Origin of the sequence: Mucilaginibacter polytrichastri (assembly GCF_001911425.1) — a bacterium.
Taxonomy (GTDB): Bacteria; Bacteroidota; Bacteroidia; order Sphingobacteriales; family Sphingobacteriaceae; genus Mucilaginibacter; species Mucilaginibacter polytrichastri.
Genome location: NZ_MPPL01000001.1, coordinates 1,959,924 through 2,017,594, shown reverse-complemented (window position 1 = coordinate 2,017,594; position 57,671 = coordinate 1,959,924). Strand labels below are relative to the sequence as shown.

Genomic DNA, 57,671 nt, shown 5'->3' with positions numbered 1-57,671 from the left:
CGCAAAACATCGAAAAAGAATACGGTATTAAGTGCGTTGCCGCGCAATGTGATGTTAGCCACGAAGATGATTGCGCATTTTTAATTAAACAAGCCATTGTTACTTACGGCAAAATAGATGTACTGGTTAACAACGCCGGCATCTCTATGCGAGCCCTTTTTAAAGATGCTGATATTAGCGTACTGCGCACCCTGATGGATGTTAACTTCTGGGGTACGGTATATTGCACCAAACATGCCATGCCTGCTTTGCTGGCCAGCAAAGGTACCATAGTAGGGGTTTCATCCATTGCAGGATACAAAGGTTTACCGGGCCGCACCGGATATTCTGCCTCTAAATTTGCGATGAATGGTTTCCTGGATGCACTAAGGGTTGAAAACCTGAAGACCGGTGTACATGTAATGACTGCCTGCCCCGGTTTTACCTCATCAAACATCCGTAACACTGCGTTAAACAAAGCCGGTGTTTCGCAGGGCGAAAGTAGCCTCGACGAACAAAAAATGATGTCGTCAGAAGAAGTTGCCAAACGTATAGCCGATGGTGTAGTTAACCAATCACGCACCCTGGTGATGACTGCACAAGGCAATCTCACCGTATTCCTCAGCAAATTTTTACCTGCCTGGCTGGACAAGCTGGTTTATAATAAGTTTGCCAAGGAGAAAAACCCTTTATTTTAATTGTTGATTTGTTAATGAAATAAACGTAAACTTCAATACAATTTGTCATATTGAACGTAGTGAAATATCTTCTTCGCCCTGTATTTTCCCGGTGCATCATGAAGAAGAATCTTCCTTCGTCAGAATGACAAAAGAGGGTAGACTTTTTGGCGTTTGCAACGCCTTTAACTGCTTTATCAAAATTTAAAATGAATAATTGAGCGTGTAGCCCTTTGTTTAATTGAGCTCAAGTATTTGCTTTAACCGTAATACCTTATTGAGGTTAGTAATTAATAATATTGCCAGATTTACTTTCTTTTCTCTGCTGACTAAATTATCAGCATACCCTTCTGATTTTTATAATCTCAAAAGGACATTACTAAGTTGAGGACTTGTTTTGAGATTTTTCGTGACGCAAGTGCGTCACAAGCTAAAAAACTTTTACCCAATAATAGGTAGTTCAACATCTGTATAATCGCTGATTTTACCCAGGTGTAGCTGCACCTGCCCATCCTGGTCATGCGAAAATGCAGGCACAAATTTGGCTCCCCAAATAATTTCATCATGCTGATAAGAGGTACGGGAATGTACGGTTTGCGAAAATGTATCGTCAAAAGCTTGTATTAAAATATTAAAGGTGGCATTTGATGATTTCATATCCTCGGCAGTAATGCTGTATAGCGGGCTGTCTTCGGTGAGGGGGTGCACAACCGTCCAGCTGAGGGTAAGGATGCTCACCCTGGTACGCTCAAGCGGTAGGGTATAAAAGCGGCGTACGGTTTTACCATCCACAATTTCATTAAACGAGAAGGTAACTTCAATGGCTACATCCAATAAAATATTGAGGCGCATATTGGCCAGCCTGAACATGAGGCCCCGCCCGCCTGTAGCAGCATAGGGAGCGATCAATAAGTTTTCGCTGAAAACAAACTTTGCCGAGGGTCGCGAAAAACGACCATATAATAAGCCGGTTGCCAGTGCAAAAGCCAACAGCCCGATCATGGATTCAAATGCTGCTACCCAGTTGGCTACATTACCTGCGGGGCTAATATGGCCGTAACCCACGGTAGAAAGTGTTTGCGCCGAAAAGAAAAATGCATTCAAAAAATGGTTGCTTACATTATTATCCCCGGTGCCATGCAGGTTCTGTATGCCAATGAACAAGTAAAGGAGGGCGAAAAAAACATTAACTATAATATACGCTGTAATAACTGTAACCCAAAAGCTGGACCATTTCATGGTAATGAGCCTGTGGTAAGTATTTGTTGTGCTGAAAAACGGAATGCCCAGGCGTTTAACATTAATGCTGCCATCGCGGTTAATAATGCGCTGCCTTACTGCCTGGGTACCAAAGCCAAGGTCATCCTCGGGGTTTACAGCATATTTTTTGATCGCCATTTGAGTTATATTACAATTAATGTAAGGGTAAAGTAAGTAAAAATATTATTCTGTTTGTTTTTATGAAAACTATATTCATATTTGTTGCACAAAACGAACAATGAAAAATTTAAACATGAATTGGTGGTGGCTTAACGAGAAATCGTAAGGCAATCCTGTTTGTGTATATTTTATTAAGATATTTCAAAGGTTGCCTAAATGGCAACCTTTTTTTTTTGCTGCCCCCCAGCCCCCTGAAGGGGAGCAGAAGTACTAATCAGGGAATAAATATTATTAACAATTAACCAAATTCCCCCTTTAGGGGGTTAAGGGGCATGAAAGCGATATTAAATCATTTATTCGAACACAAAACATTTAGCCGCGAACAGTCTAAAGATATCCTGACCAATATTGCGCAGGGTAAGTATAACAACTCGCAAATGGCGGCATTTATGACGGCCTATTGTATGCGCAGTATTACTGTTGATGAACTGGAAGGCTTCCGCGATGCCATGCTGGACCTTTGCCTGCCCGTTAACCTCGATAACGACGACCTGATAGATCTTTGTGGTACCGGGGGCGATGGTAAGGATACCTTTAATATTTCGACCCTGGCCTCATTTGTGGTGGCCGGTGCGGGTTATCACGTGGCTAAGCATGGTAACTATGGGGTGTCGTCGGGTTGTGGCTCATCTAACGTAATGGAATACCTTGGCTATAGCTTTACAAGTAATACAGACGAAATTAAAAGCAGCATGGACAGGGCTAATATCTGTTTTCTGCATGCACCGCTGTTTCACCCGGCCATGAAAACGGTAGCACCAATCCGCAGGGAACTGGGTGTTAAAACCTTCTTCAATATGCTTGGCCCGCTGGTTAATCCGGCAAAGCCAAGCAACCAACTAGTAGGGGTTTATAATTTGGATCTGGCACGCCTTTATGCTTACCTGTACCAAAAATCTACTACCAAATATACCATCGTAAATGCGCTTGACGGTTATGATGAAATTTCACTTACGTGTGATTTTAAAACATTTTCTGCCGATGGCGAAAAGATCAATAGCATAGAGAGCCTCGGTTTCGAGAAATTAGATCCACTCGCTATAGCAGGGGGGCATACGGTTAGCGATTCTGCAGCTGTATTTACCACTGTACTTAATGCCGAAGGCACACATGCTCAACACAACGTAGTATTAAGTAACGCAGCACTGGCCATCCGTACCATCAATCCGCAAAATTCATTTGCCGATTGTTTTTACGAGGCGGAGGAATCACTACTAGGCAAAAAAGCCTTGGCAAGTTTCAAAAACTTAATTAACGCCAACTAAAAATGAAAATTAAGGTTTGCGGTTTAAAACAACCAGATAACATTGAAGCGATAATAGCATTACAGCCTGACTATATGGGCTTTATCTGCTACGGCATATCGCCAAGGTTTATTGCCGATCTGCCGGTTGATGTATTGGATAGGCTGCCACAAGCTATTCAAAAAACAGGTGTATTTGTAAATGATTCGCTGGAGAATATTAGCCTGCTGATTAAAGAATACAACTTTGATGCCGTACAATTGCATGGTTATGAGAACCCGGAATTTTGCGAAGCGCTAAAAAAACGGGTGACCGTTTTAAAAGCATTTGGGGTTGATGAGGGCTTTGATTTTGAACAGTTAAACCCTTATGCCGGTAAAGTAGATTACTTTTTGTTTGACACCAAGACACCAAAGCATGGAGGTTCGGGATTAACATTTAACTGGGATATCCTCGATAAATATAAAATGGATTTACCCTTCTTTTTGAGCGGCGGATTAAGCCCCGATAATATAGAACAGGTATTACAGATCAAACATCCGCAGTTTTACGGCGTTGACCTCAATAGCCGGTTCGAAACCGCACCGGGTGTAAAGGATATAGAAAAACTAAGCAAAGCATTTGAATTATTAAGACAATCTGCTACAAATGAAATATAGTGTAAACGAACAGGGTTACTACGGAGATTTCGGCGGGGCCTACATCCCCGAAATGTTGTACCCTAATATTGAAGAACTAAGGCAGCAATATGAAATCATCACTAACGACCCGGCTTACCGGGTCGAATTTGATGCCCTGCTAAAAGATTATGTAGGCCGTCCGTCGCCATTATACCTGGCTAAACGCTTGTCGGCTAAGTATGGTGCCAACATTTACCTCAAGCGTGAAGACCTGAACCACACTGGTTCGCACAAGATCAATAATGCCATAGGGCAGATCTTATTGGCCGAACGTTTGGGTAAAAAACGCATTATTGCCGAAACAGGAGCGGGGCAGCACGGCGTGGCAACAGCAACAGTTTGTGCCCTTAGAGGCATAGAATGTGTTGTTTACATGGGCGAAATTGACATGGAACGCCAGGCACCAAACGTAGCCCGTATGAAAATGTTGGGTGCTACAGTTGTCCCTGCAACATCAGGCAGTAAAACGCTTAAAGACGCCACCAACGAAGCCATGCGCGACTGGATTAATAACCCGGTTGACACACATTACATCATCGGTTCGGTTGTTGGCCCGTATCCATACCCCGAAATGGTGGCGAGGTTTCAGTCCATTATCTCATTCGAAACCAAAAAACAACTGCTGGAGCAAACTGGTAAAGAACTACCAGATTATGCTTTAGCCTGTGTGGGCGGCGGCAGTAATGCGATGGGGATGTTCTACCATTTTCTGGATGACGAATCTGTAAAACTGATTGCCGTAGAAGCAGCCGGTTTGGGTGTAGATAGTGGTCATTCGGCAGCAACATCGGTACTGGGTCGCGAAGGAGTACTGCATGGCAGCCGCACCATCTTAATGCAAACAGACGATGGGCAGGTTGTTGAACCTTACTCTATATCTGCCGGTTTAGATTATCCGGGCATCGGTCCGCAGCATGCGCATCTGCATAAAGTTAAACGTGCCAAGTATGTAAGTATTACCGACGATGAAGCTTTAAATGCAGGGCTTTTACTCTCTCAATTAGAGGGAATTATACCTGCTATAGAATCGGCCCATGCCTTTGCTTATTTAGAGAAAATGACTTTTAAGCCAACCGACAATGTGGTGATATGCCTATCTGGCCGTGGTGATAAAGATTTGGATACATACATAAAGCACTTTGGATATTAGGTAGTATTGAATACCATGCCCTCCCTCGGGAGGATTAGGGATGGGTTTCTGAAATTGATAAGTTTAATGCAGAACCCCTCCCTGCCACACCACTATCCATCGCACCCCTCCCAAGGGAGGGAATAAAAAACAGCAATAATCACAACGAAAATGAACCGCTTAAATAAGCTCTTCAATACAAAAAATAAGAATCTGCTATCCGTATATTTCACAGCCGGATATCCTGACCTCAACAATACAGTAGCCGTTGCCGAAGCATTGGAGCAAGCCGGCGCTGATTTCCTGGAGATCGGTTTCCCGTATTCAGACCCGGTAGCTGATGGGCCTACTATTCAGCATAGCTCGCAAGCGGCTTTAGAAGCAGGTATGACTTTAAACATGCTGTTTGAGCAATTGGGCGAGTTGCGCCAACGTGTAACTATCCCGATTATCCTGATGGGTTATGCCAACCCTATGGTACAATATGGCGTAGAGCGTTTTTGCCAAAAGGCTGCCGAAGTAGGCGTAGATGGCGTTATTGTACCCGACCTGCCCATGTACGAATACGAAATGTTGTATCAGGACGTATTTGCCAAACACGGCATCAGTAATATATTCCTGGTAACACCACAGACTTCAGAAGAGCGCATTCGTAAAATTGACGGCTTAAGCAATAGCTTTGTGTACCTGCTTTCGTCGGCATCTATCACGGGGACAGCCTTACAGCTAAACGACCAGGTTGATACTTACTTTAGCCGGATTAAGGCTATGGCGTTGAAAAACCCTACCATAGTTGGTTTTGGTATTGCTGATAGCCTGGCGTTTAAAAAAGCTTGCGAGTATAACAATGGTGCTATTGTAGGCAGTGCATTTGTGAAATTTTTGGGCTCGACACCCGATTATATGAACGGGATTGAAGACTTTGTTAAGCAACTACGCGCTTAGTTTCCCTGCGTTTGGCAGCAATGTTTAACGCAAAATAACCTGTAATTGCGGCTATTAACGAGGCAACAAGGATAAAGATCTTGGCATCATTCTGGATCACAGGATCGTTGAACGACAGCAGTGTTATAAAAATAGACATTGTAAAGCCGATACCGCCCAGAATACCAATGCCTGCAATTTGCTTGTAACTGGTTTTTTGAGGTAGTTCGGCTATTTTTAGTTTGGTTGATAGCCAGGTGAATATAGTAATACCAACTGGTTTGCCAATTACAAGGCCAAAGATAATCCCCGCAGAAACAGGGGAGGCAAACCCGGCCATGCTGAAATTGCCAATGTGGATATTGGTATTAGCCAGCGCAAAAAGCGGCATAATAATATAGTTTACCGGTGTTACCAGCCAATGTTCCAGCTTTTCTAACGGCGAATTGGTTGCTCCATATGGTATAGCAAATGCCGTTAAAACCCCCGCAATGGTAGGATGGATGCCAGATTGATGGATGAAGTACCATAACAAGACACCACTTGCCAAATAGGGCCAAAGTACATTAACTCTTAACCTATTGAGTAAAAATTGAAATGCAAATACACCAAAGGCGGCTCCCAAATTAATCGGGCTAAAATTGGTTGCATAAAACATGGCAATAATAACGATGGCTCCCAAATCATCTACAATGGCCAGGGCCTTAATAAATATCTTATGCGAGAGCCTTACTTTGTTGCCTAATATGCTTAATACCGCTATGGCAAAGGCAATATCGGTTGCAGTAGGTATGGCCCAGCCTTGGGCCTTATTGGTGCCGTGATTAAATGCAATATAGATAAGAGCCGGGATAACAATGCCGCCTAATGCTGCACATACCGGCAATGCTGCTTTTTTAAAGGTAGACAGCTGCCCGTCTGTAATTTCCCGCTTAATTTCCAAGCCAACAAACAGAAAAAATACAGCCATCAATCCATCGTTGATAAAGTCAGCCAATGAAACTTCGGCATCATGGCCAAGAAAGGTAAATCGTTCCGTATTTTCCCAAATGTGATTATACATATGGAACAGCGAACTGTTAGCAATTAGCAAAGAGCATACAACACATAATATCAGCAAAACTCCACTGGCTGCATCGGCCTTTAAAAGTTCAATTATAGATTGCAGCCTTTTGTTCATCAGTTAACAAAATAGGGAAATATTTTGAGCAATGCTGTAGAAGCTTTGCAAACGCCAACGTGGTATTAAACACGTTACAAATACATCTCCAAATCCCCTTTGCCTTCCCGCAATACTTCAAATTCGCCCGATGTACAATCAACCACAGTAGAGGCGATGTTACCGCCATAGCCACCGTCAATCACCAGGTCAACAAGGTCTTCATATTTCTCGTGGATCAATTCAGGGTCGGTTGAGTACTCGATGATGTCATCATCATCGTGGATAGAGGCCGATACGATAGGGTTACCCAATATCTTTACAATTTCGCGGGCAATAGCGTTGTCCGGCACACGAATACCAACTGTTTTTTTATTGCTGCTTAACAGCTTAGGTACATTATGGCTGGCATTAAATATAAAAGTGAAGGGGCCTGGCAAAGCCTTCTTTAATACCCTGAAACAGGTATTATCAATAGGCTTAGTATAATCTGCAATATTGCTCAGGTCATAACAAATAAAAGAAAAATTAGCTTTCTCTGGCTTGATGTTACGGATGCGGCAAATTTTTTCAATAGCCCTATGATTGGTAATATCACAGCCTAAGCCGTAAACGGTATCGGTAGGATAGATAATAACGCCGCCTTTGCGCAAAACCTCAACAACTTGTTCAATAGCTTTAGGGTTTGGGTTTTCTGGATATATTTTGATTAGCATAATGATTAGCAAACTTAACTAACAATTAGTTTTAAAAAACGTTTATCTTCAAATAACCTACTCAGACCATAATTTCTACAAGCTTGTAATTAACTGTATGTGTTTTATTAATGATTGTTTAATAACAATATTAGTAGGCAGGATAGATACAGAGGTTGAAGAACACAGATTGAAAGACGATACAAGCCCTATAAACAAAAAAATGGCTGGAATCGTATTTCCAGCCATTTTAGTATATGTTATAAAGATTATGCTTGCTTAGCAAACTGAGCGTTGATGATCAATTTAATATCTTCACCTACAACTATAGCACCGGCTTCGGTAATACCTTCCCAGGTTAAACCAAACTCTTTACGGTTAATTTTACCTGTAATTTCGAAACCTGCTTTAACGTTACCGTAAAAATCGGTAGCAGTACCACCAAATTCAACGTTTAATTTTACGGGTTTAGTAACGTTTTTAATAGTTAAATCACCGGTAAGCTCGTAATCGCTGTCGTCAACTTTTGTTAAAGAAGTCGATTTGAAAGTGATTTTTGGATAAGTTGCAGCATCAAAAAAGTCTGGACCTGCAAGGTGCTGATCGCGGGCTTCCTGGGTAGTATCGATACTTGCTACATCTAACGAAAAGTCAATTTTCGAATCTGCAAAATCATCGCTTTCTGTTACTACTTCGCCTTCAAATGTTTTGAAAAAACCTGTTACGGTTGAAATTACAAGGTGTTTAACTTTAAACTGAACCTCTGAGTGCATTGGGTCTAAAACCCATTTTGTTTCTGTTGCCATGGTATATGATTGTTTATTGATTCAAATATAGATATATATGTTTAAACATGTATTTATTAGATGGTAACTTTACATTTTTTAAACAAATAAATACGAATAACTGAATCCTATGTGAAATTAGGAACTCATTTATGTGATTTTTGTTGTTTCTCATTGATAAATATCTTCACAACATCAAGAAAATTATAAGAATATTTATAATACGACTATTGCCGGGTGCCAATAATAGAGATAGTAGAGTAAGCGAAATACTATTGCTTTGATAAATAGACAGGTATGAAATAGAGCAAGCTTAATACAGTAATGTTTATGCTGGATTATTGAAGCATTAAGTAGTAGTGGGAATCTTTACTAGTTACCTGTTAATTAAGGCACTTGGTGCTTGATAGAAAGCGCGGATAGTTAATTTTAGCGTATTGGTGGCCGATACAGCGTATATGACCATACGAGGGGTGGGGCGGTTGCACTACCGAAAAACTTATACTTAATTACAATAAATTAGGGAGTAGATTAACTTAGCAACCCTTGCAGATATGGGTAATTTAGTTTGTAGATGCCAAATAACTTCCGGCATCAAGTTTATACAACTTGGCTATTAACTGTTAACTCTTGTTGCTATGATCTTAACGATTAATACTAGCGGAGCTGCTTGCGCTACGATGCCTGCGATTACGATTGCGTGATTCATGATATCTACGATTTAAAGGTTAATATGATTGACTGGGAATTAGCTGTTAACTCTTGAAGCAATGATTTTAACGATTAATACTAATGGAGCTGCTTGTGCTACGATGCCTGCGATTACGATTGCGTGGTTCATGATATCTACGATTTAAAGGTTAATATGATTGACTGGGAATTAGCTGTTAACTCTTGCTGCTATGATCTTAACGATTAACACTAATGGAGCTGCTTGTGCTACGATGCCTGCGATTACGATTGCGTGGTTCATGATATTTGTTGTGTTATAATGTATAGATTATTAGATAATAGAAAGGTTTAATGCCTAGTTGTTGAATTTTGCTGCGATAGTTTTAACTACAAAAAACAATGGAGCTGCTTGTGCTACGATACCTGCGATGATGATTGAGTTGTTCATGATTTTATGTTTTAAAGTTTTAATTAACGTTTGACATATAGAGTAAGGCAAAAGCTGTACCGACGGTTAGAGAATTTCAAAATCGGCTTTTAAATAGCTTTAAAGGCCATTTTTAAATATGGGGAATATTTACTCAAAAGAAATACCGGGGAAAGTATGTGGAAGTGGGGAAATTGTTACTGCCACAAATAGTGTAGGGGCATTGCAAATGCCCTACCGCTACGCACGCGGGGTTAAGAAGAATGAAATTATATTACTCGCGCGCATCTCATAAGGCGTGCGGACCGGTAGGGCATTTATAATGCCCATTAAACAAAAAAGGAGCCGAAGCTCCTTTTTTGTTATTACAGAGACACAGTATTTTGTGTCTAAAAAAATTTAATTAAAGTGCTAACACTTCTTTAACCCTGTCTGCTGCTTCTTTTAATAAAATGGCAGAGTAAACTTTTAGGCCAGAGTTGTCAATAAGGGCTTTACCTTCTTCGGCATTGGTACCTTGTAAACGTACAATGATGGGAACAGGGATATTACCAATTTCGTTATAAGCATCAATAACACCTTGTGCAACACGGTCGCAACGAACGATGCCACCAAAAATATTGATGAGGATAGCCTTAACGTTAGGGTCTTGCAAAATGATGTTAAAACCGGCTTTAACAGTTTGTGCGTTGGCTGTTCCGCCTACGTCCAGGAAGTTGGCAGGCTCGCCACCGGCAATTTTAATAATGTCCATAGTGGCCATTGCTAAACCGGCACCGTTAACCATACAACCAACGTTACCATCAAGCTTAACATAGTTAAGGTTTGATTTGCTGGCTTCAACCTCAGTAGGGTCTTCTTCAGCAGTATCGCGTAAAGCTGCATAATCCGGGTGGCGGTATAATGCGTTATCATCAATGTTCACTTTAGCATCAACCGCTAAAATTTTATTGTCAGATGTTTTTAATACCGGGTTAATCTCAAACTGAGAAGAGTCGGTAGCATCGTAAGCTTTGTATAAAGCGGTGATAAATTTTACCATATCTTTAAAAGCATCGCCGCTAACACCTAAGTTAAAAGCAATTTTACGAGCCTGGAAAGCCTGTAAACCTACTTTAGGGTCAATTTCTTCTTTAAAGATCAGTTCTGGAGTGCTGTGTGCAACTTCTTCAATGTCCATACCACCTTCGGTAGAGTACATGATAATGTTACGGCCTTTAGCACGGTCAAGCAATACACTGATATAATATTCTTTGGTTTCGCTTTCGCCCGGATAGTAAACATCCTGTGCAATTAAAACCTTACTTACTAATTTTCCTTCTGGCCCTGTTTGCGGGGTAACCAGTTGCATACCAAGTATGGCACCTGCTTTTTCCCTTAAATCATCCAGGTTTTTGGCTACTTTAACGCCACCGCCTTTACCGCGGCCGCCGGCATGTATCTGGGCTTTAACAACAACCCAGTCTGAACCGAAATCTTCTTTCATTTTTTTAGCCGCCTCAACAGCTTGGTCAACGGTATCGGCAACTATGCCTTCCTGTACCCTGACACCAAAACTTTTTAAAATGGCTTTGCCCTGATATTCGTGAATGTTCATGTCTAATGTTAGAATTTGCGGTAAATCTACAATTTCATCCCTATTTATGAAACCTTAATTTATTTTATCCATTAATTATTACAGTTGATACATTTTGGGCGGTAATATTCTATTTTTGCGATGATGCTTAAAGCGCTTGATATTCAAAAGAAATTTGGTAACCTGCATATCTTAAAAGGTGTAAACCTGGAGGTAGGCAAGGGAGAGATTGTGGCCATTGTAGGTGCATCCGGTGCCGGCAAAAGTTCGTTACTGAACATTCTGGGCACTTTAGATAAGCTGGATAGCGGACAGGTTATTATAGATGGTATTGACATTGGTACCTTAAGCAGTAAGCAACTCAGTGCCTTCCGCAATCATAAAATCGGTTTTATATTTCAGTTTCACCATTTATTGGTTGAGTTTACGGCACTGGAAAACGTGTGTATCCCGGCTTTTATCGCAGGCACGTCAAAGCCTGTTGCCGAAAAAAGAGCAACCGAATTATTAATTAAACTAGGTTTAGGCGAGCGCCTGCATCACAAACCGGCGCAACTTTCGGGTGGCGAGCAGCAGCGTGTGGCTGTGGCCAGGGCCTTAGTTAACAGCCCGGCGCTGATATTTGCAGATGAACCTTCGGGTAATCTCGATTCGGCCAATGCACGCGAACTGCATGAGTTGTTTTTGCAGCTGCGTGACGAGTTTAACCAGACCTTTATCATCGTAACCCACAATGAAGACCTGGCCAATCTGTCAGACCGGAAGGTATTAATGCGGGATGGTTTAATTGTACAGGAATAAATAAATAGCGTGATTGTATTAATAACAGCTGCATCTACAGCAAAAGCATACCAGGTAAAAGGCACCATAACCGCCGGAGAAATACTACTGGGTGATTATGAAGAACTGCCACAGGTGATGATTAATGCCGGTAAAATGATCATATTACCTAGTCCTAAAAGCGCAGCTTACATTCATGAAATGCTGGCTTTATGCCTCGATAAAAATATAACAGTCATATATCCATTACGTAATATCGAAATGCAACTGCTTAAAGAGGCGCAGCTTTTGTATGATGAATATGGTATCAACATCAATTACGTCGCCGATGGTTTATAACGAGATAGATCCGCGCAAACAAGCCTTTGTTTTTGAGCTTGATAATGTATTGTATCCCGAAAAGGATTACCTGTTACAGGTATACTATCTGTTTGCCACCTTTTTAGAATATACCGAAATGCTGGACGCCAAAGCGATGCTTAACGTAATGACGGTTGCCTATGAAGAGTATGGACACGAAGGCGTTTTTGATGCGCTGCAAAAGGAGTTTAACATAGACATTAAATACGCGCAGAATTTTCAGATTTTATTGGGTAATGCCAAGTTGCCGTTAAAATTACTGCTGTATCAGCAAATGTTAGATCTGATGCAAGAGATCGTTATTGATCGTAAGAAATTATTTATCGTTACCAACGGCAATCCGCAGCAACAATTAAATAAAATAAGACAAATAGAATGGCACGGATTGGAGCAATACCTAATTTGCTATTTTGCCAATGAGTATGCAGCTAAACCCGAACCGGATGCTATACATACCCTGATACATGAGCACAACCTGCAACGCCGCGACCTGGTAATGATAGGCAATATAAAAACAGACGAACTAAGTGCAGAAGCTAGCGGAATAGATTACATCAATGCCGGAAGTTTTATAAATACCTCATCAAAGTAAAATTTAACGTACAGCATATTGCAATAAACAAATAAATATTTTATAGCTCATAAACTATTTGTTAAAATACTGCGTATGAATACATAATAATAACTATGAAAAAAATATTACTAATTGTATTGTTAGGTGTAATTGTTTTTAGTGAAAGCTGCAAAAAAGACAAAAGTAATACCCCAACCACAACAACCCCAACCGGTTCAACATTCGATCTTATTCGCGATTCTGTTTTCCTTTATGCCAAGGAAGATTATTATTGGTACGATGCCCTGCCAGATTACGCGACTTTTAAACCTCGGAGTTACACCGCAACTGCCGATTTGGATGCGCTTACTGCCGAAGTAAACGCTATTTCGCAATATAAAATTAACCCAACTACTAATTTGCCTTATGAGTATTATTCGCCCAGCCCCGGCCAGGCCAAATATTCATTTATTGATGAAGGCAAAGTATCATCAGAATTAAACTCGGTTACCGGCGATTTTGGTTTTGCACCATTTTTTAGTACATCGTCAGACCTGCGGGTAAAATATGTTTATGCCGGTTCGCCTGCCGGTAATGCAGGTATTAAGCGGGGTTATAAAATCACCGCTATCAATACAATAACCTCTTTCAACTCGGCAAGCTCCACTAACGTACAGCAAATTATTGATGCTTACAGCAACAGCAGCACCATTACCATGACGCTGCAACGGCCCGATGGCACATCATTTACCACTACATTAAATGCAGTAGTTTACACCATTAACCCTATTATAACCAATAAGGTAATTGACTTAGGGAATGGTAAAAAAGTAGGTTACATTGTGTTTAACAGCTTTGTAACGTTAAAAAATGTACAAACACAGCTCGATGCTATATTTAGCACCTTTAAAACAAGCGGCATTACAGATCTGGTGGTAGATCTGCGTTATAATGGCGGTGGGTATGTAGAAACTGCCGAATATATAGATAACCTTATTGCCCCGGCATCTGCATCAAATTCATTAATGTACACAGCGTACTATAACAGTACTTTAAGTGCGGGCAAAGCTACATTACTTAAAAACCAGGTTCGTAAAGATGATAACGGGCAGAGTTACAATTACAGCCAGGTAGATTTTTCGGTTGCCGGTAATCAAACCAAATTTGGTACCAGCCATCCTTTAAGTTTAAGTCGTGTGTTCTTCATCGTAACAGGCGGTACGGCATCGGCCAGTGAACTTACCATCAATAACCTGCGCCCTTACATGAACGTACAATTGATAGGCCGCACCACTTATGGCAAGCCGGTTGGTTTCTTTGATATCGATATCAACAAATATCAAATGTATATCCCCGAATTTGAAACTAAAAACTCAGCAGGGCAGGGCGGTTACTACACCGGAATGGTACCTGCATCAACAGATTACCCCGGTTATAACGCAACCGATGATGTTACTAAAGATTTTGGTGATGTTACAGAAAGCCTACTGGCAGCCACTTTAAATTATATTGGTAATGGTGCCTACAAAACATCTACCGATATAGCGGTACAAAGCTTACGTGCAAACACTTTATCTATTGAACAGCAAAGTACTTTATCAATTACTATGGATAAAGATAAATTTAAGGGAATGCTTTACAGAACCCATAAGCACAAATAAACCTTGAAATTGGATATTTACAAAGCGCGCCGGGAAACCGGGGCGCTTTTTTGTTAATCGGCCAGCTCACGCAGGTCAACAGGCACTACGCGCGATACGCCTTGCTCTACCATGGTAACGCCATAAATAACATCGGTGCTGGCAATGGTACGCTTGTTATGCGACACCACAATAAACTGCGAATCGGTAGAGAACTTGCGTATAATGTTATTGAACTTATCAATATTTGTATCATCCAGCGGGGCGTCAACCTCGTCAAAAATACAGAAAGGGGCAGGTTTTAACAGGTATAGCGAAAATAGGATAGCTGTTGCCGTCAGTGTTTTCTCGCCACCCGATAACTGATTGATAGAGAGTGGCCGTTTACCCTTGGGCTTAGCGATGATATCAATATCAGATTCTAATGGCTGGTTAGGGTCGGTCAGGATCAAATCGCAGGAATCTTCCTCATTAAACAGCGAGCGGAACACTTTGATAAAGTTTTCGCGCACCATAATAAAGGCAGCCATAAACTTTTCTTTAGCGGTATCATCAATCTCTTGAATGGTTGCCAGCAGTGAAGCCTTGGCTTCTAATAAGTCCTTTTTCTGAGTATTAATAAATTGATAGCGCTCATCCATCTCGTTATAAGCCTCGATAGCCATTGGGTTAATAGCGCCAAACTCGTCCAGTTGTTTTTTCAGCTTTTCTGTTTTGTCGCGCAGTTCGGCTTCGGTTTCTTCGGCAGGGGGAGGGGTTTCCAGTAAGTCTTCAATATCTACACTAAACTCTACTGATAAACGCTCTTTCAGCGCATTCAGATCCAGCTTCAAGTTATTGCGTTTTTCGCGCAGCTCTGTCTCAATTACCTCTGCCTGATCTTTTTTACGGCGCAGTGCGGTTACCTCATCCTCGGTTTCTGTTATTTTACCGCGCAATGCATAGTAGAGTTGTTCGGCATCGCTGGTGGCCTTTTCCATTTCCTCGCGCTGCACATACATGGCAATCAGGTCCTCGTCAGAGTGGTCGGTTTCCTTCATGGTTTCCAGCATGGCAACCTTCAGTTTCTCCATTTCCACTGCATTAAGGTTTATGCGCGTCTCTAAACTATCATGCTGCGTTTCGCGGTATTCCAGGTCTTTAAACAAACCCGAAACCTTGTTTTGCTGCTGATGAAAGCGAATATTCTCCTGATTATATGCGCCTGACTGCACAGTTACATACTCATTAAGTTCGTTAAAGGCTTGTTGCTTATCCAGCATCAACTCGCTCTGAATTTGTTGCTGGGTTTTCAATTCAGCCAGTTGCGGTTCCGCCGCCAGCATATCGGTTTGTATAGTGGCTATTTTGGCAGCAATATCTTCCTTACGGTTCCTGCTGTTTTCTATAAACGACTGATATTGTTCCTGCCGGGTTTTAACAGTAATCAGTTCGGTATTCAAACGGTTCAGATCCTGCTGTTTCAGGCGGATCTCATCCACACGGGTGGATGCTTTAAGTGCAGCTAGCTTATTTTGTAACTGTTCTGCATTTTGGTTAGCCTTGTTTACATCTGTCTCAATACCCTTTATCTCGCGGGCCAGGTTCTCCAGGTTTTTAGCACGGCCAATCCGTTTACCTTCAAATAAACCAACCGAACCACCGGCAACGGTATATTTTGATTTATTGAACTTGCCGCTTTTGCCCAATAACACTACGCCATCGGGCAAGTCGGCATTGTTTAAGTCGTTTTCCGACGAATCGTCAATCAGGTAAACGTTTTTAAGCAGGTTACCGCATAGGTTCTTATAGCGGGTATCAACCTCTACAACACTTAATGCCGGTATATAGCCAGAACTTTGAATTTCTGCCGTATCACCAACCGACTGATAGTTATTGAGGATGAAAAACTGCGCACGTCCTTTAGCAGAGTTACTAAGCAGGTTGACTGCGCTAATGGCTTCATCATAGTTCTCTACTACATAGTAATTCATCAAAGGCTCCAGGTAATTTTCTATAGCAATACGATAATCTTCCTTACAGAAAAGTACGTCGCTAAACAGAGGCGCGTTTTTAGACCAACCTGCATTCTTTTTCAAAAACCTGATCGACTCGGGGAAACCCTCTAGGTTGTCGACCATACTTTTGGTCAATGTATATTCGTTTTGCTTGGCATCCAGCTTGCGGCTTTCCTGCCTCACATAATCCTTAACACGGGTTATATCTGCGTCGGTATCTTTAATTTGCTCCTGTAAAGTGGTTTCGCTGGTAACGGCCTGGTCGTATTCGGTTTGCAGCGTTTCGGTGCGGTATTGCAGCTCGGCCACCAGTTGGTTAAAATGCGAAAGCTCCACTTCTTTACCTGCCGCATCTTCCATATTACGCTGGCTTTCCTGCTCCAAAGCTTGCTGTTGTATGCGCAGTATGTCAATATCTTTCTCTGTTTTGTAGATCTGGTTCTGTAAGCGGTTATTAATGTTGTTCAGCTCGTTCAACTCCTCGCGCAACGCCGTTTGATCTACGCGCAATTCGTCAACCGCTTGTTTCAACTCCGCAACTCGGGCTTGTATGGTTTGCAGGTTTTCTTCTTCCAGCGCTTTTTCTTCAGATAAACGCTTGATGTTGTACTGTACGTGTTTTAGCTGGTTGCCATCGCGTTCCAGTTCCTCATTAAGGCGGCTTTCTTTATCTTTCTGGTATTTGAGCTGCTCGTTGCGCACCTTTTTTTCGCTCTCATAAGCGCGGATCTTGCCTATATATTCATTGGTGGCTTTTTGCTGTACAGAAAGGTTTTTCTCATTGGTTAAACTATCCAGCTTTTGTTTCTGGATGGTAGCTTCCAACGTATCTATCTGCGCAACGATGCCTGTTTTGTCTGCTTTTTCTTTTTGTTCCTGCTCTTCGAGCCTGCTTAACGATTCGCTGAAAGAAACGATCCTGAACGAGGCTAACATAATACTCAGTGTTTTATATTGCTCTTTCAGGCGGTAATAGCGTTCTGCTTTTTTAGCCTGATTCTCAAGTGTTTTTAAGTTTTTTTCGATCTCGAATAACAGATCATCTACCCGCGAAAGATCGGCCTCGGTATCTTTTAACTTACTGAAAGTCTGTTTTTTACGGAGTTTATATTTAGAGATACCAGAAGCCTCTTCAAACAAGTTACGGCGCGATCCTTCTTTGTTGGTAATGATCTCGTCAATCATCTTCAGCTCGATGATAGAGTAGGAGTCGGCCCCGATACCGGTATCTAAAAACAGGTCGGTAATATCCTTTAAGCGGCACTGCACATCATTAAGGCGGTATTCACTTTCACCGGTACGGTAAAGTTTACGGGTAATGGTAACCTGCGAAAACTCGGTAGGCAGTACGTTTTTGGTATTATCGAAAGTAAGGGAAACCTCGGCCAGGTTTGCCGGTTTGCGGCTTTTGCTGCCATTGAAAATGATGTTCTCCATTTTCTCTGAACGGAGCATGCGCGTGCTTTGCTCGCCCAATACCCAACGGATACTATCAACCACGTTTGACTTACCGCAACCATTTGGACCAACAATAGCGGTAATACCTTCATTAAAATTGATGGTAATTTTATCGCCAAAGCTTTTAAAGCCCTTAATTTCTAATCGCGTAAGCTGCATCTACAGGTAATAGTCAATCAATAATCAGCTTTCAAAGTAATCATAAAAAAGTGAAATTTGAAAGGAAGAAAGATTAAAGGAAAAAAGACAGAGAAATAATGAGTTGCATTTGGTTCCATCCCTCGGGAGAGCCAGGGAAGGTGTTTCTCAGATTATCCAAACATTTACCCTACATATTGATTTACACCTATACAACCATACGGAATAAAATATGAAAATTGCAGTTTTTGGCGCAAGCGGCCGCATTGGCAGCCGGATAGTTAATGAGGCTTTAAGCCGCGGGCATGATGTTACAGCAGTGGTGCGGGCACCCGAAACCTATACAGGCGGTAACCGCCCGCATTTATATGTGGCCAAGGGTGATGTATTTAATGCTGACCATGTTGAAACCGGCGCATTTAACCACGATGTTATGGTGAGTGCCTATAGCAATACAGGCGGTGCCACCCCGCACAGCATTGCCGAAGTTGCCGTGCCCATAATTAAGGGCATGAAACAAGCACATGTAAAACGCTTGATTGTAATAGGAGGAGCTGGCAGTCTGGAAGTTTCGCCGGGTGTGCAACTGGTAGATGCGCCGGATTTTCCGGAAGCATATAAACCCATTTCTTTAGCACACCGTGATGCATTGAAGATCTATCAGCAGGAAAATGAGTTGGAATGGACTTCAGTTAGCCCCTCTGAAGTGATATACCCCGGCGAACGTACGGGTAAGTACCGCATTGGCACCAATCAGCTGTTAAAAGACGAGCACGGTAAAAGCCATATCAGTATGGAAGATTTTGCCGCCGCTATTTTGGATGAGATCGAAAACCCGCAACACATCAGGCAGCAGATGACAGTGGGATACTAGGGAAGAGAAGCAAGAATCGAGAAGCAAGAAACCAGACAAAGGATGTCGGGTAGAAAAAGAAAATAGCAAAAAAGGATGTCATGTCGAGGCACTCGAAACATGGTGCAGTGCATGTCCCTGCGCGATCTTTCGAGTACCTCGATAGAACATCTTTAAAACTATTTACAAAGCGTCCCGCACCTCTAAAAGAAATTTTTTCATATCCTCCAGAGTTGCAATAATCCGTTGTTGATCTTTAGTGGCATTGATATTTTGCTTCATATGCTCTTTGGCGCCCTCCAGCGTAAACTTCTTTTCGCGGATGAGGTGCATAATGATCTTGATGTTCTCCACATCTTCGACAGTAAAAAAGCGGTTGCCTTTTTTGTTCTTCTTAGGCTGAAGGATATCAAATTCTTTTTCGTAATACCTTAATAACGACTGGTTAACATCAAACATGGCCGAAACTTCGCCCATGGTATAGTATATCTTGTTAATTTCCTCGCGTTCTTTATAAGCCATAATTACAAATGTAGTATTTAGTATTTAAGTTCATAGTTGATGGTTCATAGATCATAGTTGAATTTTATGATGACAACTAATGATTTGGTTATTTATCTTTTCTATGATCTATGAACCATCAACTATGAACTTTCGACCGAATAATTAACTTTGCACCTTATGACAGCTCAGGAAATACGTCAGGCTTTTTTAGACTTTTTTGCTTCTAAAGGACATACCATTGTGCCATCGGCACCTATCGTTGTTAAAAACGACCCAACACTCATGTTTACCAATGCTGGTATGAACCAGTTTAAAGATATATTTTTAGGCGAAGCACCCGCCAAAGCCCCGCGTGTGGCCGATACCCAGCGTTGTTTGCGGGTATCCGGCAAGCATAACGATTTGGAAGAGGTAGGTATCGATACCTATCACCACACCATGTTCGAGATGCTGGGCAACTGGAGCTTTGGCGACTACTTTAAAAAAGAAGCCATAGCCTGGAGCTGGGAACTGCTGACCGAGGTTTATGGAATTGAAAAAGACCGCCTGTATGTTACCTATTTTGAGGGCGACGAAAAAGAAGGTTTGGCTAAAGACCAGGAAGCTTACGATTTTTGGAAACAGTATGTAGATGAAAGCCGCATCCTTCCCGGTAACAAGAAAGATAACTTCTGGGAAATGGGCGAAACCGGCCCATGTGGTCCATGTTCTGAAATCCACTATGATGGCAGGAGCGAGGCTGAGCGGGCAGCAGTTTCGGGCGCTACGCTGGTAAATGCCGACGACCCCAACGTTATAGAAATCTGGAATAATGTATTTATGCAGTTTAACCGCCTGAAAGACGGTGCTTTACAGCTACTACCCAACAAGCACGTGGATACCGGGATGGGCTTTGAGCGATTGGTGCGCGTTTTGCAAAACAAAACATCTAACTACGATACCGACGTATTTCAGCCGATGATTCAATTCATTGCAGAGAAAAGTGGGAAAACCTATAATGCTGCTGCTGTACCGGGCGATAACGATTGGAACGATGCCGTTGCCATGCGTGTAATGGCCGATCACATCCGTGCCATCAGCTTTGCAATCTCAGATGGCCAGTTGCCATCAAACAATAAGGCAGGATACGTAATCCGCAGGATTCTGCGTCGCGCTGTGCGTTATTCATATCAATACTTAGGCTTCAAAGAGCCATTTTTAAACCAGTTGGTGCCTTTATTGGCAGATCAGTTTAAGGGTGTGTTTGATGAGTTGTATACACAGAAGGATTTTGTGCAGAAAGTTGTTTTGGAAGAAGAAACATCCTTCCTGAGAACATTGGGAGAAGGTCTCAAATTATTTAGCGTACTTGTTCCAAAGACATCTGATAATCCTAATCCCCAAATCCGAGTATCCGGTTCAGCTGCATTTGAATTATCAGATACCTATGGATTCCCAATAGATTTAACTGAATTGTTGGCTCGTGAAAAAGGTTGGACAGTTGATATGGAAGGCTTCGAAGCCGAACTTCAACTACAAAAGAATCGCTCTCGAGCTGCAACAGCTATTGATACCGGCGATTGGATTGCTCTGCAAGAAGATGATAATGTTGAATTTACCGGTTATGATGAAACAGAAACCGTTGCCCATGTAATTAAATACCGCAAGGTAAAGGCTAAAGGTAAAGAGCAATACCAGTTGGTGCTGGACAAAACACCTTTCTATGCCGAAAGCGGCGGCCAGGTTGGTGATACCGGCGAGCTGGTTTTCCCGGATGGCGAGATTGTCCCGGTTACAGATACCAAAAAAGAGAACGGCCTGATCGTTCATTTTACCGATACCATCCCTGGTTCAATCGGCGATGCCTTAACGGCCATTGTAGATGTGGATCGCCGTAACAATACCAATAGCAACCACTCGGCTACGCACTTACTGCATGCTGCTTTAAAACAGGTATTAGGCACGCATGTAAACCAAAAAGGGTCATTGGTGAATGACGAATATTTACGTTTCGATTTTTCGCACTTCAGTAAAATGACCGAAGAGGAAATGGCGCAGATCGAAACGATCGTTAACCAAAAAATTCGCGAGAATATCTTTTTGAAAGAAGAACGCAATGTACCTTATCAACAAGCGCTGAGTAGCGGCGTAACTGCGTTGTTCGGTGAAAAATACGGCGATTTTGTACGGGTAATTACCTTCGATGATAAGTACTCTAAAGAACTTTGCGGTGGTACCCATGTTACCGCAACCGGCCAAATTGGTTTCTTTAAAGTAATTGCCGAGAGTGCAGTTGCTGCAGGTGTACGCCGGATTGAAGCCATTACAGGTGTTGCTGCCGAAAATTATATTAACGAGCAAAGCAAACTGGTACAGCAATTAAAAGAGCTGTTGAAGAACCCTAAAGACATTTCGAAAAGTGTAGAAAGCCTGCTGGAAGAAAATACTAGGCTGAAAAAGGAGATTGAGAAAACCATCTCAGAAAAAGCTTCGGGTTTAAAAACAGAACTGGCTAAAAAAGTGCAGGAGATTAATGGCATTAATTTTATTGCCGAGCGTGTGGCCCTGCCTAATGCCGATGCCATTAAAACCCTGGCTTACCAGTTAAAAGATATTGTACCCAACCTTTTCCTGGTGCTGGCTGCAGATTTTGATGGCAAACCCAACATTACCGTAATGATTGCCGAGAACCTTGTTAAAGATAAAGGCTTAAACGCAGGTAACATTGTGCGCGAACTGGCCAAGGAGATTCAAGGCGGGGGAGGCGGTCAGCCATTTTTTGCTACTGCCGGTGGCAAGGATTTAAGTGGGTTAGATGCAGTGTTGAGTAAGGCTGCGGTTTACATTAAGTAGTTTAATATCAAACACGCTTGTCATTCTGAATGTAATGAAGAATCTTCTTCGATCTGTATAGCCGATTGTTACACAGCAGAAGATTCTTCATTACATTCAGAATGACAAAATAAACAAATGGCCGTGTCATGCTGAGATGCTCGAAACATACGATCTGGGCCTCTGCAACATCCTTTGAGTACCTCAGGATGCCACCCATGTTGCTTTGAAAAAAACTTTGCATAATTTAAAATAACCTTTAGTTTTGGCGCAGCCAATTATAAACGCGTTAGTTTAATTGATTCGTCGATTAGATTAGCGCGTTAACAAATACAGCCCATCTGTAAACACCTAATGCTCAACATAAGCCGTTCTTATCAGCTTATATCTTTCAAATAATTAAACTGATTTTAAACTTTATACCTATTTACGCTATATTGCAGGCTAATAAACTATACAGCGTTATATATGATGCAAGTCATGTATAACCGAATTTTGCTATGACAGAAATATCAGACAGGGTAATTGAACAATACGAATTAGTAATAGGTCTCGAAGTTCATGCCCAGTTATCTACACAAAGCAAAGCCTTCTGTTCAGATTCGGCTGCTTTTGGCGCATTGCCAAACCACCATGTAAGCATGGTATCTATCGGTCACCCGGGTACCTTGCCGTTTGCCAACGAGCGGATGGTGGAGTATGCGGTAAAAATGGGCCTGGCCTGTGGTTGCGAGATAAACCCCTACAATACATTTGCCCGTAAAAATTATTTCTACGCCGATTCGCCGCGCGGTTACCAGATCACGCAAGATCAGCAACCTATATGCATTGGTGGCCGCGTAGTTGTACGCCTGAGCGACGGCACCGAAAAAGCCATAGCTATACACCATATCCACATGGAAGATGATGCCGGTAAAAGCATCCACGACCAGGACGATAAAAATTCGCTGATAGATCTTAACCGGGCAGGTGTGCCTTTGCTGGAGATTGTCTCGGAACCCGATATGCGCAGTGGGGAAGAAGCTGCACAATATTTAAGTGAGATCCGTAAACTGGTGCGTTACCTGGATATCTGCGATGGTAATATGGAAGAGGGTAGTTTGCGCTGCGATGTAAATATCTCTGTTCGTAAAAAGGGAGCAACCGAATATGGCAACCGCTGCGAGGTGAAAAATTTAAACTCGCTGCGCAATGTACAGCGTGCTATTGAACATGAGTTTTTACGCCAGATCACGGTGATTGAAAACGGCGGGCACATCGATCAGAACACTTTAAACTTTAACGCAGATACCGGTGAAACTTCTGTATTGAGAAGCAAAGAAATGGCGAACGATTACCGTTATTTCCCCGAGCCCGATCTGGTACCTGTAAGTATCTCGCCGGAATACATTGCCCACATTAAAGCCGGCATGACGGCTTTGCCATCTGAGCTTTATCATAAATATATTAGCGACCTGGGTTTAACAGATTATGATGCTTCAGTACTAACATCAGATAAAGAACTGGCGCTATTCTTTGAGCAGTTGATCCTGCATACTACTAACTATAAATCTGCAGCCAACTGGATGATGGGCCCGGTTAAATCGTACCTAAACGAACATAGTTCAACTTTAATTGAATCGGGACTAAACCCGCAGGACTTGGCCGACGTAATAGCATTGGTAGACGGCGGGAAGATTAATAACAGCGTAGCTGCGCAAAAGCTTTTCCCGACTTTGTTAAAACATTCGGGCAAAAAGGTAGCCGAGCTGGCAGAACAGCTGAATTTGCTGATCAGCGAAAACAGCGACGACCTGCAGCAATTTATACAAGAAGCCTTGCAAAAGCATCCTGACAAGGTTAAAGAATACAAAAAGGGTAAAAAAGGAGTTCTAGGTTTGTTTATGGGCGAGATTATGAAACGCTCGAAAGGTAAAATAGATCCGCAGAAAACAAATCAATTATTATTAAAAGCATTAGAAAACGCATAAATGAAAAACAGTTATAAAATTTATACCGCAGCACTATTAGTTGCTGCATCACTATCTGCCTGCAAGGATAAGAACGGGTTTAAGATCTCGGGCGAGGTGAGCAATTTCGGCAAAACCAAAAAGATGTACCTTTTGGCAGCCGATACTTCGAGCGTGGCCGTTGTTGATTCGTCGGAACTTTCTGCCGATGGTAAATTTGAATTTAAAAGAGCTACACCCTACAGCAACCTGTTTAAACTACGTGCCGGTGATGCCATCTTTGACCTGATTGCTCAGAATGGTGATGAGATTAAATTTAAAACCAACCTGGCCGATTCATCACATGCTTACGAAGTAAGCGGATCAGACGAGTCGCAAAAAATACAGGAATTTAACAAGGTGAGCAATGTATACAGTGATAAAAACACCAAACTGGTAGCAGATTACCAGGCCAAGGCCGCTGCACATGGCAACCAGGACTCCTTGCTTAAAATTTATACGCCGATTTTCCAAAACAACCTGGGCGATTACAGCAAAGCGGTTTTGAAATTTGTAGAGGATAACAAAAAATCATTAGCCGGTTTTTATGCAGCCACTTCGCTTGATGCCATGCGTTATGAAACCGAGCTAGTAAAATATGCCGACGATATACAGGGCGAATTTAAAGACAACCCCGGCGTGCAGAAATTTGTAAAACAGATGATGCTGGCCAAGCCACTTTCCGTAGGGCACAAAGCACCCGAGTTTACTGTTAATGACATTAATGGCAAAACGGTAAAACTATCAGATTTTAAAGGCAAATATGTACTGATAGACTTTTGGGCTTCGTGGTGTGCACCTTGCCGCGCCGAGAACCCTAACGTGGTAAAAATGTACGGTATGTACCATGATAAGGGCTTAAATATTTTAGGCGTATCATTAGATACAGACAAAAAAGACTGGCAAAAAGCGGTAGATGCTGATAAATTAACATGGCAGCATGTATCAGACCTGAAACGTTTTGAAGGGCCAACAGAATCTTTATATCACATCGAAGCTATACCGTCAAATTTTTTCATTGACCCACAGGGAGTTATCATTGCAAAAAATATAACAGGGCTTGATCTTGAAGAAATTTTAAAGAAAACGTTCAGTAAGCCGTAACTCATTGTTAACTAATTATGAAACTTAACAATTTGTTAACAATTAGCTAATCATTTGGTGCTTTAAAGCCGTTACTTTTATGCAAAATTTAGCTCTATGAGTACTTCAACCAAACACAAGATTTTAATTGTTGACGATGAACCCGATATCCTTGAATTAATAGAATATAATTTAAAGAAAGAGGGTTACCAGGTATATTCGGCAAGTAACGGCCAGGAAGGCGTTAATGAGGCTAAAAAGGTATTACCAGATTTAATTATCCTGGACATTATGATGCCTAAAATGGATGGTATTGAGGCTTGCCGCATTATGCGTACCATGCCCGAATTTAAAAATACCTTTATGGTATTCTTAACCGCCCGTAGCGAAGAGTATTCTGAAATTGCCGGTTTTAACGTTGGTGCCGATGATTATATAGCCAAACCAATTAAGCCGCGTGCATTAGTGAGCCGCATCAATGCCATATTACGCAGAAACTCTTCTCCGGAAGAAGTGAGCGACAATAAGCTTGAAGTGAGCGACCTGGTGATTGACCGCGAAGCTTACCTGGTTTTTCAGGAAGGTAGAAAAGTGGTACTGGCCAAAAAAGAATTTGAACTGTTGTACCTGCTGGCCTCGAAACCAGGTAAGGTATATACCCGCGAAAATATATTAAAAAACATCTGGGAAGATTCGGTGGTGGTTACCAACCGTACCATTGATGTACACATCCGTAAGCTGCGCGAAAAACTGGGCGAAAAATATGTTGCCACAGTAAAAGGTGTAGGTTACAAGTTTGAAGTTACAGAATAATAAAACGGCCCCCGAATTATCGGGGGCCGTTTTTGGTTTATCTTACGTAGATACACAATACTTTGTGTATCAGTGCATTTTATAAGATACACGAGGTATTGTATATCTGCAATTAAGCAACTTTCTTTTTGCTGCTGTTTGCCTTAGCTGTTGTTGCCTTAGCTGTTTTGGCAGCAGGTTTAGTATCCTTTTTCACTACTGCCTTTGCTTTATCGGCAGTTTTTGTAACGGCTTTGGCTGCATCCGCTTTTACAGTTGCGGCTTTTTTAGCAGTAGTACTTGCTGCGGCTTTTGTGGCAGTTTTCGCTTTAGCCACAGTTGTTTTAGCTGCGGCTGCTGCCTTAGCCGGTGCTGCTTTAACAGTAGCAGTAGCTGATTTTTTAACAGCAGGTGCCTTGCTTTTAGCCTCAGCAACTTTGCTTTTAATCTCTTTTTTGGCCTCGGTTACTTTTTTACTGATTGCTGCTTTTGCATCAGCGGTTTTATCTTCTACCTTATCTACTATCTCTTCTGTTTTTTCTTTAGTGCCATCCCAGATTTCTGAAACCTGGTTAATTATTTTTTCGAAGAAACCTTTTTCTTCTTTTGGCGCAGTTTTACTTTTAGTGCTCATTTATATAGGGTTTAATATGTTAATTAATTGAGATATAAAAGCTTAACATGCTTAATATTGTTTTGTTTTGTGTCAATAAAAACTGTTGTTATGTGTTAAACTGGGGTGTATCAGTAATTAACCGTATTTTTGCAGCCGTTAAATATGAAGATTCCAAAATTTACAGACCTGATATTGTTTGAAGACGATAATATAATTGTAGTTAACAAACCACCATTTATAAGCACACTGGATGAACGCGAGGGTGCCGAGATCAATATGCTGCGCCTGGCGAAGTCCTACCACGAGGATGCACAGATATGCCACCGGCTGGACAAAGAGACCTCCGGCGCGCTTATTATAGCTAAAAACCCCGAGGCTTATCGCCTGGTATCTATGCAGTTTGAGCGCCGCAAGGTTAAAAAGGTATACCATGCCGTTATAGAAGGTACACATGTATTTGAAGAATTGTATATAGACCTGCCCATCCTTAACACGGGTAAAGGCAGTGTAAGCATTAGCCGCCAAGAAGGCAAGCGTGCCGAAACCTGGTTCCAAAGCTTAAAGTATTATAAGCACTATACCCTGGTAGAGTGCCGCCCGGTTACAGGCCGTATGCACCAGATCCGTATTCACTTGGCTACACAGCGAGCCTCCATTGCCGGCGATGAAATGTATAAAGGTAAACCGGTATTCCTGTCGGCGTTAAAGCGCAAATACCATTTGGGTAAAGACCAGGAGGAGCAACCTATTATGAAACGTTTTGCCCTGCATGCCTTTGAGGTTACTTTTAAGATCAATGAAGAAACCGAAGTGACTATCCACGCGCCGTATCCAAAAGATTTTGATACGCTGTTAAAGTTACTGGATAAATTTGACGCGTAAATTCAGTTGTCTGTTATCAGTTGTCGGCAAAATATATAGAAACACAAAAGGCGCAGATAATGCGCCTTTTGTGTTTCTATCGTGATTGCTAACTATTCACTCAATCACTATTCACAACTCACTAATTAAGTAGTATAGCCTAGTATCTTCAATACTTGTTTACTGTTTTGTTCTTCGCCAAACACCTCGAAGTTAAATGTCTCGTCGCGGTTTCTGCGGATGATTACGTGTTTAGGCGATGGCAGCAGGCAGTGGTGAATACCACCGTAACCGCTTAATACTTCTTGGTAGGCACCTGTGTTAAAGAAACCCAGGTACTGTACTTTACGCGTCTTCGGCATAAACACACTGTTCATGTGGGCTTCCTGGTTGTAATAATCCTGACCGTCGCAGGTGATACCGCCTAAGTTAACACGCTCATATTCAGAATCCCAGTTGTTGATTGGGAGCAGGATATATTTTTGGTTCAAAGCCCAAACATCAGGCAGGTTGGTAATAAATGAACCATCCAGCATTAACCATCGCTCGCGGTCATTCTGCTGCTTACGGCCCAATACTTTGTAAAGGATACCAGAAGCTTCGGCAACTGTATATTTACCAAACTCGGTAATGATGTCCGGTTCAATGGTGTCGTTTTCGGCACAGATCTCTTTTATCCGACTTACAATTTCGTTTACCATGTATTCGTAATCAAAATCAAACACCAATGAATCTTTAAACGGCATACCACCGCCAATATCCAAAGTATCCAGATCTGGGTTGATCTTTTTTAATTTACAATACAGGGTAACATATTTCTCCAGCTCGTTCCAATAGTAGGGCGTATCAGAGATACCCGAATTGATAAAGAAGTGCAGCAACTTTAATTTAAAGTTGGGGTTCTTCTCAATCTTGTTATAATAAAAATCGATGATATCTTCCTGGCGGATGCCCAAACGCGAAGTATAGAATTGCGAATCGGGCTGCTCTTCTGCCGCGATACGGATCCCCAAATTGCAAGGGGTATCCATCTCTATTTCATCATCAAAAATGTTAAATTCTTCTTTATTATCCAGTACAGGAATAATGTTTTTATAACCATCGTGCAGCATATCAATGATGTACTGCTTGTATTGAAAGGTTTTAAAACCGTTACAGATCACTGTAATATCCTTCGTTACCACGCCCTTTTTCTCGAGGGTATCTATCATCGGCATATCAAAGGCAGATGATGTTTCGAGGTGGATATCATTGCGTAAAGCCTCTTCTACAATATGCTTAAAGTGCGAGCTTTTGGTGCAATAGCAATACTTGTAGCTACCGCGATAATTATTTTTAACAATAGCCTGCTGAAACATCAGCTTGGCTTGTTGTATTTTTTTTGAAATAATGGGCAGATAGGTAAAACGCAGGGGGGTGCCGTACGTCTCTATCATCTCCATCAGGTTCAGATCGTTAAAGAACAATTCGTCTTCTATGATCTCAAAACCTTCCTGCGGGAAACCCACACTCAGGTCAAGGAACTCCTGGTAACTTTGCATCTATTTATATTACTGTATTTGCCGCAAAAGTGTGATTTTTTTATGTAACAAATAGGTTTATTTTTTAATATATTGAAATGATTACTTTTAGTTAACCTTTATGTTAAATTTTTAAGAAAAACAACCTCTATAATAAACTGATAATAAAATAGTTATATTTAATAAAGCTATTTTTAATTACTTTGGAATCTCAGAGAAAAATTTAAGGTTTTTTTGCATCAATCTTTGGCAAATGAACTTCGGCCAGCATACAGCGTGCACTGCCACCACCAAGGGTTTCAATCGTATTTAAATCGGCGTAAATTAAGCGGGCATATTTACTTAGAGTATCAACCTGCTCAGTTGTTAAAGATTGATATGCCTTTTGCGACATAACCAGCAGCTTTTCACCGCTGGTACTTTCCACTTCCAGCATGTTACCTGCAAACCTGTTCATTTGATCAAAAGAAATATCAACAATTTCTTTACCGGAACTTTTTAGCGAGTTGGCAACCAGAATTTTTTCCTCCTCATCCAAAATACTATCCAGGCAAATTACGGCAAAGTCAGTCCCAATGCACATGACGACATTGGTATGATAGATCGCCTTTTTATTTGAATCTACTGAATTAAATAACAGTACTTTATAACCTTCATGCTTAGTAAAAGATTTAAGTACTTCTGCTTCCGTACGAGGGGAGAGACAGGCGTAAGCAATCTTGTTTTGTCTATCTAATACCATGCTGCCGGTACCTTCTAAAAACTTGTTTTGTGTTTCAAAATGGCTCAGATCTATTACCTGCTTAACACTATAATTTTCTTCGAACTGGCGGATAATATCTTCCCGGCGCTCCAGTCTGCGGTTCTCAGCCTGCATAGGGTAGAGCAATACATCACCATTATCATGAAACGAGATCCAGTTATTGGGGAATATAGAATCGGGTGTATGTGGCGATGGTGTATCATCAACCACAATCACATTGACACCGTTACTGCGCAGCATGGTTACAAAAATATCAAACTCTTTGAGCGCATTAACTTGTGCTTCTTCGGCTTTTAAATCAATATTATTCTGAAAAGCATTGCTTTCGGCCGTTTGCTCGTTATAACCGAATTTTACCGGCCTTATCATTAATATGGTAGAGGTGGATTGCTTATTCATTGGCTTTTTAGGTAAAAGGGTAAAGGTGAAAGGAAACCTTTACCCTTTATATAATTTTATATTTCGTCCCTTAACAGCGGCATACTCATACAATGGAAACCGCCCCGTGCGCGTGACAGTTCTGACGATGGCATTAATATCAATATATTTTGCAAATCATCAATGGTAATCTTTTTATTTTCAAGTTGTTGCAGCAGCTTCGAGACCTTTATTGATTTAAAACCATTGGCCTTAAATGCTTCGAGGGTTTTGTCGTTACGGTCATAACCCAGTACAACGCCTTCTTTAAGTGCCAGCAGGTTGCAGGAGTCGGTCCATTGCTCACGGGCATCAAAGGGGAAGGTGTTATTGCCCGAATAAATAAACTTTGTAGGCTCTGTACTTTTTAAATCATGCTTACTAATATCGTCCAGCAATTCTTCCAGACTTTTAAAATGGCGCGGTGGCTCTTGATCGCTAAAAAATTGGATAATCTCGGGGCGATCCTTCAGACGTTTATCTACAAACCACGAGATAGGTTCAATTTCGTTAACCGCAGCTTTGGCAATAGCCAGCGAACCCAATAACACCCATACGTTGCGTTTTACTTGTGTAAAAATGGTATCGATATGCATATAATCCCGTTTGTGGGGAATCTTTACAATCGTAACCTTCTTCACTACCTTGTTTGCAAACAATAACTTAATGGCTTCATTAGCGCCGCTGGCAGACGTACGTTCGCTGCAACCGATAATTACATGGTCTGCACTAACTACCATCACGTCACCGCCTTCTAAGGTGGTCCGCTCGTCGTTATCTTCACCGGGGCGAAGGAAGTATTGCTCCATCTCCGGGATCTCAATAATTTTATCCCTAAAGGCAGCAAACAGCGGATGATTAAAAAATATATAACGGGCAAGCAAAGTCTCGCGCGTGCGGGCCTTTTTAGCTGGCTTATTAATCAGTACGTGGTCATTAATAATAATCCCGATATCACGCGAAAAAATGAGGTTAGGTATGGGGGCAAAAATCATTTTATCATCGTTTACCGAGCCCGATATAAAGATCTTGGCCAGCTCTACCGGGTTGGTATTGGTCAACTGTTCCTGCAGGCGATAGTTGCAGCTTTCAATGGCGCATACCGAGGCTACGAGTTTTAAACGGGTTTCATCATCGGCCAAAATATCTGTGAGTAACGACTGAAATTCGATGACTTTATTAGATGCGTGGAAGTTTTCGTTGTCGGGTTTATAAAAACTACGGCTGTTTTCGGGTGAGTCGATCTCAGCCAAACGGCCGTTGATCTTCTGCTCATCCAAAAAATACATCAGCAATTTTACATAGTAATCGTACTCGCCCTTACGCATGGTATCCAGGTGAATAATATCTTCAAAAAGCCAATCCTGGGCTTTAGAGGGCACAACTTTACCCAAACCACTATCCGGACTATGTATCAACAATGCACGTAAACGGCCAATTTCTGAGGTTACGTTAATCTTAAAATCTTTATCGTTTATCATAAATATGTAACACAAATCTATATAGATTTTTCAGGATATAATTATTTCGGGCAGGTTGCGCCAAATTATTAATTTTGGCGAATGAATTTTATTATTGAGGCAGCTGTTAAAGCTGTCAAAACTTTATATAATACTGATATTGCCGCAGCCGACGTTAATTTGCAGGAAACCCGCAAAGAGTTTGAAGGCCAGGTAACCATTGTTACTTTTCCGTTTACCCGGTTCTCTAAAAAATCGCCGGAGCAAACCGGCACCGATATTGGCGAATTTCTGCAAAACGAAGTACCCAAAGTATCGGGCTTTAATGTGATTAAAGGTTTTTTGAATATTTCATTGGCCGATAGTTACTGGCTGGATCAATTAAATAACACCATCCTTACTCCAGATTTTAGCATTGCTAAACCAAATGGTAAAAAAGTAATGGTCGAATATTCTTCGCCAAATACCAATAAACCGCTGCACCTGGGGCATGTACGTAATAACCTGCTGGGTTATTCTGTTTCTGAGATCCTGGCTGCTGATGGTTACGAAGTGGTTAAAGCTAACCTGGTGAATGACCGTGGTATCCATATCTGTAAATCGATGCTGGCCTGGAAAAAGTTTGGCCATGGCGAAACCCCGCAATCATCGGGCTTAAAAGGCGATCATTTAGTAGGGAAATACTACGTAATCTTCGATAAAGAATACAAGAAAGAGATTGAGTCGCTGACAGAAATAGGCCAGACCGAAGACGAGGCTAAGAAAAATGCCCCTCTGATTAAGCAGGCACAGGAAATGCTGCAACAATGGGAGGCAGGCGATACAGCAGTGATCGATCTGTGGAAAACAATGAATGGCTGGGTTTATGAAGGCTTTACCAAAACTTACGACAGGCTAGGCGTAAGCTTCGATAAATATTACTATGAGTCAAACACCTACCTGTTGGGTAAGGATATTGTTGAGGAAGGATTAGCAAGACAGGTTTTCTTTAAAAAAGAAGATGGTTCTGTTTGGATTGATCTAACGGCCGACGGCCTGGATGAGAAACTGGTACGCCGTGCCGATGGGACTTCTGTTTACATTACGCAGGATTTGGGTACTGCACAGCTGAAGTACGATGACTACCAGATGAATGAATCCATTTATGTGGTAGGTAACGAGCAGGATTACCACTTTAAGGTACTGTTCCTGATTTTACAGAAGCTGGGCAAAACCTGGGCAAAAGGCTTGTTCCACTTATCTTATGGGATGGTCGACCTGCCATCGGGCAAAATGAAATCGCGTGAGGGAACGGTGGTTGATGCCGATGACCTAATCTCTGAAATGGAGCAAACTGCTAAAACCCAAACCGAAGCTTTAGGCAAGGTTGATGGTTATACCGAGGAAGATAAAAACCGCCTTTACCACATGATTGGTATGGGTGCGTTGAAATACTTTCTGTTAAAGGTTGAGCCTAAGAAACGCTTGCTGTTCGACCCTAATGAATCGATTGACTTCCAGGGGCATACCGGTCCGTTTATCCAATATACCCATGCGCGTATCAAATCGGTATTGAGCAGGGCAGGGGTTGATTACAGCGAAACTTTACCAATAGAAACCCTGGATGCTGTAGAACGTGACCTGATTATCGCTTTAACACAGTTTCCTGAAATGATTAGTGTAGCTGCTAAAAATTATAGTCCGGCAATTATTGCCAATTACGTTTACGAACTGGCTAAAACCTACAATAAGTTTTATCACGAAAAATCGATACTACAAGCAGAGGATGAAACCTTGAAGAAGTTCCGTTTGCAATTATCTGCGGCATCTGCCGGTGTAATTAGCAAAGGCATGAGGTTATTAGGTATCGAAGTGCCGGAAAGGATGTAATTTTTAATGAGTGGATGACAGAGGGAGTGAATGAGTAAATATTTTCGCCCGTCTATCTCAACCCGTCATGCTGGAACTTGTTTCAGCACCCCACAGGACAGATCGCAGACTATGTATATCACCTACCTGTCCTGTGGGATCCCGAAACAAGTTCGGGACGACGTAAAGTATAAAACAAGAAAGGCTTTCCGTTTGGAAAGCCTTTCTTGTTAAAAAATAAATCCGTAGTCTATTATCTCCAGTGCCCATGTACCCAAACGTGGCCGCGTGAGCCGTGTCGCCAATAGCCTGGTGCATAAAAGTGGCCACGGCGGGCGTGGGCGTAATATCCATTAACATAAACATATCTGTTACCTTGCCAGGCCCATTCGCCCGGGATCCAATAAGCGTCGGCATAAGGGGATGCAGGGCGCACATAATAGGGTTCTGCTGGTCTTTCGGTTACATAATAACCTCCTGCACAAGAAGAGAGTAGCGTACCTGCCAAGCCTAACCCTAATATTAATTTAGTTGCAGCTTTCATATTTATCAGTTGTTATTTGATAAGTCTGACAGCCAACAGCATCAAAAGTTTAAAGCTAATTGGTAAATTTTGGCGCAACTACCAAATCTTTACTGCCTTGAGTATAGGTGTAAAATCCCTGGCCCGATTTGATACCTTTTTGACCGGCAGTAACCATATTTACCAATAAAGGGCACGGCGCATATTTGGGGTTACCAAAGCCGGCATGTAAAACATTTAGAATAGCGAGGCACACATCAAGGCCAATAAAGTCTGCCAGTTGCAGCGGGCCCATTGGGTGGGCAATACCCAGCTTCATTACCGTATCTATCTCGTGTACGCCGGCTACGCCCTCATAAAGGGTATAAATAGCTTCGTTAATCATGGGCATTAATATACGGTTAGCTATAAAGCCGGGGTAATCATTTGCTTCAACTGCAACTCTATCCAGCTTTTCGGCCAGTTGTATAATCGTAGAGGTAACAGCATCAGTAGTAGCATACCCGCGTATCACTTCAACCAGTTTCATTACGGGTACGGGGTTCATAAAGTGCATCCCGATTACATTACCCGGATTTTTAGTTACCGACGCTATTCTGGTGATCGATATAGAGGAGGTATTACTGGCCAGGATGGTGTCATCGGCACAATAGTCACTTATTTTTTTAAATAACCCAAGCTTTATCTCGCTATGCTCTGTAGCAGCTTCAATTACCAGCTGCGCACCTGCAACGGCCTGTTGCAGATCTGTAAAGGTGGTAATATTGCTGAGTGCTTTACGCTTGCCGGTTTCATCGGCAGTGCCTTTTTTTATTTGGCGGTCAAAATTAGCTGTAATGGTTTGGATAGCTTTATCTAAAGCCTGCTGGTTAATATCTGTCAATGCAACCTGGTAACCGTATTGCGCAAGCAAATGTGCTATCCCGTTACCCATGGTACCCGAACCTATTACTGTAATTTTTTCCATACTCAAATGTGTAAAAAAAATACTATAACGGTATTGTAAACCAAAACGTACTGCCTTTGCCTAGTTCGGTATCTACGCCTATTTTACCACCGTGCCTTTTAATAATTTCGGCACTAATATACAAGCCTAACCCCAGGCCCGAGTATTGCGAGCCGGCATAATCTGCACGATAATAACGATTAAACAAATGTGGGATCTTATCCGGCGTTATGCCGGGGCCGGTATCCTTCACAGATATTCTGGCTACATCTCCAACCTTTTCTGCCGCTAAAAATATCTCTTTGCTATCCGGAGCATATTTAACAGCGTTGTTTACCAGGTTTACAATTACCTGGTCTATACGATGTTCGTCAGCAAATATTTGGAGTTTTTTGTCTCCCTGCAAAACCAGATCGTGCTTGCCTGCCATTCTTATATGGCCGCAACAGCCGCTGAGCATTTCGGCAATGGTAAATGTTGATTTGTTAAGGTGCAGCTGCCCTTCGGTAGTACGGCTGGAATTAAGCAGATCTTCAACCAGGCCGGTTATTTTTTCCATACTCCGGTTAGACTGTACAATAAGCTTTGGCAAAATTTGAGGACTGGCTGTTTCTTTAACCCGGTCCATTAATTGTAATGATGCTTTTAGGGCAGTTAGTGGTGTTTTAAGTTCATGGCTGGCAATGCTAATAAAGTCGTCTTTGCGTTGCTCTTCCAGCTTGAGCTCTGTAATGTCCACACAAGAGCTTATATATCCTGCAAATGACCCGTCAGGCCTGAAACGGGGCGGCCCTTTGGCCAACAGCCAGCGGTAATCTCCATTTTTATCCATTACCCTAAATTCACCACCAAAAGGTACCTGCTGTTTAAATGCAGATAAAAAAATATTTACAAAGCGATCCTTATCTTCGGGGTGTATCAGATCTACCCAACCAAATTTAAGCAAGTCGTTTATCGACCTGCCTGTAAGTTCAATCCAGGCATTATTGAAATAAATGGCATTGCTGGTTTCATCGGCTACTGCAATCAATACATTTGTAGCCTCGGCCATCGCCCTAAAGCGTTCTTCGCTTTCAGACAGTTCTATAATCATGTCCTGCAGGCTTTCCTGCGTTTCAATTAATTCTTCGTTTGTGGTGGCCAGCTCTTCATTAATGGCAGCCAATTCATGGTTGGCATTTTGCAGTGCTTCTTCACTGTACGTTAGTGCAAGGGTACGTGTAGTTACCCTGTCTTCCAGGGTTTCGTTTAATTCAAGCAGGCTAAGTTGCGAGTGCTGTAACTCTTCGTTAGTTGCTGCAAGCTCTTCATTGGCAGCAGCAAGCTCTTCATTAAGTGCCTGTTCACGGCTTAGTGCTTCTTGCTGCTCTCTAGCTCTTTCTAAAGCAAGTTTGCCAACAACCCTGTCGGTAACATCTGTTGCAGTGTGCAAAATGCAATAAGTTTTGCCTTTATTGTCTTTAATGGCACGGTACTCAAAATCGAAGTAAAAAGTTTGTAACTGGCCATCTACAACTAAATCTGCGGCGGTATCTGTTCCTGATATAGTTAAACCTTCGTTCCATACCCGCTTAAACATATCTATAAACGGCTGGCCCTTTAATTCGGGTAGTGCATCTTCCAGCGATTTGCCAATTACGCTGCTATCCTTATCCCAAATGTTAAGCATGGCCTCATTAGCCAGCTGTATAATAGCATCTTCAGAAACGTGTATTGCAGTAGCAGTTTTACTTAAAGACAGTACTTCTATTATTTGTTCATTCGTTATAAAGTAGTCCGTGTTGCTCATTAAATGGATATAATTGGGTAAATTTCAAAAATAAAATATTTTCTTACAACAGCATACAGTCGCTTATGTTCTGAAGAAATTTTATCAAAAAAGCCATAGGTTGCCGGTAAAAATTAGCAACAGATTACAAATACCAAAGCCCGGCGTTTATTGTACCAGGCTTTGGTATAGATCGGTGAAATCATCAATCAAATTAGTGTAATCTCACACTACAAAAATATTGGGCGATCTAATTTCATGGCTATACGGTATGCTGCATTCATGAGGCCTACATGACTGTAAGCCTGCGGAAAGTTACCCCACATACTGCCGGTTTCCTCGTCCACATCTTCGCTGAATAGTTTAAGGTGGTTGCTGTATTGCAGCAGGTTGGCAAATTCTTTCTGTGCATCATCCAAACGGCCCACACAGGCCAGAGCCTCTACATACCAGAAAGCACATATTAAAAATGTGGTTTTAGGCTTACCAAAATCATCGGCATGCAGATATCTGTAAAACAAACCATTAGGAGTTTTTAATTCTTTCTCGAGTGCTATCAGATGATCCTTAGCCCGGTCTGATGCGGGGTCGAGATAATTCATATTGATCAGCTGCAATGTGCTGGCATCCAGGTAAGTACTTCCGGCTGCATTAGTGTACACCTTGCGCTCGGAGTCATAACAGCTCTCAATATGCTCCGCTGCACGATTTTTTAGTGTTACTGCCTTATCAATCAGCTCTTGATTATTAATGGTTCTGGCTATTTTTTCTGCCGCATTAGCACCTGCCCACTGAAACAGGTTACTGTAACAATGGATATTAGCCATGTTACGAAACTCCCAGATACCGGCATCTTTCTCATCAATGGTACGTTCTATTTTACTTAAAATGTAGCCTATCCATTTGGCCGAATCTTTACGCTCTGCAAAAATAAAGCGATGATCTGTATACAGGGGCAGCATGGAAACCATTACCTGCCCGTAAATATCATTCTGAATGTGCTCATAAGCCTGGTTGCCAATGCGTACAGGTTGCTCGCCCATGTAGCCATCTAAACCGGTGAGCACAGTTTCTGTCAGCGTTTTTTTACCGGTAATGCCGTACAGCGGCTGGTAGCGATCGTCTTCGGCAAAAGAAATGTCGGTTACGTACGAGAAATACTTCTCCATTTCTTCAAAATGGCCGATGTGGCTTAATGATTGTATCACATAATATGTATCGCGCAGCCAGCAATAACGATAATCCCAGTTACGGGTACTACCCGGAAACTCTGGCAGGCTGGTGGTGCTGGCGGCAATAATAGCACCGGTATCTTCATACTGGTGTATTTTTAAAGCCAGGGCCGAACGTATTACAAAGGGCTGATAAAAACCTGCAATAGACGAATGTTTGATCCACCTGCGCCAGTAACCGGCAGTCTCAGTCAAAAAACGCTCGGCGGTGCTAATCAGCGGCGCCTCCAGCGGTTCGCCATAAGTAAGCACAAGATATTTAGCCTCGTTAAGTACAAAAGGCTGTTCATCAAATACATAACTGATGGCGATATTGGTAGTAAGACGAATGCGCTCATCGCCGCCCAGAAACTGGATATGGTTACTGCCACGGTTAACGGTTAATTTAGTTTCGCCATAGTCTGACATAGGTGAACACCTAACCGTAATACGGGGTGAACCCTCTATGGCCTCAATCTTCCGCACCAGCATCAATGGTTTATAGTAGCGTTGGTGCTCAAAAAAACGGGGCGCAAAATCTGTTATCCGATAGCTTTCCCCGTTTTCCAGGGTAATTTCGGTAATCAGTACGTTGGTGTTTTCCAGGTAGTATTGGTTACTGGTGTAGTCGCCTTCGGGGCGGATGTTAAACTCGCCACCTTTTTTGGCATCAAGCAATCCACCGAAGATAAATGTGCTGTCAAAGCGGGGCCAGCAAAGCCAGTCGATATTTGTATTTTTATTTACGTGGGCAAGGAAACCGCAGTTGCCTACAATGCCGGTTTCATAAACGTGTCTTTCCATTACAGAGTTGAACAAGCTTTTTGGGAATTTGTTGACCGGGTAATAAGTTAATTTGTTGATGAAAACTTACCAGATAAATCAACCGCCAGGAGCTATTTATTTGTTTTGCCTGATAATTAATTTTCAATGTCTGGTTTGATATTCAATGCGTCATTACGACAAGCAAAAATGCCGGTCTTTTCTAAATCTTTACTACTTACATCAATGTGTTAGGTAGTTTTGATTATTATTGATTTTCGGGACTAAAAAACGAAGAATTTTCATCAAATAATAGCCGAAACACACTATAAATCAGCTATTTTTTATCTTTTTTCACCAAAAATTAATTTTTATTATTTTAAATACATTTTTATATATTTGAAAAGTAAGGGTTAAGCCTTTTGCTTTCTGATAATTAAGTTTTATTTTTCAGTTGGGCTAATGACATTAATCTTCAATAAAAAATTTAATACGTATTTATAATTATGAAAACTGGAAAAGTAAAATGGTTTAACACACAAAAAGGCTACGGTTTTATTGTAACCGAAGATGGTAAAGACCTTTTTGTACATTTCAAAGATGTACAAGGTGGCGTAAATGCTATCAAGGACAATGACGACGTAGAATATGATGTGGAAGAAGGCAGAAAAGGATTACAAGCTGTAAAGGTGAAAAAGATATAATCTATCATTCTGATATGATTAAACCTCTGCATGGCGCGGGGGTTTTTTTATGCTATTTATTTTGCTGTTAAAGTACATTTACTACTTTAGGACATCCAATTAAAAACTAATGACCGACAACGCCGACAAGCTCACTAAAAATGTAATTTTCCTGGTTCTGGTTGCTGCACTGGGCTATTTCGTAGATATCTATGATTTGGTTGTGTTTTCGGTGATCCGTATTAAAAGTTTACATGATCTTGGCGTAGCCGATGCCGATATGCGTACCACAGGTGCATTTGTGCTTAATATGCAAATGGCCGGTTTATTAGTGGGTGGTATTATCTGGGGCATCATAGGCGATAAATATGGGCGTATTAAAGTTTTGTTCGGCTCAATACTCATGTACTCGCTGGCCAACTTTGCCAATGGGTTGGTACACGACATTACCTGGTATGCGATAGTGCGTGTAATAGCCGGAATAGGCCTCGCAGGCGAACTTGGTGCCGGTATAACCCTGGTGAGCGAAACCTTAAGTAAAGAAAAACGTGGATACGGCACCATGATCGTAGCTGTAATAGGCCTGTTTGGTGCTGTCGCTGCTGCACAGGTTGGCAAGCACGATTGGCGCACGGCTTACTTTGTAGGTGGAGGTTTAGGCATAGCCTTGCTGCTGCTACGCATGGGTACGTTTGAATCGGGCATGTTTAAAAATGTAGAAAAATCAAAAATATCGAAGGGTAATATCCTGATGTTGTTTAACAATTGGGGCCGTTTTACCAAATACCTCTGCTGTATATTAATTGGGGCGCCATTGTGGTATGTGGTAGGTATACTGGTTACGCAATCGCCCGAGTTTGGTAAGGCACTGGGTGCTAAAGAAGTATTGAGCCCCGGTACTGGCATTATGTATACCTACATTGGCATTGCCGTGGGCGACGTTGCAGCGGGTTTATTTGCCCAGTTCACCAAATCGCGCAGGCTTACCATGCTGGTATTTTTACTGATGACACTCGTGAGCACGTTTTGCTATCTGGGCAGTACGGGCATCACTACCGAAAAATTTATAGCCCTGTGTTTCTTTATGGGATGTACGGTTGGCTACTGGGCAACTTTTGTTACCATTGCTTCAGAGCAGTTTGGTACCAATATCCGTTCTACCGTTACTACTACCGTTCCAAACTTTGTACGTGGTGCATTAATCCCCATTAGTGCCGGCTTTAATGTTTTGGTAATCCATTATGGCATGATTAAAAGCGGGTATATTATGATGGTAGTACTTACCGTAATTTCATTAATTGCCCTAAGCAGGCTAAAAGAAAGCTTCGGTAAAGACCTCAATTATGTAGAAACCGATGGCGAGCCGGTTGGTCATGCAAATGTAGCTTAGTAATAATAGTTTTTGCCGGTTCCATTATTTCTGCATTTTTGCGGCTATGATCACGAAGGAACAGATAGCCGAAGACTACCGCCTGATACAGGATGAAATTTGCGCAGGCCTGGAAGCCCTTGATGGGGTTGCCCGGTTTGAAGAAGAAGCCTGGGAACGCGAAGGCGGCGGAGGCGGGCGTACCCGCGTATTGCAAAATGGCAATATCCTCGAAAAAGGCGGTGTAAATTTTTCTGCCGTACACGGCGAACTGCCCGAGGCCGTGAAGAAAGCATTCAAAGCTGACAGTGATGAATTTTTCGCCACCGGCGTATCCATTGTGATGCATCCCAACCACCCCATGGTGCCCATCATCCACATGAACATCCGTTACTTCGAAATGCCTGCCAAAGCAGGAGAGGAGCCGGTTAGATGGTTTGGCGGTGGGATAGATGTTACCCCTCATTATGTTTTTGATGAGGATGCCCGCTTTTTTCACAATCACCTAAAATCAGTTTGCGATCAATTTAATGCCGATTTCTATAGCCGGTTTAAAACCTGGGCAGATGATTATTTTTATATTAAACACCGCGAAGAAACTCGCGGTATTGGCGGCATCTTTTACGACAGGTTAAAGGCTGATGACAACCTGAGCTGGGAAACCATATTTGAGTTTTCAAAAGCTATAGGCCGATCATTTTTGCCCATATATACCGAACTGGTTAACCGTAACCGTACTAAAACTTATACCGCAGCCCAGCAAGAGTGGCAATACCTGCGCCGCAGCCGTTATGCCGAATTTAACCTGGTTTATGATGCAGGTACTAAATTTGGGCTGGAAACCAATGGCCGCATCGAATCGATATTAATGAGCCTGCCGCCAACCGCCAAATGGTTTTACAATTTTAAACCCGAGGCAGGCAGCAATGAAGAGCGTACTTTATCGTTATTAAAAAAAGGGATTGACTGGGCGTAATTATAAATCCGTCATGCCGAACTTGTTTCGGCATCCCACTTGCTAAGTCTAAGAAATAAAATCTGCTACCTGTGATGTGGGGTACCAAAACAAGCTCGGCATAACGGGCGGTGAAAACAATAAATCTACTCCATGAAAAAACTATTTATCCCAATATCCATACTCATTATCCTATGCTCATGGTCTGCACCTAAAACGTTAAAGGGCACCTGGCAGTTTGCAGGTGGCATTTACAATGGCAAAAGGGATACCGCATCAACAGATTATAAATTGCAGCGCCAATATGACAAAGCACATTTTAATGCCTTTATCATCGAACCTAATGAGAAACCTATAAAGTATCAGGGCGGCGATTATGTAACACAGGCCGATACCTGTTTCGAAACAGAAACCTTTACCACGCAACCCTCCACGCTTACGGGTAAAACCATCCATTACCATATGCAGCTTCGTAATGATACCTTAGTTTTAAGCGGGAAACTGCCTAAAGGCCTGATGGTAGAAGAGTATTGGAAAAAAGTAATGTAATAGGCCTCCAACCCATCACATAAGCTATTTCACTCAAAGTATGGCACTTATAGTGTTGGTAACTTGATGTGGTTTTTATGTGAAATTTCTTATCTTCGCAGGTCGCTTTAAAAACATGTAAAAACCAGTTACAGGCGTAATATTTTCTACAGAATAATTTAAAAATGGCTGAAGATACAGGAAACGAAAATCCACACAACGAAGACAGAATAATTCCAATAAATATTGATGAAGAGATGCGTGCCGCATACATTGATTATTCAATGTCTGTTATCGTATCACGTGCACTTCCCGATGTGCGCGACGGTTTGAAACCCGTTCACCGCCGTGTCCTTTACGGCATGTTGGATTTGGGTTTATACAGTAATAAACAACACAAAAAATCAGCACGTATTGTTGGTGAGGTACTGGGTAAGTACCACCCGCATGGTGATAAATCTGTTTATGACGCCATGGTACGTATGGCCCAGGACTGGAGCCTGCGTTACCCGTTTGTAAACGGACAGGGTAACTACGGATCTATTGATGGTGATGAACCTGCGGCAATGCGTTATACTGAGGCCAAGCTTGAAAAGATTGCCGAAGAGATGCTGGCTGACATTAACAAGGATACGATTGACTACCAGTTAAACTTTGACGACTCGCTGGAAGAACCAACCGTATTGCCTGCTAAAATCCCTAACTTACTGGTAAACGGTGCATCTGGTATTGCAGTAGGTATGGCTACCAATATGGCACCGCATAACCTTACCGAGGTTGTTACCGCTACTATAGCTTACATAGATAACCGCGATGCAGAGGTTGGCGAACTGATGCAATACATCAAAGGCCCCGATTTCCCTACAGGCGGTATTATTTACGGTGTAGAAGGAGCGAGGGAAGCGTTTGAAACAGGCCGTGGCCGTATCGTAATCCGCGCACGCGCCGAAATTGAAATTTATAACGGCGACCGCGAGCGCATCATTGTAACCGAGGTTCCTTACCAGGTTAATAAGGCCATGATGATTGAGCGTACTGCCGAACTAGTCAACGAAAAAAAGATTGAAGGTATTTCTGCCATTCGTGACGAATCTAACCGCGAAGGTATCCGTGTGGTTTATGAAATTAAACGCGATGCCAACTCCTCTATCGTTTTAAATAACTTATACAAATACACCTCATTACAAACCTCTTTCAGTGTAAATAATATTGCACTGGTAAAAGGCCGCCCAATGATGCTAAACCTTAAAGACCTGATCCACCATTTTGTGGAGCACCGTCATGAGGTGGTTATCCGTCGTACCAAATACGATTTGGCCGAAGCTGAAAAACGCGCGCATATTTTAGAAGGTTTACTGATAGCGTTAGATCATCTGGATGAAGTGATCCAATTGATCCGTAGTTCAAACACCCCGGATGAAGCACGCGAAGGTTTAATGACCCGTTTTGGCTTAAGCGATATACAGGCACGTGCCATTCTGGATATGACCCTGAGACGGTTAACCGGACTGGAGCGCGATAAAATTAAAGATGAGTATGCTGCGTTGATGGAAACCATCGCTTATTTAAAAACCATTTTGGCTGATGAAGGCCTGCGTATGCAGATCATCAAAGACGAATTGATCGAGATTCGCGATAAATATGGTGATGAGCGTAAAACCGAAATAGTACACTCGGCTGCAGAAATGCAAACTGAAGACTTTATTGAGGATGAAGACGTGGTAATAACCATATCGCACGAAGGTTATATTAAACGTACTGCACTTACAGAATATCGCCGCCAGGCAAGGGGTGGTAAAGGTGCCATAGGCAGCAACAGCCGCGATGAAGATTTTATTGAGCACTTGCTGATTGCCTCTAACCACAATTACATGCTGTTCTTTACCGAGGCCGGTCGTTGTTTCTGGTTAAGGGTATTTGAAATCCCGGAAGGAACACGTACTTCTAAAGGCCGTGCTATCCAAAACATCATCAACATACCTAAAGAAGAGAAAATTAAGGCATACATCAAACTAATTAGCCTTAAAGACAAAGACTACCTGGAGAATAACTTCATTATTATGTGTACCACTAAGGGTACCATTAAGAAAACTTCTTTAGAAGCTTATTCTCGTCCGCGTTCAAACGGTATCAACGCCATTAACATTAATGATGGTGATACTTTACTGGCTGCAACCCTTACAACAGGCACAAGCGAAATTGTAATGGCCATCAGTTCGGGCAGGGCAATACGCTTTAACGAATCGACCGTTAGGCCAATGGGACGTACTGCAACAGGTGTACGTGGTATTACTTTAGAGAATGAGCAGGATGAAGTTGTTGGTATGATTGCCATTAATGACCCAGGCACCTCGGTACTGGTAGTATCAGAAAAAGGTTACGGTAAACGTACCGATATAGATGATTACCGTGTAACCAACCGTGGTGGTAAAGGTGTTAAAACAATTAGCGTAACTGAAAAAACAGGCAAACTTGTTGCCATAAAAGATGTTACTGATCAGGACGACCTGATGATCATCAATAAATCGGGTATTATTATCCGTATTGCGGTGAGCGAAATGCGTGTAATGGGCCGTGCCACACAAGGGGTAAGGCTAATCACACTGAAAAACAATGATGAAATTGCATCAGTAGCTAAAATTGAGCACAGCGAAGAAGAAGAACTGGAAGATGCTTTAATAGTAGAAGAAGGTACAGAAGGTACGCACTTGCCAACTGAAGCTGATACTTTAGGTGTTGCAGCTGATACCATTGAAGATGATGATGAATTAACAGACGAGCCGGATACAGAAGAAGATTCGGACGATACTGAAGAAGAATAATTAATAAATATGTCGGGGCGTAGAATAATTTTATCGCTTTTTATCTTATTGTTTACTTCGCCTTTAGCGTTTAGCCAAACGGAGGCGCTTAAAGGTGTAGTAAACAACCTGGCTTTTTACAGGCAGCAAAAAGATCTTAAGTATCTAAGTAATGCTAAAAAGCAGGTTGATAGTTTGATTAAAACCAAAAAGGATTCGTCCAACGTACCAAAAAGCGTTTTCAGGGCGGTAGTTTACAGTAGCATCCTTTATACAGATTCACTTAATAAACTTGGGCTCCCTGCCAACACGCTCGATCAGATCTCGGTACTGCTTGATCATCTTTCAGGCGGTTACAAATATCAGGTAGAATTAGATTTCTCTAAACGCTGCCTGGGTAACGTATACATCCGCAAGGGCGCTGCAGCAATACAGGATAAAAAATACAGTGATGCACTGGTTGCTTTTCAAAAAGCTCAGCACTTTGTACCGGGTTACAGGCGCATTAACGGTTATATAGCTTATGCCAATAACAAATTGAGCAATTATACCGATGCTGCAAAATATTATACCATTTTATTAAATACAGATACCGTACATAGTGATGATGTTATAGCAGCAGCAAACGTTTATAAGGCACTTAAGGATACTTCAAAAGCACTGCAGATTATACAAAAGGGGCGCAAGTTTTTGCCGGATGACAAAGCTTTACTTTATGAAGAAACTAACATTTATCAGAATAAAAGGGATTATAAAGCGTTAGAGCCTTTATTGCCTCAATTATTGGCAAAAAACCCAACCAACGCCGAGCTTACATTTATGGCGGCCAACTGTTACGATCATTTAAATGAATACGATAGGGCAGAGTCAACGTATTTGCAAGCCATAGAATTGAGAAACAGGTATTATGATGCCGTTTTTAACCTCGGCTTATTGTATTTTAAAGGATATGCTCACCAGGAAAACGATAAGCAAAAAAATATAGGCCGTGCCATTCAATGGTTTGAAAAAGCAAATACTATTTTGCCGAACAATTTACAATGTTTACAGTTGCTGCAATGGGCTTACTTAAAAACAAGGAACGAAGACCAATTAAATAGGATTAACGATAAATTAAAACAACTAACAAACTAAAATTACTATGAAAATCAGAATTTTAATGACCGGCTTGCTTGGCCTTGTTGCGACAACAACGTTTGCGCAAAAAGGGGAGTTAAATAACGCACAATCCGAGTACGACAAATATGAAACCTCAAGAGGTAATAAGTTAACAGCAGCTATTGCCGCAACAAGTATTGTCAATGCCAAAACCTCGATAGATAAAGCATCGTTAAACGAAAAAACTTCTGTTTTACCACAAACTTTTGCTTTAAAAGGAGCAATCTATTCTTCACTAGCCGTACAGGATTCTGTTGCAGCAACATCAGCACCTTTATTTGCAACTGCAGAAGAAGCTATTAAAAAAGCAAAAGAACTGGATACCAAAGGCGAAAACAAAAAACTGATAGATCATGCCAATGTTAACCTGGCACAATACCAGTTATCAAAAGGTGTTAAAGACTATCAAAATAAAGATTACAAAAACGCCTACAAATCATTCGATTATTACCGTACTGTATTGCCAGAAGATACTAACGCTATTTACTACACCGGTTTAGCAGCAGCTAATGCCAACATGTACCCGGAGGCAATTACCAACTATAACAAACTGTTAACTACCAATTATGCTGGTAAAGAACGTGTTTACACAGATTTGTCTACCATTTACTTGTTAAACAAAGATACCGTTGGTGCTTTAAAAACAGTAAGCGATGGTGTTGCCAAATACCCAAGCAATGCAGATTTCCGCAAACGTGAAGTAGAAATTTACCTGCAAACAGGCAAGCAAAAGGAAGTTATTGATAAAATTAATGCTGCTATAGCCAATGATCCAAAAAACAAATCATTGTATTACTATGCAGGTTTAACATACTCACAAGCGGCAGAATCTGCAGGTAAAGATGTTACTAAGGCTAAAGATGCAGCGGGTAAGGCAGCTGCACAAAAAACAAAGGAAGAAAACTTTGCCAAGTCTGCAGAGATGTACAAAAAAGCATTAGAAATTGATCCGAATTATTTTGAAGCTAACCTAAACTTAGGTTATGTATTAATTAACCCGGCAATTGATATGTATAACGCAGCTAATAAATTACCATCTAATCAGCAAAAAGCATATGATGCAGCAGTTGCAAAAGCAAGCGCACAATTTGATATGGCTAAACCATATTTGCTTAAAGCGGTAGAACTTAATCCAAAATCGTACGACGCATTAAACAATCTTAAAACTTATTACTTAGGTAAAAAAGATACAGTACATGCAGGGGAGATCCAAAAACAGATCGACGCTTTAAAATAATATCAAAAGGCTTCTTGAAAAAGAGGCCTTTTAAATAGGTTTATTACTTAACATAATGTTAATTATAAGACTTATTTATTACATACAAAAAAGCATTATTTACAGGCTCATAAAGTGTAACCCGTAAATAATGCTTCTAATCATTTAATATGCACCTGGCCTTATCCTTGTGGCCAGGTGGCTGTAACTTTATAAATAAATTCAAATGGAGAATATTCTTGTACCGGGAAAAGCCTCTGTTTAATATAATCCCATAAACTCACTTTTATATACACCGGGTTTTCTACAGGCTCTGGAACATAATTTTTCATAATACCAACTATCCTCAAAGTGGTATTAACGCGCAATATAAAATCGGTATCCTTATCGGTCGAATGTCGTAATGTTTGCAGGCATTCAATTTCGTTATCAAGTTCCATTATCATATCCAATTGCGTCTGCCTGTCTGTTAAACTGCCATCGTTATCAAAATATGATTTCAAGTATATAATTACTGTTTTGAGTTGATTATATCTTTTGAATGTATATTCCTGGTGAGATGATAATCGTTTTTCGAATTCAAGTATTTTATAATACACGTCTTTAAATTTTTTAAAAATAAAATTGCCTCCACTATACGTAATGGTTATAAGCAAGTCAGTAATAAGAATATAATTAACAGGTATAATATTGGCTGTATAAACTTTGGTTATACAATTGATGTCCTAATGTAAATCTAAATATTTGTATTTCATGTAGTTTACTCCTAAATAGAATGGAAATGTTCTGGACAGCATTTATAGGAAAGTAAAATTACAAATGATCTATAATTGGCCAATATTTACTAAATTTGTTAGTAAATGAAACGCTCTGGCTCTGCCGATTTGCCCTTACATTATGGTTATGTACCACAGTGGCTTGCAGTACGCATGGCCAAACTTGGATTAGCTGTAGCCGAAACCATTGTAATGGACTATGGAACCGACGAATTTATTCGCCGGCTAAGTGATCCGTTTTGGTTTCAAAGCCTGGGTGCCGTTATGGGTATGGACTGGCATTCATCGGGCATTACCACTTCGGTTATGGGTGCGCTGAAAAGAGCCATTAACCCACACGCTAAAGAACTGGGGATCTACATTACCGGCGGCAAAGGAAAATATTCGCGCGAAACACCAAACGAACTGATTAAGATCGGTAATCAAACCGGTTTAAATGGCACGCATCTGGTAAAATGCAGTAAGCTGGCCGCTAAAGTTGATAATACAGCTATACAAGACGGTTACCAATTGTATACACACAATTTTGTGGTAAATAAAAGCGGTCAATGGACTGTTGTACAGCAAGGTATGAGCGCTCTAAATAAAACTGCACGCCGTTATCATTGGCATTCTGAAGGTTTAAAATCTTTTGTTAATGATCCGCATACGTTTATCTACGGGCAAAATGCCGGTATGATTTTAAACATAGCAGATAAAGCAGCAGACCCATCCCGCAATGCTATTATGCAAATGACTGATGAGCACCCTAATGATATGCTGGCTGAGGTAAATAAACTGGTAATGCCTAACCACCATGATGTACGGGCCGAAAATGTTGACCTGAAAAGATTAGGTGCCGTATTGTGGTTAGCACATGAAAAGCGGCCAAAAGATTTTGAAGAATTATTATTGCTGGAAGGACTTGGCCCACGAACTTTACAATCGTTAGCATTAGTAAGCGAAGTAATTTATGGCACACCTGCCAGGTTTAAAGACCCTGCCAGATTTTCGTTTGCAAATGGCGGAAAGGATGGTCACCCCTTCCCTGTCCCTGTAAATGTTTATGACGAAACCCTTAAAACATTACAAACAGCAGTTTACAAAGCCAAAATGGGCGAAACCGATAAAAAAGATGCGATACGCCGTTTAACGGAAATTGCCCAGAAAGCAGAGCAGGACTTCACTCCTAACGCTAATTTTAACCAGGTTATAGAAAATGAACGTGATAACTCCTGGCGATACGGCGGCCGTACAGTCTTTGGAAAAGCTAAGCCACCTGTAGAACAGCAATTGCGATTATTTTAATGATGAGCCAATAGCGCGGGCAGAATCTAAGTGCAACTTTAAAACCGGCATTGCTTTGTTAGAAAAGTCTTTCAGCTTTTTGTCGGTATTTTCGGATACATCATGAAACAGCTGAATTACTTTGCTGTGGTCGGTTTCCATCATTTTCATGTAAGCCTTGTCGAATGCCGAACCGGTTAATTTCATCATTTCTGACAGCATGGCTTTATGTTTCAGCGACATAGTATCAACTACATTTACACGCTTTGTTACTGCAATATCCTTCAGTTCATCACTTGCCCTAACATGATCTGTAATCATCATTTTTGCAAAATCAATTACACGTGGATTTTTAGAATTATTTTCGGCTAATGTTGCTGCCTTTATTTCGGTTACATTGGCCTCATTTGCAGCTAAGATAAACTTATATCCCTGATCGTCCACCAGTGTTTGTTGATTGTAATTCCTGGCTTTTCTGCTATCATTACAAGATTGTATAGTAAGCAATAAAATTCCTATTGCTGATAAGCATATCAACTTTTGCATCATTATAATTTATAAATGGTTATTATACCTGTAACATATGCAGGTAGTATTGGTTTACAATAATATGACATGAGTTGATATATGTGCAATTAGTTTGCAACAATAATATATTAATGCAGAAATTGGAGGTTTAGGAATTAGGCCCGATAAGCTGATTTACAAGCACACCTAATTAGTACCATACTTTCGGTATGAAATACTGAATTTAATTTGAATGATAAGCCGGATAGGCAAATACCTATCCGGCTTATTTATTTATGCCAGGTTTCTGCCTGCGTTTACAATACCATAAACCGTACGGATAACCAGTTTATTGTAAGTACTAATGAGTTCTTCATTGGTTGTATTATTCAGGCACTCCAAAGCATAGTGTTGTATAATAACCAACGGAAGTATGATCTTTTCACGGATGGCGATTGATCTGCCTTCAATTGAGTATGCCTCCATCAATACACTCGTATTAGTTAGTTCTAATAATAACCTTTTAGTTTGTTCAAATTCGTTGTAAAGCATTTGCCAAAACTCGCCGAATTTTGGGTCGTTCTTTAAATGTGCTGTAATTCTGAAATCTGATTTCGACATCGACATCATACAGTTATCAATCATCGTTTTAAAGAAACCAGATTTATGGTAAAGTTCTACCACTTCGTCCCAATGCCCCTCCCCTTTTACTTTGTTGAGGGCAGCACCAACACCGTAAAAACCAGGGATATTTTGTTTCAACTGGCTCCAGGCTGTTACAAAGCTAATGGCACGCAGATCTTCTAACTTCAATGGCGCATCGCTATTACGTTTGGTTGGCCTGCTGCTAATGTTTACACCAGATAATAGCGTAAGTGGACTTAGTTTTTCCAGGTATTCTGTAAACAATGGGTGCTTACGCAATGCCATAAACAAACCATAACTTTCATCTGCCATAATAGAGATCAGCTCTTTATGCCGGTCATCCAATAGATCTTTCTGGGTTTGGTGTAGCGCCGATGCAATACCGGCGTTAAACAATTGCTCAATATTAAATCTAGCCGTATCAACAGAACCATATTGCGAACTTACAGTTTGGCCCTGTATGGTTAACTGGATGTGGTTATTTGCAATCTCTTGCCCCATTGAGGCATAAAAACGGTGTGTTTTACCACCACCACGCGCAGGTGGCCCGCCTCTACCATCAAAAAATGCCAGGTCAATATCGTATTTCTTAGCCATGGCAGTCAACTCAACCTTGGCTTTATAGATAGACCAGTTGGCCATTAAGTAACCACCATCTTTGGTACTGTCTGAGAAACCAAGCATAATGGTTTGCTTGTTGCCCATGGCAGCTAAATGTGTTTTGTAAAAAGGATGTTTATAAAGCGTTTCCATTACTTCTGCCGCAACTTTTAAGTCGTTAACTGTTTCAAAAAGCGGCATAAAATCAATAGGCAACTCATCTTTTTTCCACCCGCTCCACAAAAACAGGTTAATCAACTGTAAAATATCTGATGCCTGCTGGCAGTTACTGATAATAAAACGCTGACAAGCCTTTGCACCATTTTGTTGTTGAATTTGTTTTATCAAACGGATGGTATCCAAGGTATCCCTAATTAGTGGGTCTGCATCTTCGGGGCATTGAAAGTCGGCTTCTGTAGTAAATTCAATTGCTTTCAGCTTTTCAATTTCTTCCAGATCGTCATAACCTTTAGGGAGCTTAACACCAACTTTATCGCTTATATAATGGTACACATCGCGTAAAACGCGGCTGTCCTGGCGTATATCCAGCGTAGCAAAATAACACCCAAATAGCTTAATCTTGTGCGTCAAATCATCAATAATATCAACAAAAAGGCCGTAGTTATCATTAATCAGTTTGTCCTTAACTGTTTGCAGCAACGCAAGCATTTCGTTTTGCAGGTTTTCAGGGTTTTCTTTCGGATTAAAGGCGTTATCGTATAAAATTGTCTCTAACGTATGCATAGCATCCTCAACGCCCCTAAAAGTGATGCGGCGTTTCACAACCCGAAAATCGCGGTAGTAACAACGAAAAATGATCTGTCGTAATAGTGAAGCCACTGTACGGGTCGAGTCTGTTTTTACGTTTGGATTACCATCACGGTCGCCACCGGGCCAAAAGCCCATCTCCAGCAGTTGATTAGCCAGTCCATCTACATCAAAGGCATCATTTAACTTTGATTGTGTGGCTGCCAGTGCATGGTAAAATACATTCTCCAAAAACCAGATCAGGCTTACAGCCTCGTCTACCGGTGTGGGCGATGTTTTATTGAAGAACGGCGTTTTTCCCAATTGTTGTAGCAGCAGGTTAATGGTATTAATATCATTAGTTTTAAGCGCTTCAATTAAGTCTGTCATAATACCCAGCACACGGCTTGGGTAAAACTGCGTAGGGTGCGCGGTAAGCACTAATCTCAATGAGAAATTTTTTAGTTTCTCTTTAATAGTTTCCCGTTGGCTTTCGTCGCCGGCAATTTGTTGTAGCAGGGTTTGCAGTGTTCCGCTTTCTTCAGCTTTCGTGGTTTTACTAAATGATGAATCTTCAATTGCATCAAACAGCACTACCTGCCTTTCTATATACTGTATAAACCTGAAAAGGCGGTTAAGCTGTTCCTGATGGTCGATATCAGGCACGTATTTCTTGAAAAAGGATTTAATTATATCAGACGGAGATTCCTGACTGGCTGTGCCTTTTTCGCAATGGGCGCTAAAAAATGGCAAAAGGTTCCCGGTATCCTTAACCTGGTAAAATGGTAATGTTAAAAACAAGCTGTTATAAAGCTCGAAACGGGTGATTACTTCCTGGTTAAAGACCGACTCACGTTGACTAAGGTTGTTTGCAGATGACATAGAATATTTAGAGATCTGAATAAAAACAGGTTTTTTTTAAGCCTGTTTTGAACTGTTGGGTAAATATAATTATCTACTGAGATTATCGACAAAGTTTTTATTACAATCTTCAACCTATTTAATGTAGGAACGTTATTTGTTATAAATTTGCAGTCACCAAGCACTGAAATCTAAAAATGGCCGTACACCCGCGCGAAATAAAAAGTTTCTTCTTCAGCCAATATTTTTCAGATGGATTACGCATTACTTTGGGGGTTTTGTTGCCATCGCTCATCTTCGCACAGTTTAATCAGCTCGAGCTGGGCCTCACCCTTTCATTAGGTGCTATTTGCGTTTGCGTGGTTGACACACCCGGTCCCGAGGTATATAAGCGTAATGCTATGCTTATTTGCAATGGGTTGTTGCTGTTTGTAGCAATTGTAACAGGTTTTGCCAGGCTTAATGTTTATACCTTAGGTATTGAGGTGGTTGCATTTTGTTTCTTGTTCTCCATGTTTATCGTATACGGCAACCGTGCAGCGTCTGTAGGTACATCATCACTACTGGTAATGATATTTATGATGGATAAGGGTTTGCAGCCCGGCGAAGTGCTTCATTACAGCTTGCTGATTACATTGGGCGGAATATGGTATATGATGATGAGCCTGGTTTTTTTTAGGATAAGGCCATACCGTGCCGCACAACAGGCACTTGGCGAAAACATAGTTGATGTGGTTAAATTTCTGCGCATCAAAGCCGATTTCTACCTGCCCCAAACAGACATAGAAAAGAACTACCGTAAGCTGGTATCACAACAGATTATGGTGAGCCAGCATCAGGATAATGTGCGTGAGCTATTATTTAAAACACGCTTAATCGTCAAAGAATCTACCCACGCCAGCCGGGTATTGGTGCTTACCTTTGTTGACTTGATTGACATGTTTGAGCAGATTATGGCCACGCATTACGATTACCAGGAGATTAGGGACCGGTTTGAAGGAACTGATGTATTACCCCATATTGCACACCTGGTGCATCGCATGGCCGATGAATTAGATAACATGGGGTATGCAATACTAGCTAATTCCAGATATCGCAGAATTAAAAATTTCGGGTCTGATCTCGACCTTTTAAAAGCGGAGATCGATGCAACATCAGAACATTTAAGTGGATCGAGCAACCTGGTACTTAAAAAGGTGCTGATTAATGTTCGCGACCTTGGCCAAAAAATCACTGATATCTGTAAGTACTATAACTCAAAATCGGCAGAAAGCCTGATGGACAAAAAAGGTGATGTAGAATACACCAAATTTGTGGCCCATCAGGATTACACCCCCCATATATTTTTTGATAACCTTACGCTAACTTCGGCCACATTTAAGCATGCTTTAAGAGTTTCATTGGTTTGTTTAGTTGGTTTTGTTATTACTAAAAGCGATGGCCTCCTAGAGCTGATCAATCATTTTACGGGTAAAAAAATTGTATTTGGGCACCACAGTTATTGGGTATTACTTACCATTATTGTAATATTGAAACCAGGTTTCAGCTTATCGAAACAGCGTAATTATCAGCGTGTACTGGGCACTATTATAGGCGGTGCTATAGGCGTGGTAGTGTTAACATTTGTACACAATAAAACATTGGAAGTGGCACTGCTGATGGTATTTATGATGGGCGCCTACAGCTTTCTACGGGTTAACTATATTACCAGCGTTATTTTTATGACGCCTTATGTACTCATTTTGTTTCGCTTTTTGGGTGTAGGTCATTTGGATGTGGCCGAAGAGCGAATCATTGACACGGTTGTAGGTGCGTCTATTGCATTTTTAGCCAGTTACCTGGTATTTCCATCATGGGAATCTGAACAGTTGCGGCAAACACTAATGGATGTGGTTGATGCCAACATCAGGTATCTGATTACACTTGGAGAAAATTTAACAGGAAAAGTCAGAAGCACTACTGATTATAAACTGGCCCGTAAAGATGTGTATGTAAAATCTGCCAACTTATCTGCTGCTTTTGAACGCATGGTTTCTGAACCCAAAAGTAAGCAAAAGAAAAGTAAGGATGTACACAAGTTTGTGGTGTTGAACCATATCCTGTCGTCATACTTGTCGACTATTGCTTCAAACATAGCCGGCACAAGTTTAATACATCTGCGGGCAGACAATTTGAAAATGCTAAAACGGGATATAGCAGTATTAAATGAAAGCAGCAAGAAACTGGGTGGTAATACGTTTGAGTTTACTGCCGAGAAGAGTATTGCTGATGATGAATTAAATGCAGAAAATGTAGCCGACCAGGAGTTGCTTAAAGAGCAATTAGGCTTCATTAATAAAATAGGAACCGATATTAACCGGATCACCGATAGCCTGATCTCACAGTAATTCTGTTGCCAGATTAGCCAGTTCGCTCCGTTCTCCCTTTTGCAAAGTAATATGTGCGTATAATGGATGATCTTTTGCCCTATCTATTAAATATGATAAGCCATTACTTTCGGCATCGAGATAAGGCGTATCTATCTGGTAAATATCGCCTGTAAATACAAACTTACTGTTCTCACCAGCCCTCGAAATAATGGTTTTAATCTCGTGTGGCGTAAGGTTTTGGGCCTCATCAACAATAAAGAAAATTTTAGTCAGCGTACGGCCACGGATAAATGCCAGCGGCGCAATCGATATTTTGTCAGTAGTTACAAGTTCATCTATTTTTCCCTGCATTTTAGGATCATCAGCAAATTGCTCACGAATAAATTTCAGATTATCCCATATTGGCGCCATATATGGGTCTACCTTGCTTTTTACATCACCGGGTAAAAAACCAATATCCTTGTTACTCAGCGGAACAATAGGCCGGGTAACATAAATTTGCCGATAGGTTTTGCGTTGTTCTAAAGCACTGGCAAGGGCTATCAGCGTTTTGCCGGTGCCCGCATTGCCCTGTATAGTTACCAACTTAATTTCCGGATCTAACAGGGCATGTATAGCAAAAGCCTGCTCCGTATTTTTGGGCGATATTTTAAATATTGGTTGATCTGCAACATATTCAACTGCAGCTGTACTGGCATTGTAAAACGCAGGTACCGATTTATTTTTACTGTTAAGAATATAAAAGCGATTACCCGGCGGCGGCTTAATTCCCAGGTCACCGGGCGAAGCTATCCGTTGTTTAACAAATTGGTTAATCGTTTTTTCAGAAAGCTTATCCATTACCGTTTTACCGGTATAAAGTTCCTCAAGGTTTTTGATTTTACCTGTTTCGTAGTCTTCGGCATTAAGATTCAGCGCCTTGGCTTTTAAACGCAGGCAAATGTCTTTAGATACCAGTATCACTTTTTTCTCCGGCTGCTCTTCCTGCAATCCTAAAGCAGCATTAAGTATGCGATGGTCTGTTTTACCAGCACCAAATATAGCTTCAGCATCGAGCGTGGATGATGGCTTATCCATTACCACACGAAACTTGCCTTTATTATGTCCCGTAAGTGGTAACCAATCGTTCAATGTATGTTGGCCTGCAAAGTCATCCATTAAACGTATAAAGCTACGGGCTTCGAAATTGCGGGTGTCATTACCGGTTTTCATATTGTCTAGTTCCTCCAATACTTGCACCGGGATGGCTACATCATGTTCCTGGAAGTTTTCAAAAGCATTGTGATCGTATAAGATCACGGATGTATCTAGTACAAATATTTTCTTAGCACCTGCAGCTGCACGGTTCCTATTCTCTTTAGACATAATGCTAAATTAAAATATTTTGGCAATGTTTAAGAAAGGAATGTATTAGTATTGGAATTAGAAAATGAACGGTAGGTACTAATCGGCGTGTGCAGCCCCGCTATGCGCTCATACTCCCCAGGCCTTAACCACGGGCCGGTATCCGCTGCTATCGGGTTTAGGGGGAACGGTGCACTGCCCTTTGATTTTTTCTTCCGGACTTGCCGTCTTCACCGACTTTGGGACTTATATAAACAAAGAAAGCCCCGCTCATTGCTGAACGGGGCTACTTTTAAGATTTGGCGCCGACCTACTCTTCCACATTTTACTGCAGTACCATCGGCTCTGGCGGGCTTGACTGCTCTGTTCGGAATGGGAAGAGGTAGACACCACCGATATAGGCACCTGAATATTTTGAGTTATTAGTGAGTGGTTGATTAGGTGAATGGGTAAGTCGTTCTTTTCTAACTACTCACTCATTCAACTATTTACTACTCACCAAAACGTTTGGATTTAAAAAAGAACAATAAGCTGGCAACATGGCCCGCTATAAAACAGGAAAGCCTTTGCCGGTTAGACAAAGGCTTTATCCCCTGATAAGATTTGGCGCCGACCTACTCTTCCACATTTTACTGCAGTACCATCGGCTCTGGCGGGCTTGACTTCTCTGTTCGGAATGGGAAGAGGTAGACACCGCCGATATAGGCACCTGAATATTTTATTTAGATCTGAGTATGGAGATTTGAGTATGGAGATTGCTTATCGCTTTGTCTCATATCTCATATCTAACCTCTCAAATCTTTAAAC

The 57,671-nt window shown here is 41.4% G+C and carries 44 protein-coding genes and 2 rRNA genes (1 of these 46 only partly in view); 25 read left to right on the top strand and 21 right to left on the bottom strand.

Going from position 1 to position 57,671, the window contains the following annotated elements; genetic code table 11:
* Positions 1-677, top strand: partial view of an SDR family oxidoreductase gene (locus RG47T_RS08745; RefSeq protein WP_074489063.1) — the 3' portion only. It extends 136 nt beyond the left edge of the window; the window shows 677 of its 813 coding nt (coding positions 137-813); its start codon lies beyond the left edge, outside the window; the stop codon is at positions 675-677.
* Positions 678-1,097: 420 nt separating this feature from the next.
* Here the strand turns inward: RG47T_RS08745 and RG47T_RS08740 are convergent, their stop codons facing one another.
* A complete protein-coding gene (locus RG47T_RS08740) occupies positions 1,098-2,054 on the bottom strand; it encodes an ion channel (RefSeq protein WP_074489062.1) in 957 nt (318 codons plus the stop codon).
* Positions 2,055-2,368: 314 nt separating this feature from the next.
* Here RG47T_RS08740 and trpD point away from each other — a divergent pair, with 314 nt between their 5' ends.
* From trpD to trpA, 4 genes are all read left to right on the top strand, one after another.
* Positions 2,369-3,361, top strand: a complete 993-nt coding sequence (gene trpD / locus RG47T_RS08735) for an anthranilate phosphoribosyltransferase (RefSeq protein WP_074489061.1) — start codon at positions 2,369-2,371, stop codon at positions 3,359-3,361.
* A 2-nt stretch (positions 3,362-3,363) separates the two neighbouring features.
* Entirely contained in the window at positions 3,364-3,999 is a 636-nt protein-coding gene (locus RG47T_RS08730) for a phosphoribosylanthranilate isomerase (RefSeq protein ID WP_074489060.1), read from the top strand.
* Entirely contained in the window at positions 3,989-5,170 is a 1,182-nt protein-coding gene (gene trpB / locus RG47T_RS08725; protein ID WP_074489059.1) for a tryptophan synthase subunit beta, read from the top strand. The genes RG47T_RS08730 and trpB overlap by 11 nt, the downstream gene beginning before the upstream one ends.
* A gap of 150 nt (positions 5,171-5,320) precedes the next feature.
* Complete coding sequence (trpA, locus tag RG47T_RS08720; protein WP_074489058.1) at positions 5,321-6,094, top strand: tryptophan synthase subunit alpha; 774 nt, start codon at positions 5,321-5,323, stop codon at positions 6,092-6,094.
* Here the strand turns inward: trpA and nhaA are convergent.
* The 4 genes from nhaA to sucC form a co-directional block, all read right to left on the bottom strand.
* Complete coding sequence (gene nhaA / locus RG47T_RS08715) at positions 6,075-7,253, bottom strand: Na+/H+ antiporter NhaA (protein WP_074489057.1); 1,179 nt, start codon at positions 7,251-7,253, stop codon at positions 6,075-6,077. The genes trpA and nhaA overlap by 20 nt on opposite strands.
* Positions 7,254-7,327: 74 nt before the next feature.
* Positions 7,328-7,948: an L-threonylcarbamoyladenylate synthase gene (locus RG47T_RS08710; protein WP_074489056.1), complete on the bottom strand. Its 621-nt coding sequence runs from the start codon at positions 7,946-7,948 to the stop codon at positions 7,328-7,330.
* A 248-nt stretch (positions 7,949-8,196) separates the two neighbouring features.
* Positions 8,197-8,733, bottom strand: a complete 537-nt coding sequence (locus tag RG47T_RS08705; protein WP_074489055.1) for a YceI family protein — start codon at positions 8,731-8,733, stop codon at positions 8,197-8,199.
* Positions 8,734-10,214: 1,481 nt separating this feature from the next.
* Positions 10,215-11,408, bottom strand: coding sequence for an ADP-forming succinate--CoA ligase subunit beta (gene sucC / locus RG47T_RS08700; protein WP_074489054.1), 1,194 nt, complete (start codon positions 11,406-11,408; stop codon positions 10,215-10,217).
* Between the two features lie 123 nt (positions 11,409-11,531).
* Between sucC and RG47T_RS08695 the strand changes: the two genes are divergently transcribed.
* The 4 genes from RG47T_RS08695 (at position 11,532) to RG47T_RS08680 (ending at position 14,741) form a co-directional block, all read left to right on the top strand.
* On the top strand, positions 11,532-12,188 hold the full coding sequence (locus tag RG47T_RS08695) for an ABC transporter ATP-binding protein (RefSeq protein ID WP_074493271.1): 657 nt from the start codon (positions 11,532-11,534) through the stop codon (positions 12,186-12,188).
* Positions 12,189-12,197: 9 nt separating this feature from the next.
* Positions 12,198-12,506 (top strand): ATP-grasp domain-containing protein, encoded by a 309-nt coding sequence (locus tag RG47T_RS08690; RefSeq protein ID WP_074489053.1) that lies wholly within the window; start codon positions 12,198-12,200, stop codon positions 12,504-12,506.
* Positions 12,469-13,119: an HAD family hydrolase gene (locus RG47T_RS08685; RefSeq protein ID WP_245770872.1), complete on the top strand. Its 651-nt coding sequence runs from the start codon at positions 12,469-12,471 to the stop codon at positions 13,117-13,119. Before RG47T_RS08690 ends, RG47T_RS08685 begins: the two co-directional genes overlap by 38 nt.
* 95 nt (positions 13,120-13,214) lie before the next feature.
* Positions 13,215-14,741 carry a S41 family peptidase gene (locus RG47T_RS08680; RefSeq protein WP_074489051.1) on the top strand — a complete coding sequence of 509 codons (1,527 nt, stop codon included), beginning with the start codon at positions 13,215-13,217 and terminating at the stop codon, positions 14,739-14,741.
* A gap of 53 nt (positions 14,742-14,794) precedes the next feature.
* Here the strand turns inward: RG47T_RS08680 and smc are convergent, their stop codons facing one another.
* On the bottom strand, positions 14,795-18,334 hold the full coding sequence (gene smc, locus RG47T_RS08675) for a chromosome segregation protein SMC (protein WP_074489050.1): 3,540 nt from the start codon (positions 18,332-18,334) through the stop codon (positions 14,795-14,797).
* 211 nt (positions 18,335-18,545) lie between these two features.
* On the opposite strand from smc, the gene RG47T_RS08670 reads away from it, so the two are divergent.
* Positions 18,546-19,187: an NAD(P)-dependent oxidoreductase gene (locus RG47T_RS08670; RefSeq protein ID WP_074489049.1), complete on the top strand. Its 642-nt coding sequence runs from the start codon at positions 18,546-18,548 to the stop codon at positions 19,185-19,187.
* A gap of 162 nt (positions 19,188-19,349) precedes the next feature.
* Here the strand turns inward: RG47T_RS08670 and RG47T_RS08665 are convergent, their stop codons facing one another.
* Positions 19,350-19,688 carry a MerR family transcriptional regulator gene (locus tag RG47T_RS08665; protein WP_074489048.1) on the bottom strand — a complete coding sequence of 113 codons (339 nt, stop codon included), beginning with the start codon at positions 19,686-19,688 and terminating at the stop codon, positions 19,350-19,352.
* Between the two features lie 159 nt (positions 19,689-19,847).
* Between RG47T_RS08665 and alaS the strand changes: the two genes are divergently transcribed.
* From alaS to RG47T_RS08640, 4 genes are all read left to right on the top strand, one after another.
* Complete coding sequence (gene alaS / locus RG47T_RS08660; RefSeq protein ID WP_074489047.1) at positions 19,848-22,502, top strand: alanine--tRNA ligase; 2,655 nt, start codon at positions 19,848-19,850, stop codon at positions 22,500-22,502.
* 479 nt (positions 22,503-22,981) lie between these two features.
* The gene (gatB, locus tag RG47T_RS08650; RefSeq protein WP_074489045.1) at positions 22,982-24,451 is read left to right on the top strand and encodes an Asp-tRNA(Asn)/Glu-tRNA(Gln) amidotransferase subunit GatB; all 1,470 of its coding nucleotides are present in this window, start codon (positions 22,982-22,984) and stop codon (positions 24,449-24,451) included.
* Entirely contained in the window at positions 24,452-25,573 is a 1,122-nt protein-coding gene (locus RG47T_RS08645; RefSeq protein WP_074489044.1) for a TlpA disulfide reductase family protein, read from the top strand.
* Between the two features lie 96 nt (positions 25,574-25,669).
* A complete protein-coding gene (locus RG47T_RS08640) occupies positions 25,670-26,365 on the top strand; it encodes a response regulator transcription factor (protein WP_074489043.1) in 696 nt (231 codons plus the stop codon).
* A gap of 112 nt (positions 26,366-26,477) precedes the next feature.
* Here the strand turns inward: RG47T_RS08640 and RG47T_RS26045 are convergent, their stop codons facing one another.
* On the bottom strand, positions 26,478-26,978 hold the full coding sequence (locus RG47T_RS26045) for a hypothetical protein (RefSeq protein ID WP_171972500.1): 501 nt from the start codon (positions 26,976-26,978) through the stop codon (positions 26,478-26,480).
* 144 nt (positions 26,979-27,122) lie between these two features.
* On the opposite strand from RG47T_RS26045, the gene RG47T_RS08630 reads away from it, so the two are divergent.
* Positions 27,123-27,842, top strand: a complete 720-nt coding sequence (locus tag RG47T_RS08630) for an RluA family pseudouridine synthase (protein WP_074489042.1) — start codon at positions 27,123-27,125, stop codon at positions 27,840-27,842.
* Between the two features lie 125 nt (positions 27,843-27,967).
* Here the strand turns inward: RG47T_RS08630 and RG47T_RS08625 are convergent, their stop codons facing one another.
* From RG47T_RS08625 to RG47T_RS08615, 3 genes are all read right to left on the bottom strand, one after another.
* Positions 27,968-29,362: an arginine decarboxylase gene (locus tag RG47T_RS08625; protein ID WP_074489041.1), complete on the bottom strand. Its 1,395-nt coding sequence runs from the start codon at positions 29,360-29,362 to the stop codon at positions 27,968-27,970.
* Positions 29,363-29,564: 202 nt separating this feature from the next.
* Positions 29,565-30,503, bottom strand: coding sequence for a citrulline utilization hydrolase CtlX (ctlX, locus tag RG47T_RS08620; RefSeq protein WP_074489040.1), 939 nt, complete (start codon positions 30,501-30,503; stop codon positions 29,565-29,567).
* Between the two features lie 56 nt (positions 30,504-30,559).
* Complete coding sequence (locus RG47T_RS08615) at positions 30,560-32,002, bottom strand: arginine deiminase family protein (protein WP_074489039.1); 1,443 nt, start codon at positions 32,000-32,002, stop codon at positions 30,560-30,562.
* Between the two features lie 81 nt (positions 32,003-32,083).
* Here RG47T_RS08615 and argS point away from each other — a divergent pair, with 81 nt between their 5' ends.
* Positions 32,084-33,850 (top strand): arginine--tRNA ligase, encoded by a 1,767-nt coding sequence (gene argS, locus RG47T_RS08610; RefSeq protein ID WP_074489038.1) that lies wholly within the window; start codon positions 32,084-32,086, stop codon positions 33,848-33,850.
* A 232-nt stretch (positions 33,851-34,082) separates the two neighbouring features.
* On the opposite strand, the gene RG47T_RS08605 is transcribed toward argS, so the two are convergent.
* From RG47T_RS08605 to RG47T_RS08590, 4 genes are all read right to left on the bottom strand, one after another.
* Positions 34,083-34,373, bottom strand: a complete 291-nt coding sequence (locus RG47T_RS08605) for a YXWGXW repeat-containing protein (protein ID WP_074489037.1) — start codon at positions 34,371-34,373, stop codon at positions 34,083-34,085.
* Between the two features lie 55 nt (positions 34,374-34,428).
* The gene (locus RG47T_RS08600; protein WP_074489036.1) at positions 34,429-35,319 is read right to left on the bottom strand and encodes a 3-hydroxyacyl-CoA dehydrogenase family protein; all 891 of its coding nucleotides are present in this window, start codon (positions 35,317-35,319) and stop codon (positions 34,429-34,431) included.
* Between the two features lie 22 nt (positions 35,320-35,341).
* Positions 35,342-37,087 carry an ATP-binding protein gene (locus tag RG47T_RS08595; protein ID WP_074489035.1) on the bottom strand — a complete coding sequence of 582 codons (1,746 nt, stop codon included), beginning with the start codon at positions 37,085-37,087 and terminating at the stop codon, positions 35,342-35,344.
* Positions 37,088-37,296: 209 nt separating this feature from the next.
* On the bottom strand, positions 37,297-39,081 hold the full coding sequence (locus tag RG47T_RS08590; protein WP_074489034.1) for a glycoside hydrolase family 15 protein: 1,785 nt from the start codon (positions 39,079-39,081) through the stop codon (positions 37,297-37,299).
* 464 nt (positions 39,082-39,545) lie between these two features.
* On the opposite strand from RG47T_RS08590, the gene RG47T_RS08585 reads away from it, so the two are divergent.
* The 7 genes from RG47T_RS08585 (at position 39,546) to RG47T_RS08555 (ending at position 47,770) form a co-directional block, all read left to right on the top strand.
* Positions 39,546-39,743, top strand: coding sequence for a cold-shock protein (locus tag RG47T_RS08585; RefSeq protein ID WP_074489033.1), 198 nt, complete (start codon positions 39,546-39,548; stop codon positions 39,741-39,743).
* Positions 39,744-39,852: 109 nt separating this feature from the next.
* Entirely contained in the window at positions 39,853-41,112 is a 1,260-nt protein-coding gene (locus tag RG47T_RS08580) for an MFS transporter (protein ID WP_074489032.1), read from the top strand.
* Positions 41,113-41,158: 46 nt separating this feature from the next.
* Positions 41,159-42,067, top strand: coding sequence for an oxygen-dependent coproporphyrinogen oxidase (gene hemF, locus RG47T_RS08575; protein WP_074489031.1), 909 nt, complete (start codon positions 41,159-41,161; stop codon positions 42,065-42,067).
* A 132-nt stretch (positions 42,068-42,199) separates the two neighbouring features.
* Positions 42,200-42,595, top strand: coding sequence for a DUF4488 domain-containing protein (locus RG47T_RS08570; RefSeq protein ID WP_074489030.1), 396 nt, complete (start codon positions 42,200-42,202; stop codon positions 42,593-42,595).
* A 164-nt stretch (positions 42,596-42,759) separates the two neighbouring features.
* Positions 42,760-45,396 (top strand): DNA gyrase subunit A, encoded by a 2,637-nt coding sequence (gyrA, locus tag RG47T_RS08565; RefSeq protein ID WP_074489029.1) that lies wholly within the window; start codon positions 42,760-42,762, stop codon positions 45,394-45,396.
* 9 nt (positions 45,397-45,405) lie between these two features.
* Positions 45,406-46,509, top strand: coding sequence for a tetratricopeptide repeat protein (locus RG47T_RS08560; protein ID WP_074489028.1), 1,104 nt, complete (start codon positions 45,406-45,408; stop codon positions 46,507-46,509).
* Positions 46,510-46,516: 7 nt separating this feature from the next.
* Entirely contained in the window at positions 46,517-47,770 is a 1,254-nt protein-coding gene (locus RG47T_RS08555; RefSeq protein WP_139235770.1) for a tetratricopeptide repeat protein, read from the top strand.
* Between the two features lie 161 nt (positions 47,771-47,931).
* Here the strand turns inward: RG47T_RS08555 and RG47T_RS08550 are convergent, their stop codons facing one another.
* Positions 47,932-48,252: a hypothetical protein gene (locus RG47T_RS08550; protein ID WP_139235771.1), complete on the bottom strand. Its 321-nt coding sequence runs from the start codon at positions 48,250-48,252 to the stop codon at positions 47,932-47,934.
* 357 nt (positions 48,253-48,609) lie between these two features.
* Here RG47T_RS08550 and RG47T_RS08545 point away from each other — a divergent pair, with 357 nt between their 5' ends.
* The gene (locus RG47T_RS08545; protein WP_074489025.1) at positions 48,610-49,812 is read left to right on the top strand and encodes a DUF763 domain-containing protein; all 1,203 of its coding nucleotides are present in this window, start codon (positions 48,610-48,612) and stop codon (positions 49,810-49,812) included.
* Here RG47T_RS08545 and RG47T_RS08540 read toward each other — a convergent pair.
* Together RG47T_RS08540 and RG47T_RS08535 are read right to left on the bottom strand one after the other, a co-directional pair.
* Entirely contained in the window at positions 49,804-50,340 is a 537-nt protein-coding gene (locus tag RG47T_RS08540) for a DUF4142 domain-containing protein (protein ID WP_074489024.1), read from the bottom strand. The two genes, RG47T_RS08545 and RG47T_RS08540, sit on opposite strands and share 9 nt — an antisense overlap.
* A gap of 252 nt (positions 50,341-50,592) precedes the next feature.
* Positions 50,593-53,172, bottom strand: coding sequence for a phosphoenolpyruvate carboxylase (locus tag RG47T_RS08535; protein ID WP_074489023.1), 2,580 nt, complete (start codon positions 53,170-53,172; stop codon positions 50,593-50,595).
* A 176-nt stretch (positions 53,173-53,348) separates the two neighbouring features.
* On the opposite strand from RG47T_RS08535, the gene RG47T_RS08530 reads away from it, so the two are divergent.
* The gene (locus RG47T_RS08530; RefSeq protein ID WP_074489022.1) at positions 53,349-55,538 is read left to right on the top strand and encodes an FUSC family protein; all 2,190 of its coding nucleotides are present in this window, start codon (positions 53,349-53,351) and stop codon (positions 55,536-55,538) included.
* Here the strand turns inward: RG47T_RS08530 and RG47T_RS08525 are convergent.
* The 3 genes from RG47T_RS08525 to rrf (RG47T_RS08515) all read right to left on the bottom strand — a co-directional run bounded on the left by RG47T_RS08525 (position 55,530) and on the right by rrf (RG47T_RS08515) (position 57,577).
* Positions 55,530-56,885, bottom strand: coding sequence for a PhoH family protein (locus RG47T_RS08525; RefSeq protein ID WP_074489021.1), 1,356 nt, complete (start codon positions 56,883-56,885; stop codon positions 55,530-55,532). The two genes, RG47T_RS08530 and RG47T_RS08525, sit on opposite strands and share 9 nt — an antisense overlap.
* A gap of 276 nt (positions 56,886-57,161) precedes the next feature.
* A 5S ribosomal RNA gene (gene rrf, locus RG47T_RS08520) occupies positions 57,162-57,273 on the bottom strand.
* A 192-nt stretch (positions 57,274-57,465) separates the two neighbouring features.
* Positions 57,466-57,577: ribosomal RNA gene (rrf, locus tag RG47T_RS08515) — 5S ribosomal RNA — on the bottom strand.
* Positions 57,578-57,671 lie beyond the last annotated feature (94 nt).

Excerpts from the sequence above, each read along its gene's own strand:
- RG47T_RS08740 (WP_074489062.1), bottom strand. The coding sequence starts at position 2,054 with ATGGCGATCAAAAAATATGCTGTAAACCCCGAGGATGACCTTGGCTTT.
- trpD (WP_074489061.1), top strand. The coding sequence starts at position 2,369 with ATGAAAGCGATATTAAATCATTTATTCGAACACAAAACATTTAGCCGC.
- RG47T_RS08730 (WP_074489060.1), top strand. The coding sequence starts at position 3,364 with ATGAAAATTAAGGTTTGCGGTTTAAAACAACCAGATAACATTGAAGCG.
- trpB (WP_074489059.1), top strand. The coding sequence starts at position 3,989 with ATGAAATATAGTGTAAACGAACAGGGTTACTACGGAGATTTCGGCGGG.
- trpA (WP_074489058.1), top strand. The coding sequence starts at position 5,321 with ATGAACCGCTTAAATAAGCTCTTCAATACAAAAAATAAGAATCTGCTA.
- nhaA (WP_074489057.1), bottom strand. The coding sequence starts at position 7,253 with ATGAACAAAAGGCTGCAATCTATAATTGAACTTTTAAAGGCCGATGCA.
- RG47T_RS08710 (WP_074489056.1), bottom strand. The coding sequence starts at position 7,948 with ATGCTAATCAAAATATATCCAGAAAACCCAAACCCTAAAGCTATTGAA.
- RG47T_RS08705 (WP_074489055.1), bottom strand. The coding sequence starts at position 8,733 with ATGGCAACAGAAACAAAATGGGTTTTAGACCCAATGCACTCAGAGGTT.
- sucC (WP_074489054.1), bottom strand. The coding sequence starts at position 11,408 with ATGAACATTCACGAATATCAGGGCAAAGCCATTTTAAAAAGTTTTGGT.
- RG47T_RS08695 (WP_074493271.1), top strand. The coding sequence starts at position 11,532 with ATGCTTAAAGCGCTTGATATTCAAAAGAAATTTGGTAACCTGCATATC.
- RG47T_RS08685 (WP_245770872.1), top strand. The coding sequence starts at position 12,469 with ATGGTATCAACATCAATTACGTCGCCGATGGTTTATAACGAGATAGAT.
- RG47T_RS08680 (WP_074489051.1), top strand. The coding sequence starts at position 13,215 with ATGAAAAAAATATTACTAATTGTATTGTTAGGTGTAATTGTTTTTAGT.
- smc (WP_074489050.1), bottom strand. The coding sequence starts at position 18,334 with ATGCAGCTTACGCGATTAGAAATTAAGGGCTTTAAAAGCTTTGGCGAT.
- RG47T_RS08670 (WP_074489049.1), top strand. The coding sequence starts at position 18,546 with ATGAAAATTGCAGTTTTTGGCGCAAGCGGCCGCATTGGCAGCCGGATA.
- RG47T_RS08665 (WP_074489048.1), bottom strand. The coding sequence starts at position 19,688 with ATGGCTTATAAAGAACGCGAGGAAATTAACAAGATATACTATACCATG.
- alaS (WP_074489047.1), top strand. The coding sequence starts at position 19,848 with ATGACAGCTCAGGAAATACGTCAGGCTTTTTTAGACTTTTTTGCTTCT.
- gatB (WP_074489045.1), top strand. The coding sequence starts at position 22,982 with ATGACAGAAATATCAGACAGGGTAATTGAACAATACGAATTAGTAATA.
- RG47T_RS08645 (WP_074489044.1), top strand. The coding sequence starts at position 24,452 with ATGAAAAACAGTTATAAAATTTATACCGCAGCACTATTAGTTGCTGCA.
- RG47T_RS08640 (WP_074489043.1), top strand. The coding sequence starts at position 25,670 with ATGAGTACTTCAACCAAACACAAGATTTTAATTGTTGACGATGAACCC.
- RG47T_RS26045 (WP_171972500.1), bottom strand. The coding sequence starts at position 26,978 with ATGAGCACTAAAAGTAAAACTGCGCCAAAAGAAGAAAAAGGTTTCTTC.
- RG47T_RS08630 (WP_074489042.1), top strand. The coding sequence starts at position 27,123 with ATGAAGATTCCAAAATTTACAGACCTGATATTGTTTGAAGACGATAAT.
- RG47T_RS08625 (WP_074489041.1), bottom strand. The coding sequence starts at position 29,362 with ATGCAAAGTTACCAGGAGTTCCTTGACCTGAGTGTGGGTTTCCCGCAG.
- ctlX (WP_074489040.1), bottom strand. The coding sequence starts at position 30,503 with ATGAATAAGCAATCCACCTCTACCATATTAATGATAAGGCCGGTAAAA.
- RG47T_RS08615 (WP_074489039.1), bottom strand. The coding sequence starts at position 32,002 with ATGATAAACGATAAAGATTTTAAGATTAACGTAACCTCAGAAATTGGC.
- argS (WP_074489038.1), top strand. The coding sequence starts at position 32,084 with ATGAATTTTATTATTGAGGCAGCTGTTAAAGCTGTCAAAACTTTATAT.
- RG47T_RS08605 (WP_074489037.1), bottom strand. The coding sequence starts at position 34,373 with ATGAAAGCTGCAACTAAATTAATATTAGGGTTAGGCTTGGCAGGTACG.
- RG47T_RS08600 (WP_074489036.1), bottom strand. The coding sequence starts at position 35,319 with ATGGAAAAAATTACAGTAATAGGTTCGGGTACCATGGGTAACGGGATA.
- RG47T_RS08595 (WP_074489035.1), bottom strand. The coding sequence starts at position 37,087 with ATGAGCAACACGGACTACTTTATAACGAATGAACAAATAATAGAAGTA.
- RG47T_RS08590 (WP_074489034.1), bottom strand. The coding sequence starts at position 39,081 with ATGGAAAGACACGTTTATGAAACCGGCATTGTAGGCAACTGCGGTTTC.
- RG47T_RS08585 (WP_074489033.1), top strand. The coding sequence starts at position 39,546 with ATGAAAACTGGAAAAGTAAAATGGTTTAACACACAAAAAGGCTACGGT.
- RG47T_RS08580 (WP_074489032.1), top strand. The coding sequence starts at position 39,853 with ATGACCGACAACGCCGACAAGCTCACTAAAAATGTAATTTTCCTGGTT.
- hemF (WP_074489031.1), top strand. The coding sequence starts at position 41,159 with ATGATCACGAAGGAACAGATAGCCGAAGACTACCGCCTGATACAGGAT.
- RG47T_RS08570 (WP_074489030.1), top strand. The coding sequence starts at position 42,200 with ATGAAAAAACTATTTATCCCAATATCCATACTCATTATCCTATGCTCA.
- gyrA (WP_074489029.1), top strand. The coding sequence starts at position 42,760 with ATGGCTGAAGATACAGGAAACGAAAATCCACACAACGAAGACAGAATA.
- RG47T_RS08560 (WP_074489028.1), top strand. The coding sequence starts at position 45,406 with ATGTCGGGGCGTAGAATAATTTTATCGCTTTTTATCTTATTGTTTACT.
- RG47T_RS08555 (WP_139235770.1), top strand. The coding sequence starts at position 46,517 with ATGAAAATCAGAATTTTAATGACCGGCTTGCTTGGCCTTGTTGCGACA.
- RG47T_RS08545 (WP_074489025.1), top strand. The coding sequence starts at position 48,610 with ATGAAACGCTCTGGCTCTGCCGATTTGCCCTTACATTATGGTTATGTA.
- RG47T_RS08540 (WP_074489024.1), bottom strand. The coding sequence starts at position 50,340 with ATGATGCAAAAGTTGATATGCTTATCAGCAATAGGAATTTTATTGCTT.
- RG47T_RS08535 (WP_074489023.1), bottom strand. The coding sequence starts at position 53,172 with ATGTCATCTGCAAACAACCTTAGTCAACGTGAGTCGGTCTTTAACCAG.
- RG47T_RS08530 (WP_074489022.1), top strand. The coding sequence starts at position 53,349 with ATGGCCGTACACCCGCGCGAAATAAAAAGTTTCTTCTTCAGCCAATAT.
- RG47T_RS08525 (WP_074489021.1), bottom strand. The coding sequence starts at position 56,885 with ATGTCTAAAGAGAATAGGAACCGTGCAGCTGCAGGTGCTAAGAAAATA.